Annotated in this window: 56 protein-coding genes (1 of these 56 only partly in view); 34 read left to right on the forward strand and 22 right to left on the reverse strand. The window is 63.7% G+C overall.

What is annotated here, in order from left to right; genetic code table 11:
- Positions 1–66 precede the first annotated feature (66 nt).
- Both ilvD and RBB16_RS09680 read left to right on the forward strand, forming a co-directional pair.
- A complete protein-coding gene (gene ilvD / locus RBB16_RS09675) occupies positions 67–1,899 on the forward strand; it encodes a dihydroxy-acid dehydratase (protein ID WP_306045970.1) in 1,833 nt (610 codons plus the stop codon).
- A 13-nt stretch (positions 1,900–1,912) separates the two neighbouring features.
- Positions 1,913–2,776 carry a D-amino-acid transaminase gene (locus RBB16_RS09680; RefSeq protein WP_306045971.1) on the forward strand — a complete coding sequence of 288 codons (864 nt, stop codon included), beginning with the start codon at positions 1,913–1,915 and terminating at the stop codon, positions 2,774–2,776.
- Positions 2,777–2,828: 52 nt separating this feature from the next.
- Here RBB16_RS09680 and RBB16_RS09685 read toward each other — a convergent pair whose 3' ends face one another.
- Positions 2,829–4,115, reverse strand: coding sequence for a DEAD/DEAH box helicase (locus RBB16_RS09685; RefSeq protein ID WP_306045972.1), 1,287 nt, complete (start codon positions 4,113–4,115; stop codon positions 2,829–2,831).
- 331 nt (positions 4,116–4,446) lie between these two features.
- Between RBB16_RS09685 and RBB16_RS09690 the strand changes: the two genes are divergently transcribed.
- Positions 4,447–5,469, forward strand: coding sequence for an aspartate-semialdehyde dehydrogenase (locus tag RBB16_RS09690; RefSeq protein WP_306045973.1), 1,023 nt, complete (start codon positions 4,447–4,449; stop codon positions 5,467–5,469).
- Between the two features lie 72 nt (positions 5,470–5,541).
- Positions 5,542–7,167, forward strand: coding sequence for a DUF4139 domain-containing protein (locus tag RBB16_RS09695; RefSeq protein ID WP_306045974.1), 1,626 nt, complete (start codon positions 5,542–5,544; stop codon positions 7,165–7,167).
- 16 nt (positions 7,168–7,183) lie between these two features.
- On the opposite strand, the gene RBB16_RS09700 is transcribed toward RBB16_RS09695, so the two are convergent.
- Genes RBB16_RS09700 through RBB16_RS09710 form a run of 3 tightly spaced genes read right to left on the reverse strand, consistent with a single transcriptional unit; the run spans position 7,184 to position 9,192 of the window.
- A complete protein-coding gene (locus tag RBB16_RS09700) occupies positions 7,184–7,495 on the reverse strand; it encodes a P-II family nitrogen regulator (RefSeq protein ID WP_306045975.1) in 312 nt (103 codons plus the stop codon).
- A gap of 3 nt (positions 7,496–7,498) precedes the next feature.
- Positions 7,499–8,485 carry a sodium-dependent bicarbonate transport family permease gene (locus RBB16_RS09705; protein WP_306045976.1) on the reverse strand — a complete coding sequence of 329 codons (987 nt, stop codon included), beginning with the start codon at positions 8,483–8,485 and terminating at the stop codon, positions 7,499–7,501.
- 56 nt (positions 8,486–8,541) lie between these two features.
- On the reverse strand, positions 8,542–9,192 hold the full coding sequence (locus RBB16_RS09710; RefSeq protein WP_071691136.1) for a carbonic anhydrase: 651 nt from the start codon (positions 9,190–9,192) through the stop codon (positions 8,542–8,544).
- Positions 9,193–9,333: 141 nt separating this feature from the next.
- Between RBB16_RS09710 and RBB16_RS09715 the strand changes: the two genes are divergently transcribed.
- The 3 genes from RBB16_RS09715 (at position 9,334) to RBB16_RS09725 (ending at position 11,996) form a co-directional block, all read left to right on the forward strand.
- On the forward strand, positions 9,334–9,711 hold the full coding sequence (locus RBB16_RS09715; RefSeq protein ID WP_306045977.1) for a hypothetical protein: 378 nt from the start codon (positions 9,334–9,336) through the stop codon (positions 9,709–9,711).
- A 64-nt stretch (positions 9,712–9,775) separates the two neighbouring features.
- Positions 9,776–11,164: a leucyl aminopeptidase family protein gene (locus RBB16_RS09720; protein ID WP_306045978.1), complete on the forward strand. Its 1,389-nt coding sequence runs from the start codon at positions 9,776–9,778 to the stop codon at positions 11,162–11,164.
- Complete coding sequence (locus tag RBB16_RS09725; RefSeq protein WP_306045979.1) at positions 11,157–11,996, forward strand: C40 family peptidase; 840 nt, start codon at positions 11,157–11,159, stop codon at positions 11,994–11,996. The genes RBB16_RS09720 and RBB16_RS09725 overlap by 8 nt, the downstream gene beginning before the upstream one ends.
- Positions 11,997–12,000: 4 nt before the next feature.
- Here RBB16_RS09725 and RBB16_RS09730 read toward each other — a convergent pair whose 3' ends face one another.
- A complete protein-coding gene (locus RBB16_RS09730; RefSeq protein WP_071691159.1) occupies positions 12,001–12,339 on the reverse strand; it encodes a DUF2794 domain-containing protein in 339 nt (112 codons plus the stop codon).
- Positions 12,340–13,003: 664 nt separating this feature from the next.
- On the opposite strand from RBB16_RS09730, the gene gpmI reads away from it, so the two are divergent.
- The 6 genes from gpmI (at position 13,004) to RBB16_RS09760 (ending at position 21,123) form a co-directional block, all read left to right on the forward strand.
- On the forward strand, positions 13,004–14,521 hold the full coding sequence (gene gpmI / locus RBB16_RS09735; RefSeq protein ID WP_306045980.1) for a 2,3-bisphosphoglycerate-independent phosphoglycerate mutase: 1,518 nt from the start codon (positions 13,004–13,006) through the stop codon (positions 14,519–14,521).
- Positions 14,518–15,651: a murein hydrolase activator EnvC gene (locus RBB16_RS09740; protein ID WP_306045981.1), complete on the forward strand. Its 1,134-nt coding sequence runs from the start codon at positions 14,518–14,520 to the stop codon at positions 15,649–15,651. The genes gpmI and RBB16_RS09740 overlap by 4 nt, the downstream gene beginning before the upstream one ends.
- A 12-nt stretch (positions 15,652–15,663) precedes the next feature.
- Positions 15,664–16,983, forward strand: coding sequence for a S41 family peptidase (locus RBB16_RS09745; RefSeq protein ID WP_306045982.1), 1,320 nt, complete (start codon positions 15,664–15,666; stop codon positions 16,981–16,983).
- A 15-nt stretch (positions 16,984–16,998) separates the two neighbouring features.
- Positions 16,999–17,478 (forward strand): RNA pyrophosphohydrolase, encoded by a 480-nt coding sequence (locus tag RBB16_RS09750; RefSeq protein ID WP_306045983.1) that lies wholly within the window; start codon positions 16,999–17,001, stop codon positions 17,476–17,478.
- Between the two features lie 48 nt (positions 17,479–17,526).
- Positions 17,527–18,024 carry a hypothetical protein gene (locus RBB16_RS09755; protein WP_306045984.1) on the forward strand — a complete coding sequence of 166 codons (498 nt, stop codon included), beginning with the start codon at positions 17,527–17,529 and terminating at the stop codon, positions 18,022–18,024.
- Positions 18,025–18,153: 129 nt separating this feature from the next.
- A complete protein-coding gene (locus RBB16_RS09760) occupies positions 18,154–21,123 on the forward strand; it encodes an error-prone DNA polymerase (protein WP_306046031.1) in 2,970 nt (989 codons plus the stop codon).
- 287 nt (positions 21,124–21,410) lie between these two features.
- Here RBB16_RS09760 and pip read toward each other — a convergent pair whose 3' ends face one another.
- Positions 21,411–22,400, reverse strand: coding sequence for a prolyl aminopeptidase (gene pip, locus RBB16_RS09765; RefSeq protein ID WP_306045985.1), 990 nt, complete (start codon positions 22,398–22,400; stop codon positions 21,411–21,413).
- 72 nt (positions 22,401–22,472) lie between these two features.
- Here pip and ubiG point away from each other — a divergent pair, with 72 nt between their 5' ends.
- Both ubiG and RBB16_RS09775 read left to right on the forward strand, forming a co-directional pair.
- The gene (ubiG, locus tag RBB16_RS09770; protein ID WP_306046032.1) at positions 22,473–23,216 is read left to right on the forward strand and encodes a bifunctional 2-polyprenyl-6-hydroxyphenol methylase/3-demethylubiquinol 3-O-methyltransferase UbiG; all 744 of its coding nucleotides are present in this window, start codon (positions 22,473–22,475) and stop codon (positions 23,214–23,216) included.
- Between the two features lie 224 nt (positions 23,217–23,440).
- Positions 23,441–24,259: a DUF2189 domain-containing protein gene (locus RBB16_RS09775; RefSeq protein ID WP_306045986.1), complete on the forward strand. Its 819-nt coding sequence runs from the start codon at positions 23,441–23,443 to the stop codon at positions 24,257–24,259.
- Positions 24,260–24,298: 39 nt separating this feature from the next.
- Here RBB16_RS09775 and RBB16_RS09780 read toward each other — a convergent pair whose 3' ends face one another.
- The 4 genes from RBB16_RS09780 to RBB16_RS09795 are packed head-to-tail and all read right to left on the reverse strand — an operon-like array spanning position 24,299 to position 26,597.
- Positions 24,299–24,748 (reverse strand): MarR family winged helix-turn-helix transcriptional regulator, encoded by a 450-nt coding sequence (locus RBB16_RS09780; protein WP_071691122.1) that lies wholly within the window; start codon positions 24,746–24,748, stop codon positions 24,299–24,301.
- On the reverse strand, positions 24,745–25,578 hold the full coding sequence (locus RBB16_RS09785; RefSeq protein ID WP_306045987.1) for a carbon-nitrogen hydrolase family protein: 834 nt from the start codon (positions 25,576–25,578) through the stop codon (positions 24,745–24,747). Before RBB16_RS09785 ends, RBB16_RS09780 begins: the two co-directional genes overlap by 4 nt.
- Positions 25,579–25,836 carry a glutaredoxin 3 gene (gene grxC, locus RBB16_RS09790; protein WP_306045988.1) on the reverse strand — a complete coding sequence of 86 codons (258 nt, stop codon included), beginning with the start codon at positions 25,834–25,836 and terminating at the stop codon, positions 25,579–25,581. It lies immediately after the preceding gene.
- Positions 25,837–25,874: 38 nt separating this feature from the next.
- A complete protein-coding gene (locus tag RBB16_RS09795) occupies positions 25,875–26,597 on the reverse strand; it encodes a ComF family protein (protein WP_306045989.1) in 723 nt (240 codons plus the stop codon).
- 24 nt (positions 26,598–26,621) lie between these two features.
- Between RBB16_RS09795 and RBB16_RS09800 the strand changes: the two genes are divergently transcribed.
- Together RBB16_RS09800 and hemH are read left to right on the forward strand one after the other, a co-directional pair.
- Positions 26,622–27,494, forward strand: a complete 873-nt coding sequence (locus RBB16_RS09800) for a methyltransferase domain-containing protein (protein ID WP_306045990.1) — start codon at positions 26,622–26,624, stop codon at positions 27,492–27,494.
- On the forward strand, positions 27,491–28,531 hold the full coding sequence (gene hemH / locus RBB16_RS09805) for a ferrochelatase (protein ID WP_306045991.1): 1,041 nt from the start codon (positions 27,491–27,493) through the stop codon (positions 28,529–28,531). The genes RBB16_RS09800 and hemH overlap by 4 nt, the downstream gene beginning before the upstream one ends.
- Here hemH and RBB16_RS09810 read toward each other — a convergent pair.
- The 4 genes from RBB16_RS09810 to RBB16_RS09825 form a co-directional block, all read right to left on the reverse strand.
- On the reverse strand, positions 28,528–28,659 hold the full coding sequence (locus RBB16_RS09810) for a hypothetical protein (RefSeq protein ID WP_281249838.1): 132 nt from the start codon (positions 28,657–28,659) through the stop codon (positions 28,528–28,530). The genes hemH and RBB16_RS09810 overlap by 4 nt on opposite strands.
- A 106-nt stretch (positions 28,660–28,765) precedes the next feature.
- A complete protein-coding gene (locus RBB16_RS09815; RefSeq protein ID WP_127561925.1) occupies positions 28,766–29,164 on the reverse strand; it encodes a (deoxy)nucleoside triphosphate pyrophosphohydrolase in 399 nt (132 codons plus the stop codon).
- The gene (gene argJ, locus RBB16_RS09820; RefSeq protein WP_306045992.1) at positions 29,161–30,549 is read right to left on the reverse strand and encodes a bifunctional glutamate N-acetyltransferase/amino-acid acetyltransferase ArgJ; all 1,389 of its coding nucleotides are present in this window, start codon (positions 30,547–30,549) and stop codon (positions 29,161–29,163) included. Before argJ ends, RBB16_RS09815 begins: the two co-directional genes overlap by 4 nt.
- Positions 30,550–30,568: 19 nt before the next feature.
- The gene (locus RBB16_RS09825) at positions 30,569–31,402 is read right to left on the reverse strand and encodes a peptidylprolyl isomerase (RefSeq protein WP_306045993.1); all 834 of its coding nucleotides are present in this window, start codon (positions 31,400–31,402) and stop codon (positions 30,569–30,571) included.
- A 216-nt stretch (positions 31,403–31,618) separates the two neighbouring features.
- On the opposite strand from RBB16_RS09825, the gene secA reads away from it, so the two are divergent.
- From secA to RBB16_RS09845, 4 genes are all read left to right on the forward strand, one after another.
- Positions 31,619–34,336: a preprotein translocase subunit SecA gene (secA, locus tag RBB16_RS09830; RefSeq protein WP_306046033.1), complete on the forward strand. Its 2,718-nt coding sequence runs from the start codon at positions 31,619–31,621 to the stop codon at positions 34,334–34,336.
- Positions 34,337–34,360: 24 nt separating this feature from the next.
- The gene (locus tag RBB16_RS09835; RefSeq protein ID WP_306045994.1) at positions 34,361–35,179 is read left to right on the forward strand and encodes a hypothetical protein; all 819 of its coding nucleotides are present in this window, start codon (positions 34,361–34,363) and stop codon (positions 35,177–35,179) included.
- Between the two features lie 81 nt (positions 35,180–35,260).
- Positions 35,261–36,289, forward strand: a complete 1,029-nt coding sequence (locus tag RBB16_RS09840) for a hypothetical protein (protein WP_306045995.1) — start codon at positions 35,261–35,263, stop codon at positions 36,287–36,289.
- 48 nt (positions 36,290–36,337) lie between these two features.
- Positions 36,338–37,873 (forward strand): phosphate ABC transporter substrate-binding/OmpA family protein, encoded by a 1,536-nt coding sequence (locus RBB16_RS09845; protein WP_306045996.1) that lies wholly within the window; start codon positions 36,338–36,340, stop codon positions 37,871–37,873.
- 3 nt (positions 37,874–37,876) lie between these two features.
- Here the strand turns inward: RBB16_RS09845 and RBB16_RS09850 are convergent, their stop codons facing one another.
- Positions 37,877–38,767 carry an AraC family transcriptional regulator N-terminal domain-containing protein gene (locus tag RBB16_RS09850; protein ID WP_371931233.1) on the reverse strand — a complete coding sequence of 297 codons (891 nt, stop codon included), beginning with the start codon at positions 38,765–38,767 and terminating at the stop codon, positions 37,877–37,879.
- 128 nt (positions 38,768–38,895) lie between these two features.
- Here RBB16_RS09850 and RBB16_RS09855 point away from each other — a divergent pair, with 128 nt between their 5' ends.
- Positions 38,896–39,819 carry an aldo/keto reductase gene (locus tag RBB16_RS09855; protein WP_306045998.1) on the forward strand — a complete coding sequence of 308 codons (924 nt, stop codon included), beginning with the start codon at positions 38,896–38,898 and terminating at the stop codon, positions 39,817–39,819.
- Between the two features lie 60 nt (positions 39,820–39,879).
- On the opposite strand, the gene RBB16_RS09860 is transcribed toward RBB16_RS09855, so the two are convergent.
- Positions 39,880–40,167 carry a YggT family protein gene (locus tag RBB16_RS09860; RefSeq protein ID WP_071691109.1) on the reverse strand — a complete coding sequence of 96 codons (288 nt, stop codon included), beginning with the start codon at positions 40,165–40,167 and terminating at the stop codon, positions 39,880–39,882.
- Positions 40,168–40,309: 142 nt separating this feature from the next.
- Between RBB16_RS09860 and RBB16_RS09865 the strand changes: the two genes are divergently transcribed.
- The 4 genes from RBB16_RS09865 to RBB16_RS09880 all read left to right on the forward strand — a co-directional run bounded on the left by RBB16_RS09865 (position 40,310) and on the right by RBB16_RS09880 (position 44,051).
- Complete coding sequence (locus tag RBB16_RS09865) at positions 40,310–40,840, forward strand: acyl-CoA thioesterase (RefSeq protein ID WP_306045999.1); 531 nt, start codon at positions 40,310–40,312, stop codon at positions 40,838–40,840.
- Between the two features lie 69 nt (positions 40,841–40,909).
- Positions 40,910–42,277, forward strand: coding sequence for an MFS transporter (locus tag RBB16_RS09870; RefSeq protein WP_306046000.1), 1,368 nt, complete (start codon positions 40,910–40,912; stop codon positions 42,275–42,277).
- Entirely contained in the window at positions 42,277–43,200 is a 924-nt protein-coding gene (gene mepA, locus RBB16_RS09875) for a penicillin-insensitive murein endopeptidase (RefSeq protein WP_071691106.1), read from the forward strand. The genes RBB16_RS09870 and mepA overlap by 1 nt, the downstream gene beginning before the upstream one ends.
- Entirely contained in the window at positions 43,170–44,051 is an 882-nt protein-coding gene (locus RBB16_RS09880; protein WP_306046001.1) for an esterase-like activity of phytase family protein, read from the forward strand. The genes mepA and RBB16_RS09880 overlap by 31 nt, the downstream gene beginning before the upstream one ends.
- On the opposite strand, the gene RBB16_RS09885 is transcribed toward RBB16_RS09880, so the two are convergent.
- On the reverse strand, positions 44,038–44,913 hold the full coding sequence (locus RBB16_RS09885) for a LysR family transcriptional regulator (protein ID WP_306046002.1): 876 nt from the start codon (positions 44,911–44,913) through the stop codon (positions 44,038–44,040). The genes RBB16_RS09880 and RBB16_RS09885 overlap by 14 nt on opposite strands.
- Positions 44,914–45,008: 95 nt before the next feature.
- Between RBB16_RS09885 and RBB16_RS09890 the strand changes: the two genes are divergently transcribed.
- Positions 45,009–46,061 carry a sodium-dependent bicarbonate transport family permease gene (locus RBB16_RS09890; protein WP_306046003.1) on the forward strand — a complete coding sequence of 351 codons (1,053 nt, stop codon included), beginning with the start codon at positions 45,009–45,011 and terminating at the stop codon, positions 46,059–46,061.
- Between the two features lie 12 nt (positions 46,062–46,073).
- Here RBB16_RS09890 and RBB16_RS09895 read toward each other — a convergent pair whose 3' ends face one another.
- Positions 46,074–46,919, reverse strand: coding sequence for a TIGR00730 family Rossman fold protein (locus tag RBB16_RS09895; protein ID WP_306046004.1), 846 nt, complete (start codon positions 46,917–46,919; stop codon positions 46,074–46,076).
- A 158-nt stretch (positions 46,920–47,077) separates the two neighbouring features.
- Here RBB16_RS09895 and dapD point away from each other — a divergent pair, with 158 nt between their 5' ends.
- The 3 genes from dapD to RBB16_RS09910 all read left to right on the forward strand — a co-directional run bounded on the left by dapD (position 47,078) and on the right by RBB16_RS09910 (position 49,152).
- Entirely contained in the window at positions 47,078–47,905 is an 828-nt protein-coding gene (dapD, locus tag RBB16_RS09900; RefSeq protein ID WP_306046005.1) for a 2,3,4,5-tetrahydropyridine-2,6-dicarboxylate N-succinyltransferase, read from the forward strand.
- Between the two features lie 150 nt (positions 47,906–48,055).
- Positions 48,056–48,307 (forward strand): GlsB/YeaQ/YmgE family stress response membrane protein, encoded by a 252-nt coding sequence (locus RBB16_RS09905; RefSeq protein WP_306046006.1) that lies wholly within the window; start codon positions 48,056–48,058, stop codon positions 48,305–48,307.
- A gap of 80 nt (positions 48,308–48,387) precedes the next feature.
- Positions 48,388–49,152, forward strand: coding sequence for a YHYH protein (locus tag RBB16_RS09910; protein WP_306046007.1), 765 nt, complete (start codon positions 48,388–48,390; stop codon positions 49,150–49,152).
- A gap of 74 nt (positions 49,153–49,226) precedes the next feature.
- On the opposite strand, the gene RBB16_RS09915 is transcribed toward RBB16_RS09910, so the two are convergent.
- A complete protein-coding gene (locus RBB16_RS09915) occupies positions 49,227–49,427 on the reverse strand; it encodes a DUF2892 domain-containing protein (RefSeq protein WP_306046008.1) in 201 nt (66 codons plus the stop codon).
- Between the two features lie 75 nt (positions 49,428–49,502).
- A complete protein-coding gene (locus RBB16_RS09920) occupies positions 49,503–50,102 on the reverse strand; it encodes a Crp/Fnr family transcriptional regulator (protein ID WP_306046009.1) in 600 nt (199 codons plus the stop codon).
- 86 nt (positions 50,103–50,188) lie between these two features.
- Here RBB16_RS09920 and RBB16_RS09925 point away from each other — a divergent pair, with 86 nt between their 5' ends.
- The 3 genes from RBB16_RS09925 to RBB16_RS09935 are packed head-to-tail and all read left to right on the forward strand — an operon-like array spanning position 50,189 to position 50,922.
- Positions 50,189–50,524 carry a hypothetical protein gene (locus tag RBB16_RS09925; RefSeq protein WP_306046010.1) on the forward strand — a complete coding sequence of 112 codons (336 nt, stop codon included), beginning with the start codon at positions 50,189–50,191 and terminating at the stop codon, positions 50,522–50,524.
- Positions 50,525–50,533: 9 nt separating this feature from the next.
- A complete protein-coding gene (locus RBB16_RS09930; protein WP_306046011.1) occupies positions 50,534–50,809 on the forward strand; it encodes a VOC family protein in 276 nt (91 codons plus the stop codon).
- Positions 50,785–50,922, forward strand: a complete 138-nt coding sequence (locus RBB16_RS09935; RefSeq protein WP_306046012.1) for a VOC family protein — start codon at positions 50,785–50,787, stop codon at positions 50,920–50,922. The genes RBB16_RS09930 and RBB16_RS09935 overlap by 25 nt, the downstream gene beginning before the upstream one ends.
- Positions 50,923–50,929: 7 nt before the next feature.
- Here the strand turns inward: RBB16_RS09935 and RBB16_RS09940 are convergent, their stop codons facing one another.
- Together RBB16_RS09940 and RBB16_RS09945 are read right to left on the reverse strand one after the other, a co-directional pair.
- Positions 50,930–51,949, reverse strand: a complete 1,020-nt coding sequence (locus RBB16_RS09940) for a Hint domain-containing protein (RefSeq protein ID WP_306046013.1) — start codon at positions 51,947–51,949, stop codon at positions 50,930–50,932.
- 88 nt (positions 51,950–52,037) lie between these two features.
- The gene (locus RBB16_RS09945; protein WP_306046014.1) at positions 52,038–53,618 is read right to left on the reverse strand and encodes a choice-of-anchor L domain-containing protein; all 1,581 of its coding nucleotides are present in this window, start codon (positions 53,616–53,618) and stop codon (positions 52,038–52,040) included.
- Positions 53,619–53,838: 220 nt separating this feature from the next.
- On the opposite strand from RBB16_RS09945, the gene dapE reads away from it, so the two are divergent.
- A protein-coding gene (gene dapE, locus RBB16_RS09950; RefSeq protein WP_306046015.1) for a succinyl-diaminopimelate desuccinylase crosses the window boundary here: on the forward strand, positions 53,839–54,771 show its 5' portion. 210 nt of this gene lie beyond the right edge of the window; only the first 933 of its 1,143 coding nucleotides appear in the window; it begins with the start codon at positions 53,839–53,841; its stop codon lies beyond the right edge, outside the window.

Below are 54,771 nucleotides of genomic sequence, written 5' to 3' on the forward strand. Positions count from 1 at the left end.
CCTTTCCCCATATGGCCCTCCCCTCCTCTTTGCGCTAAGCAAACCCCGCTCGACAGGAGGACCGACATGCCCAGATACCGTTCCCGCACGACCACCCATGGCCGCAACATGGCCGGTGCCCGTGGCCTTTGGCGCGCCACCGGGATGACCGATGGCGATTGGGACAAGCCCATCATCGCGATCGTCAACAGCTTTACCCAATTCGTGCCGGGGCATGTGCACCTCAAGGACCTCGGTCAGATGGTCGCGCGAGAGGTCGAGGCGGCGGGCGGGGTTGCCAAGGAGTTTAACACCATCGCGGTCGATGATGGCATCGCCATGGGCCATGACGGGATGCTGTATAGCCTGCCGAGTCGCGAGGTCATCGCCGACAGCGTCGAATACATGGTCAACGCCCATTGCGCCGATGCGATGGTCTGCATCTCGAACTGCGACAAGATCACGCCGGGCATGCTGATGGCCGCCATGCGGCTCAATATCCCCGCGATTTTCGTGTCCGGCGGCCCGATGGAGGCCGGCAAGATCGACATCGAAGATCTGGAGATGAGCAAGATCGACCTTGTGGATGCGATGGTCGCTGCCGCCAATGACAGCTTCACCGACGCCCAAGTGCAGCATATCGAGGAGAACGCCTGCCCGACCTGCGGGTCGTGCTCCGGCATGTTCACCGCGAACTCGATGAACTGTCTGGCTGAGGCCCTGGGTCTGGCGCTGCCGGGAAATGGCTCCACGCTCGCCACGCATTCCGACCGCAAGGGCCTGTTCCTGGAGGCCGGTCGCAAGATCGTCGAGATCGCCAAGCGTCATTACGAGGGCGAGGAAAAGGGCCTGCTGCCGCGCGAGATCGCGACATTCGAGGCGTTCGAGAACGCGATGAGCCTCGATATCGCCATGGGCGGGTCCACCAACACCGTGCTGCACCTGCTGGCCATCGCCCATGAAGGCGAGGTGGATTTCACCATGACCGATATGGACCGGCTCAGCCGCAAGGTGCCCTGCCTGTGCAAGGTCGCGCCCAACACCGCGAACGTCCATATGGAGGACGTGCACCGCGCCGGCGGCATCTTCTCGATCCTGGGGGAACTGAGCCGCGCGGGCCTGCTGCACAACGAATGTCACACGGTGCATTCCAGCACCATGGGCGAGGCGATTGCCAAGTGGGATATCGCGGTGGCGAACAACCCCGAGGCGGAGAGCCTGTTCAAGGCAGCCCCCGGTGGCGTCCGCACGACGCAGGCCTTCAGCCAGTCGAACCGGTACAAGGAACTGGATACCGACCGCACCAACGGCGTGATCCGCGACAAGGACAACGCGTTCAGCCAGGACGGGGGCCTTGCCGTTCTGTTCGGCAATATCGCGCTGGATGGCTGCATCGTGAAAACCGCCGGTGTCGATGCGTCGATCCTGCAATTCACCGGCACCGCCCATGTCTGCGAAAGCCAGGATGAGGCCGTCAGCAACATCCTGACCGGCAAGGTGAAAGAGGGCGACGTGGTGGTCATCCGCTACGAAGGCCCGCGCGGCGGGCCGGGGATGCAGGAGATGCTCTACCCGACCTCTTACCTGAAGTCGAAGGGGCTTGGGAAAGCCTGCGCGCTGCTGACCGATGGCCGCTTTTCTGGCGGGACCTCGGGTCTGTCGATCGGGCACGTGTCGCCCGAGGCCGCCGAGGGCGGCGCGATCGGGCTTGTCCAGAACGGCGACAAGATCGAGATCGACATCCCCAACCGCACCATCAACCTCGCCGTGTCGGACGAAGAAATGGCCGCCCGCCGCGCCGCACAGGAGGCCGCCGGGTGGAAACCCGCCAAGCCGCGCGCCCGCAAGGTTTCGACCGCGCTCAAGGCCTATGCCGCCCTCACCACCAGCGCCGCCAAGGGCGCCGTTCGCCAAGTCTGAGAAGGAACGAAGAATGACCCGCACCGTCTATGTGAACGGCGACTACCTGCCGGAAAATGAAGCGAAGGTCTCGATCTTCGACCGGGGGTTTCTTTTTGCCGATGGCGTCTATGAAGTGACCTCGGTGCTCGGCGGCAAGCTCATCGACTTCGCCGGTCACGCCAAGCGTCTCCAGCGGTCGCTGGACGAGCTGGAGATGAAGAACCCGCTCAGCACCGAGGACCTGCTGGAAGTTCACCGTCAGTTGGTTGAACGGAACGGCATCACCGATGGCCTGATCTACCTGCAGATCACCCGCGGCGCGCCCGATGATCGCGATTTCGCCTTCCCGCCCGCAGAGACCGCGCCGACCATCGTCCTGTTCACCCAGAACAAGCCCGGTCTGGCGGATGCCCCGCAGGCCAAGACCGGTATGAAGGTGATTTCGGTCGAAGACCTCCGGTGGGGTCGCCGTGATATCAAGACGGTGCAGTTGCTCTACCCTTCGCTTGGCAAGATGGCCGCGAAGAAGGCGGGCTGTGATGACGCCTGGCTGGTCGAGGATGGGTTCGTGACCGAAGGCACCTCGAACAACGCCTATATCGTGACCAAGGATGGCACCATCGTCACGCGGCAGCTGTCCAACGACATCCTGCACGGCATCACCCGCGCCGCTGTGCTGCGCTTCGCGCGAGAGGCACAGATGAAGGTGGAGGAGCGCCCCTTCACCATCGCCGAAGCGCAGGACGCGGCTGAGGCCTTCGTGACCTCCGCCTCCGCCTTCGTGATGCCGGTGGTGGAGATCGACGGTCAGCCCGTGGGCACCGGCATGGTCGGTGAGATCGCCCCGCGCATCCGCGAGATTTACCTTGAGGAAATGCGCAAGGCGGCGATCTGAGCTGATGCTATTGCAGATGTGAGAAAGGGCCGCACAATGCGGCCCTTTCTCGTCATGCGGCCGGCTTGCGGCGTTGTTTGTTGCGACGTGCCTGACGTGGTTTGGCCGGGGCCTGACTCTGGCTTTGGCCCTTGCTGGCCCCTCCACCACCGGACCGGCGGCGACGTTGCCCCCCACCTCCGCGCTTGGGCTTGTCTTCCTTCACCGGTTCCGGGCGGCGACCGCTGGCAACGGGGATCGAGATCTTCATGACCTTCTCGATATCCTTCAGCTGATCGACCTCTTCGGCACAGCAGAAGGCAATTGCCTCGCCATCCTTGCCGGCACGTGCAGTGCGCCCGATGCGGTGAACGTAGTTGTCGGGCACGTCGGGCAGGTCGTAGTTGTAGACGGTACGCACATCGGGAATGTCGATGCCACGCGCGGCCACGTCGGTCGCCACGAGGATCTTCACCTGCCCGTCCTTGAACGCCTTGATGGCGCGGTCGCGCTGACCCTGGCTCTTGTTGCCATGGATCGAGGCGGCGTCGAACCCGTCGGCAACCAGCCCTTTCATCAGCTTCTCAGCCCCATGCTTGGTGCGGGAAAACACCAGGCTCAGCGTATCGGGGTGGCGGCGCAGAAGCTCGCGCAGCAGGGCGGGTTTTTCGCTTTTGGCGATGAAATGGATGCACTGCGTCACCTTGTCGGCGGCTTTACCCGGCGGCGAGACCTGCACTTTGCGCGGGTTCGTCAGGTAGGTGCGCGACAGCTCCTCCATCTGCTTGGGCATGGTGGCCGAAAACAGCATGGTCTGGCGCGGGGTGCCCAAAGCGGGCGCAATCCGGCGCAGCGCGTGGATGAAACCGAGGTCCAGCATCTGGTCGGCCTCGTCCAGCACAAGGAACTGGGCCAGGTCCAGCCGCACCGCGCGGCGGTCCATCAGGTCGATCAGGCGACCGGGGGTGGCCACCAGAATATCGGTGCCGCGTTCGAGGAAGCGCATCTGCACATTGATCGACTGCCCGCCGACAACGGTGCCAACGCGCAGGTGAGAGCCCTTCACATAAGTCCGCAGGTTCTCGGCAATCTGGTTGGTCAGTTCGCGCGTCGGCGCAAGGACCAGCGCCTTGACGGATTTGGGTTCGCGCTTGCCCTGATGGGCCAGCAGGTGTTCCACCAGCGGCAGGCCAAAGGCCGCGGTCTTGCCGGTGCCGGTCTGGGCAAGGCCCATGATGTCGTGACCGGCCAGCGCCAGCGGGATCGCCTGGTTCTGGATGGGCGTTGGGGTGTCGTAGCCGGCGGATTTGACGGCGGCCAGCAGGGTCGGCGAGAGGCCGAGCATATCGAAATCGAACAAGGTCTTCCTTTCCGGCGCGATGGCGCGCTCGGGTGTAAACGGATCATCGTTCCCGGAATCGGGAACAGCGAGGGTGCGGTCAGGCGCTCTGCGAAACGGGCGGATCCCATTGAACCGGCCGGACCGTCAGACCCTGCGTGATGGGGACTGGGAATTCTGTTGTGCCGTGAACGCGGGGGCGACGGGGTCGCAAGGGGCGTTCGGCTCACGCGGCCAATGGGCACGGGTGTCACATGTTCGCAATTGCAGCATAAGTCAAGCCTGTTGCCCCTTTTGATTCCCTCGGGCTTGCGGTATGTGGCGCGCTGTTCCCAACCAAGAGGACAAAATCATGGGCTACAAAGTTGCCGTTGTCGGCGCCACGGGTAACGTGGGCCGCGAAATGCTGAACATCCTGGCCGAGCGCCAGTTCCCGGTGGATGAGATCGCCGCACTGGCATCGCGCCGTTCGCTTGGGACCGAGTGCAGCTTCGGTGACACCACACTGAAAACCCAGGATCTGGATACATTCGATTTCACCGGGTGGGACATTGCGCTCTTCGCCATTGGCTCGGACGCGACCAAGCAATACGCCCCCAAGGCCGCCAAGGCGGGTTGCATCGTCATCGATAACAGCTCGCTCTACCGCTACGACCCGGATATTCCGCTGGTCGTGCCCGAGGTGAACCCCGAGGCCGTCGATGGCTATGCAAAGAAGAACATCATCGCGAATCCCAACTGCTCGACCGCGCAGATGGTGGTGGCACTGAAGCCGCTGCATGACCGTGCGCGGATCAAGCGGGTGGTGGTCTCGACCTATCAATCCGTGTCCGGCACTGGCAAGGACGCGATCGACGAGCTGTGGGACCAGACCAAGGGCATGTATGTTCCGGGTCAGGAAGTGGCCCCCAAGGTCTACCCCAAGCAGATCGCCTTCAACGTGATTCCCCATATCGACGTTTTCATGGAAGACGGTTCGACCAAGGAAGAATGGAAGATGGTGGCCGAAACCAAGAAGATCGTGGACCCCGCGATCAAGGTCACGGCAACCTGCGTGCGGGTGCCGGTCTTCGTGGGCCATTCGGAAGCGATCAACATCGAGTTCGAAGAGTTCATCGACGAGGACGAGGTCCGCGATATCCTGCGCGAGGCGCCGGGCATTCTGGTGGTCGACAAGCGCGAGGCCGGTGGCTACGTGACGCCGGTGGAATGCGTGGGCGACTATGCGACTTTCATCAGCCGCATCCGTCAGGACAGCACCATCGAGAACGGCATCAACCTGTGGTGCGTGTCCGACAACCTGCGCAAGGGCGCGGCGCTAAATGCGGTGCAGATCGCCGAAACGCTCGGCAATCGGGTGCTGAAAAAGGGCTGAGCCGAAAGGCCGCTTGACGACTCGACAAAGAAGATAAACCCTCCTTGCACAACCTGCTTGGAGGGTTTTTCAATGAAATTTCATGTATTTGCGATTAGCGTTCTGACGGCGGGCATGGCCCATGCCGACGACATTCCCCTGCGCGCCGACGTGACCCACGCCACGATCTATGGCGGCGCGGCCGAGGTGACGCGGCACGCGACGGTGACCGTCCCCGCAGGCGCGCATCGGCTGCTGGTGCCGGTCCCGTCCTATATGCAGGATGCCGGTGTCGTCAGCGCCGCGCTGTCGGACGGCACCCCGCTTGGCCCGGTGCGTCTGGAATTGGCCCCCGGTTTCGAGGACGGCCAGTTCGACACGCCTGCACAGGCCGCCCTGCGCGCCCGGATCGAGGCGCTGGAGGCCGAGATCGAAGAGGCAGAGGATCAGCTTGCCCATATCGAAGCGGGTCTTGGCACGATTGCCCTGCAACGTCGCTATCTGGAAAGCTACGCCTCCAGCGCCTCGGGCGAGGTGACGGCCCCGGATGAGATCGGCGAGGTGATGAGCGAGCTTGGCCAGCAGATGGAGGGACTGGTCACGGAGCTGTTTGAAGGCGAACGCCAGCAGGATGAACAGCTTATGGTGATTGCCGATCTTCAGTTTGAGTTGAGTGAAGCAGAGGCAGAGCTGCGCGCGCTTTACCCGCTTGGTGCAGACAGCATTGCGCTTGCCATTCCGGTTGCGGTTTCGGCCGATGCAGAACTGCCTGTTGTCCTCACCCATACGTTAAGCGGCTTCGGCTGGAACATGAGCTACACCGCACGCCTGTCGACGGTCGAAGGCAGCTTGTCGCTAGACCGTACCGCGCGGTTGGAAAGCTACGTGCCCGACAGATGGGAAGATGTTGCCCTGACCCTGTCAGGCGAAGAATGGGGGCAGGAGCTGGATATGACCGGTGTCTGGCCCTCGCCCGCCCGGATCGAAGAGGAACGACCGCCAGAAGTGTTTGACGGACGGCTGGCCGGGGCGGCGTATGTGGAACCGGTGTTGGAACCCGTGGTCATCATGGAAGACACGGCCTCGTTCGAAAGCTTCGGCCTGTCTTTCTCCGCCGCGGTCGCCGATCCGCAAACGATCAGCCAAGGCGCGGAAACGCTGGTGCCGTTTGATGCGCTGACCCTTGATCCCGAGATCACCATCGAGGCTAACCCACGCCACGACGACACCGCTTTCCTGATCGCGCGGGCCGAGAACACAACCGGCCAGCCGCTGATCCCCGGTGACATGGCCGTTTACCGCGATGCGGCGTTTCTGTCGGACCTGTATCTGGACACCGTCCCGCCCGGCGGCGAGGTGGAACTGCCCTTCGGGTCGGTCGATCACCTGCAACTGTTCTGGCGGGATCTGTCGCGGAATGAGGGCGACGAGGGGTTCTTCAACCGGTCCAACGTGCAGCGGCAGGTGGTGGAATTTGGCATCACCAATGTCTCGGACCAGCCCGAAGACGTGCGCATCCTCTACGCCGTGCCATACACGGAACAGGAGGATCTGGAACTGGACCTGACCCTGTCGATTGCGCCAAGCGTCGAAAACCTCGACGGTCGGCGCGGTATCCATGCCTGGGATCTGACCGTCGGTGCGGGCGAAACCCGCACCATCCGGATGGAGGCTGATATGTCCTGGCCCGAGGGCTACGACCTTTACTGGCGTCCGTAAGGGAAGGGGCCGGGCGTCAGAACCGCTCGGCCCGCAGCACCTCGCAATCGGTGACGCTGACCACGCCGATATGACGCTCCACCACGGCAAAGGCCGCTTCCAGCAGGGCATCCAGCCTTTCGGGTTTGATGATACAGACAACGGCCAGCATCCCGCCCGCCCGGCTGACTTGGCCCGCGCGGCTCCACTCCCCCGACCGGCCCGACCCACCCTTGACGGGCAGGATGGTGTACCCGGTCACATCGGCCTTTCGCAGCGCCTCGGTCAGGCGGCGTTCCATCATCGATTCGATGATGATTTCGACACGTTTTGCCTTGTGGGTCTGCATCGGTCAGCCTCCGGTCACGGTGCGGGCAATGGCCAGATAGATCGGGATGCCCAGGGTCAGGTTAAAGGGGAAGGTGACGCCGAGCGACAGCGTCAGGTAGATGGACGGGTTCGCCTCTGGCAGGGCCACGCGCATGGCTGCAGGGACCGCGATGTAAGAGGCCGAGGCCGACAGCACCATGAACAGCGCCACGCCCCCCGCCGACAGGCCGATCAGAATCCCGGCGGCAAGGCCAAACAGACTGCCAACCAGCGGCATGACGATCCCGAAGGCCAGCAGGCCGGGCCGCAGAACCCCCGCCGCGCTGCGCAGACCGCGCCCCGCAACCAGCCCCATATCCAGCAGGAAGAGGCAGAGCACACCCTGGAAGGGCGCCACGATGAAGCTTTCGATCCGGGCCAGCCCGTCCGCCCCTGTGATCGCGCCGATCAGGAACGACCCGATCAGCAGCACGATGGAGCCATTGAGCAGGATTTCCCGCAGCAGTTCCCCATCCATCTCTTCGCTGTTCGTTTTGTCCCCGTAGCGCGCGATCAGCCACAGGGCGGCAAGGATCGCCGGGGCCTCCATCGCGGCGGCGACGGCGACCATGAAGCCTTCGCCCGCCAGCCCCGCAGAATCGAGCACCGACGTGCCCGCCACGAAGGTCACGATAGAGATCGACCCGTAATGCGCGGCGACGGCGGCGGCGTTGGTGACATCCAGCCCCGACATGACGCGCAGCAAGGCGAAGGCGACCAACGGCAGAACGAAGGACAACACCACGCCCGCCACCAAAGACAGGATCAGCGCCGTGTCCACCCCGTGCGACGCCACGCTGGCCCCGCCCTTGAAGCCGATGGCAAACAGCAGATAGAGCGACATGGCCTTGGCCACGGCCTCTGGCACCGTCAGGTCGGATTTCGCATAGGCGGCAGCGAATCCAAGCACGAAAAAGAGGATGATGGGCGACAGCAGGTTTTCTGCCGCCAGCGAAAGTATCTGGTCCATGTCGTCCCCACATTCCGACGGGCTGTTCAGAGGCCGCAGAACGGTTCCGAAATTCCCTACACTTTTACGAAGGAATTAGTGCCGGGATCGTACATTTCCAAGGCCCCGGACGCGATTTCATTCCACAAACCATGCAGGCTGAGCCGCCCGTCCTCGACGGCCTCCGACACGAAGGGGAAGGTCATCAGGTTGGCAAGGGACACCAGCACCGAGCGCTGTTCCAGCACCTTCTGCCGTTCCTGTTCATCGGTGATGTCAGCGGTCTCTTCACACGCCGGACGCAGGATATCCATCCAGCGGCCCACGAAACTGGTGGGCTGCTCAAGCTCGGGCGCGTTGCCCGACACCATCTGGATGCAGCCATTCACGCCACCGCAATTGGAATGGCCCAGAACCATGATGTTGGCGACCTTCAGCGCCGTAACCGCATATTCCACCGCTGCCGATGTGCCGTGGTGATCGCCGTCGGGCGCATAGGGCGGCACCAGATTGGCGATGTTGCGGTGAATGAAGAACTCGCCCGATTCAGCCCCGAAGATCGAGGTGACATGCACCCGGCTGTCGCAGCAGGAAATCACCATGGCGCGGGGGCGCTGGCCTTCCTCCGCAAGGCGGCGAAACCAGGCCTGGTTTTCTGAAAATTCGGTTGCTTTCCAGCTGTGGTATCGCCGTGTCAGGTATGTCGGCAGGGGGGAAACGTATTTCATATAGCGTCCTCTGTCGTCGCGTCGACCCTGATAGGCTGCATTCCCCGAAAGTTCGAGGTTTTTTTGGTCGCGGGCCTAACGGTTTCTTCAGCAAGCCGGGGCACAGTCCCCCTATCCGTGGGGGCGGAAGTGGAGTGAGTGATGGAGCAGGATGTAAGCAGGCTGCGGCCGGAAGAACCCGCGCGGTTCAATCCCGAACGGCTGGAACTCCTTTGTGACGAAATCGGGGAAATCCGCGCAGAGCATGAAGTTGCCAGCGCGTTGCAGGCGATCAATCTGCATCTTCGGAATATCCGGTGCCTGAATCCGGTCGGGGCCGAATTGCTGCGCCCGGTCCGCAATCTGGCCGCAGCCTCTGACCGGATCGGCATGGCAACACTGGCACGGGTGGCCCGCGATGTGCTGGCCTGTATCGGCAGCGGCGATCAGGTGGCCCTGGCCGCCACCCATGCCCGTTTGCTGCGGGTCGGCGAACGATCCATCCATGCAATCTGGGATCTGGAGGATGTATCCGGCTGATCCACCTTGCAGACACAGCCCGTCACGTTAGGTTATCGACAGCCTTTTTCTGTGACGGATGACCATGGACAGACGTTTTTCCCCCGCCGATCCCGGCGCGATCCCGGTGACCTGTATCGACCCCGATGCGCTGGATGCCTCGCTTGCGGGACTGCCCGCCGCACACTCCGCCTGGGCGCGGTCGACCGGCTTTACCGCAGGTCTTGGGGAAACCTGTCTGCTGCCTGATGCGGATGGCGGCATCGCCCGGGTGCTGCTTGGACGCGGCACCGCCGACGCACGGGCCCGCAAGCGCTTTGCACTCGGGGCGGCGCTGGCAGGATTGCCGGAGGCAACCTACCAGATGCCGGATGGGTTGCCCGGGGCCGAACAGGAAGAGGCTGCGCTTGGCTGGCTGCTGTCTGGCTACCGCTTTGGCCGTTACAAGGACGCCCCTGTGCCAAAGGCCGCCCTTGTTGCGCCACAAGGGCTGGACGCCCCTGCACTGGAAAATATCGCAGCGGGTGAGGCGCTGACCCGCGACCTGATCAACACCCCGGCCAGCGACATGGGCCCGGATCAGCTGGAAGATGCGGTGCGGGCGCTGGCAGACGGATTCGGCGCGTCGATCTCTGTCACCAAGGGCGAAGACCTGTTGACCGCCAATTTCCCGATGATCCACGCCGTCGGCCGCGCCGCTGCACAGGCCCCGCGCCTGATCGAGATGACCTGGGGCAGCACCGGCCCGCTTGTCACGCTGGTCGGCAAGGGTGTCTGTTTCGACACCGGTGGCCTGAACCTCAAACCCGGCGCCTCCATGGGCCTGATGAAGAAGGACATGGGCGGATCGGCCACGGTTCTTGGCCTCGCGCGGATGATCATGGGGGCGGGCATGGAACTGCGCCTGCGCGTCCTGATCCCGGCGGTGGAAAACGCGGTGGCGGGCAATGCCTTCCGCCCCGGTGACATCCTGACCGCGCGCAACGGCCTGACGGTCGAGATCAACAACACCGATGCCGAGGGGCGGCTTGTGCTGGCCGATGCGCTGGCGCTGGCCAGCGAAACGCCGCCCGATCTGCTGATCTGCATGGCCACCCTGACCGGGGCGGCGCGAGTCGCGGTTGGGCCGGATATCGCGCCGTTCTACACCGACGATGACGCGTTTGCCGGGGCGCTGGCCAACTCTGCAGCTCGCATCGCGGACCCGGTCTGGCGGATGCCCCTCCACATGCCTTACGAGGCGATGATCGAACCCGGTATCGCCGATCTGGACAACGCCCCGAAGGGTGGTTTTGCAGGGTCCATCACCGCCGCGCTCTTCCTGCGCCGCTTTGCCAAGGATGCCCCGCGTTTCGCCCATTTCGACATCTACGGCTGGCAGCCCGCCGACGCCCCCGCCCGGCCCAAGGGTGGCGTCGGGCAGGCCGCACGCGCGATCTTCGCCGCTTTGCCCGAGGTTCTCAGCAATGACTGATCCGCGCATCACCCCCACCAATGGCCGCGTGGCCCATGTCAGCCTTGAAGGGCAGGTCGAGGCCGAGAAATTCGTGCAGGGCCGCCGAATGATGGTGATGCAGCCCATGGCCAACATCACCGACGAACCGCGCGGCAAGCGGGTCAGCCAGTTGCTGTTCGGCGAGGTCTTTCACGTGCTGGAAACCGATGACGGCTTCGCCTTCGGGCAGGCCGAACGGGACGGGCAGGTGGGCTACATGCTGTCCGGCGCGCTGGCCTCGCCCGAGCAGCCGACCCACTGGATCACGGCCCCCGCCACGCATCTCTACCCCAAGCCCGATCTCAAGGCCCCGCCCGAGGTCGCCATTTTCTTCGGCTCTCAGGTCAAGGTGGTGGGGGAACGCGACGACTATGTCCGCATCCACACCGGCCATTTCATCCCGCGCCCGCATCTGCAACCGATCCGCGCCCGTTTTGGCGATCCGGTCGGGGTGGCGGACCTGTTCCTTGGGTCGCCTTACCTGTGGGGCGGGTCCAGCCGGTGGGGCATCGACTGTTCCGGCCTTGTGCAGATGGCCCTGCTGGCCTGCGGCGTCGATTGCCCGCGCGACAGCGATCAGCAGATGGTGTTGGGGCGCGAATTGCATCATGGCGAGCCCTTCCTGCGCGGCGATCTGGTGTTCTGGAAAGGGCATGTGGGCTTCATGGCGAATGAACGGATGCTGCTGCACGCCAATGCCACCCACATGGCCGTGGCCTATGAGCCGCTGAAAGATGCGGCCGCAAGAATCGAAGACAAGGGCGAAGGCCCGATCACGGCGCGGCGCAGGTTTCTGAAACCCGGCGGCTGAGGCGCTATTCGACCACCCGGATCAGCTTGCGTTCCAGCACCCGCAGCACGGTTTTCAGGTCGTGCCCGCGTTTCAGGATGCGACCGTCCATGCCGATGACGGAATACTGCCCCTGCCGGTCGCGCAGCTTCGGGCGTTTCTCGATCCGGTAGATGGGATGTTCCGCTGTGCGCCGGAAGACGGAAAAGACCGCCACCTCCCTCAGGCACGATATCCCGTAATCGCGCCATTCACCGGCAGCCACCATGCGCCCGTAAAGGCCCAGGATAACGCCAAGCTCCGTCCGGTGAAACGCCACCTGTTCCGGCTGCGGGGGGACCGGACCCCTGGGCTGAATTTGCATGTCCATGATGCAAGCTTGGCCCTCATGTCGCGACTTATCAAGACCTGCCCTGCAATTGCCACGAAAGAGCCGCTGGATTTTCCCGCGTCCTCCCTCAATTCGCCCTGCCACGACGCCAAACATAACCTTGTAGTGACGAGCATTGTCTCGCCCCCGGCGGATCGGTTTTCTTGCCCCCACCCAGTCCGGTCCGCCGGGGGACTACACCAAACAGAAAAGGCCCCGCGCGAGAATGCCGGGGCCTTTTTGCTTGATGAGGGACTCCAGCGGTCACCGACGGGAATCCCGTCAGATGATCCCTTGGTGCGGGGCGTTCCAGCTCTTCGATCAACGTTCCCCGGTCAAGGCGCGGTGGAACGGCGCGGGTGATCACACCCTCTCAATCAGGGCACCTGCAAAGGTGTTTCGGGTCGGAACAGACGGTTTCTGCCGAAGGGTGGAGAGAGCTCGGGGCACAGGCCAGCCGTTCACACGGATTTCAGGTTCGTATCGGCGTCTCAACCGCCCCTTTGCGTCTGCACGCCCGGTGTACAGGGGGTGTACGGGGGGTGTACGGGGGGCACCCCCCCTCTTTCGGGGCGTATCCGAACCCGCCCTGTAGGGATTGCGTGTGCCTCCCGGCGGGCCTAGAACGCGAGGGATCGTTGTGAAAAAGGGGTCTCTTATGGCCATTCCCAAACCTGTCGTCCTGTGCATTCTCGATGGTTGGGGTCTGGCGCCAGATGGGCCGGGAAACGCCCCGTCTCTCGCCGCAACCCCTTGTTTTGACAGGCTTATGGCGACCTGTCCGAATGCCACGCTGATCACCTACGGGCCTGATGTGGGCCTGCCCACGGGGCAGATGGGCAACTCCGAAGTGGGTCACACCAATATCGGCGCGGGGCGTGTCGTGGCGATGGATCTGGGGCAGATTGATCTTGCGATCGAGGATAGCAGCTATCGAGAGCGCCCCGCTTTGCTGCAATTCATTGAAAAGATGAAGAAAACCGGTGGTGTTGCGCATGTCTCCGGCCTTACCAGCCCCGGCGGTGTGCATAGCCACGAGAGCCACATCCTGGAAACCGCCCGCACCCTGACGGATGCCGGAATTCCCGTTCAAATTCATGCGATTACCGATGGGCGCGACGTCGCCCCGCGCTCCGCAATCGAGACGGTCACGGCCTTCGACAATGCCCTACCCAAAGGCGCCCATATCGGCAGTCTGATCGGTCGCTACTACGCCATGGACCGCGATAACCGGTGGGAACGCGTGCAGCAGGGCTATGACCTTGTTATTGAAGGGAAAGGTCACGAAGCGGCCAGCGCCGAGGCCGCCATTCAGGCCGCTTATGAACGGGGTGAAAACGACGAATTCATCACCGCAACCCGGATCGTCGGCTATCGGAAACCGCAAGATGGCGACGGCCTTCTGTTCCTCAACTTCCGCGCCGACCGCGCGCGGGAAATCCTTGCCGCGCTGGCCGATCCGACATTCGCTGAGTTCGACATTTCCGCCCGCCCCAACTGGGCTGCAACCTGCGGGATGGTGGAATATTCCGACCGCCACAACGCCTATCTCGACGTGATTTTCCCCAAGCAGGATATCGTCAACACCCTGGCCGAATGGGTCGCCAGCCATGGCCGCACGCAGTTCCATATCGCGGAAACCGAGAAATATCCGCATGTCACCTTCTTCCTCAACGGCGGCAAGGAAGACCCGGTCGAAGGCGAGGACCGCTACATGCCGAAATCGCCCAAGGTGGCGACCTATGACCTGCAACCGGAGATGTCGGCGGGCGAGGTGACGGAACATCTCGTGGACGCGATCGAGAAACAATACGACCTGATCGTCGTGAACTACGCCAATCCCGACATGGTGGGGCACACGGGCATCATCCCCGCTGCCGTAAAGGCCTGCGAGGCGGTGGATGCGGGGCTTGGCGCGGCGGTGGCGGCGCTGGAAAAGGTGGGCGGCGCAATGATTGTGACGGCGGATCATGGCAATTGCGACATGATGATCGACCCGGACACCGGCGGGCCGCACACGGCGCATACGCTGAACCCGGTGCCGGTGATCCTGTTCGGCGGGCCGGAGGGCGTCACCATGCAGGACGGGCGGCTGGCGGATCTGGCACCCACTGTGTTGAAGCTGATGGGGTTGGAGCCACCGGCGGAAATGACCGGAAAGTGCCTGTTTGCATGAGGCTTTTGGCGCTGATCACGGTGCTTTGCGCAACTGGCTTTGCCGCGAGCGGGCAGACCACTGACCCTGCACTGACCGCGCAGCGTGCCGCCCAGATGCTGGAACGCGCCGCGCTGACGATGGCCGAGGCTGACGATGCCCGCGACCGGGTTGATGCGCTGACGGAAACCATCCGCGCCTATGAGGAAGGGTTGTCGGCCTTGCGCGAAGGCATGCGGAGGGCGGCGATCCGGGAACAGTCGATCACGGTCGTCTTCGAGGCGGAACAGGAGCGGTTGGGCCGTCTTCTGGGGGTTCTGCAATCCATGCAGGCCGCGCCCGCGCCGCTGCTGCTGATCCACCCAAATGGCCCCGTGGGCACCGCGCGATCCGGCATGATCGTGTCCGAAGTGACCCCCGCCGTGGCGGCGGAGGCCATGGAGTTGCGCCGCCAGCTGGAGGAACTGGCCCTTCTGCGCGCCGTTCAGGAAACCGCGGAGGACCAGTTGTCGGACGGTCTGACCGGCGTGCAGGAGGCCCGCGTTGCGCTCAGCCAGGCGATGGCGGAACGGCGCACGCTGCCGCCGCGCTTTGCCTCGGACACCGAGGCGCTGCTCGAGCTGACCCAAAGCGCCGAAACGCTGGACAGCTTTGCCACCGCGATCCGGGCGCTGGACGTAATGGCCGCTGACACAAGGCTGCCCTCGTTCTCCGATCAGCGGGGTCAGCTTCCCTTACCTTTGCAGGGGCGCATTCTGCGCGGCTTCAACCAGGCCGATGCAGCGGGCGTCACCCGGCCCGGCTTGATCCTGGCGGCAGAGGCGCGCGCGCTGGTGTCTGCCCCATGGCATGCCACCGTGCGCTATGCGGGACCGCTTCTGGACTATGGCAATGTCATCATCCTTGAACCGCAGGGCGATCATCTGCTGATTCTCGCGGGTCTGGGAGAGCTGTTCGTAAGGGCCGGAGACCTGCTGGCAGCGGGCGATCCCGTCGGTTTGATGGGCGGCGAAGCGCCAAACCGCGAAGAATTGATCGTTTCTGACCCACTCGCGTCTGGTGGAGAGCTGTCGGAAACGCTTTATATGGAACTGAGAGAGGCCGGAGAGCCCGTGGACCCGACCGCGTGGTTTGCGACACAAGACCAGTGAGGATTTGAGAGAATGAAGAAGTTCATGATGGCGGCCCTTGGCGGCACCGCGGCGGGTATTCTGCTGACCACCCAAGTCGCCGGTCCCCTGATCGCCCAGGAGAACATTCGCAACTCGACCGTTTACGAACAGCTCGACCTGTTCGGCGATGTCTTCGAACGGATCCGCACCTATTATGTCGAGGACGTGGATGAGGCAGAGCTGATCGAGGCCGCGATCAACGGCATGCTGATGTCGCTTGACCCGCACAGCTCTTACCTGCCGCCGAGCGACTATGAAACCATGCAGACCCACACACGGGGCGAATTCGGCGGCCTTGGCATCGAGGTGACGCAGGAAGAGGGCTTTGTCAGGGTCATCACCCCGATGGACGATACCCCCGCCATGGAAGCGGGCGTCGAGGCCGGTGATTTCATCACCCATGTGGATGGGGTCACGCTGCTTGGCCTGACTCTGGAAGACGCCGTCGACATGATGCGCGGTGAAATCGGGTCTGAAATCGTGCTGACCATCGTGCGTGAAGGCGAGGATGAACCCTTCGACATCACCATCGTGCGCGATCGCATCCGCCTGACCGCCGTGCGTCACCGCCTGGAAGGCAACACCGCCGTTCTGAGGATCGCCAGCTTCACCGAACAGACCTATCCGAACCTGCGCGACGGGCTGGAAGAGATGATCGAGGAAGTCGGCGGGATCGAGAACCTGGAAGGCGTGGTTCTGGACTTGCGCAACAACCCCGGCGGGTTGCTGACCCAGGCCATTCGCGTCTCGGACGCGTTCCTGGAACAGGGAGAGATCGTGTCGACCCGCGGCCGCAACCCCGAGGATGGCGAACGCTATAACGCCACGCCGGGCGACCTGATCGACGGCCTGCCGATGGTGGTGCTGATCAATGGCGGTTCTGCCTCGGCCTCCGAGATCGTGGCCGGTGCGCTTCAGGATCACCGCCGGGCGGTTGTCGTGGGCACCAACAGCTTTGGCAAGGGGTCCGTCCAGTCGGTGATGCCGGTGCAGGGCGATGGCGCGATGCGTCTGACCACGTCGCTCTATTTCACCCCGTCCGGTCGCTCGATCCAGGCGCTTGGCGTGGCCCCCGATATCCTTGTGGAACAGCGCGAAGTGGGCGAGGTCGAGGACAATGGCCGTCCGCAGCGCACCGAGGCCGGTCTGCGCGGGGCCTTGTCCAACGCGACCCTGACCGAGGATGAAATCCGCCAGCTGGAGGAAGAACAGGAACAGGCCCGCGCCACCGCCGAACTGCGCGCGCAGGACTATCAGCTGGCCTATGCCATCGACATCCTGCACGGCCTGAACGCCCTGCGTCCCCGCTAAGGGGGCGTTGGCCTGATGACGCCCGAGGATCTGGCCAAGCTGCCCTACCGGCCCTGCGTCGGTGTGGTTCTGATCAACCGCGCCGGGCAGGTCTTTGCCGGGCAACGCGCCGATATGGACGTGCCCGCCTGGCAGATGCCTCAAGGGGGCGTCGACAAGGGTGAGGAGCCCGAGGCCGCCGCCCGGCGCGAGCTGCTGGAAGAAACCGGCGTTTCGCCTGATCATGTGACGCTGGTCGCGCAGACCGCCGACTGGTTGCCCTATGATTTCCCCTCCGAGATCGCCGGGAAGAGATGGGGCGGCAAGTTTCGCGGGCAGAAACAGATGTGGTTCCTGATGCGGCTGGAGGCGCCCGATGCGGTGATCAACCTCACCTATAAGGATGTCGAGTTTTCCGAGTGGCGCTGGATGGACCCGGCGGCGCTGCTGGAGACCATCGTGGAATTCAAGCGCCCGATCTATCAGGCAGTCCTGTCGGAGTTCGGGCTGGTGTGAACACTGCGACACCTGTGCTATCCTGGCCACCCGTTGCCGGAGGCTTTCATGTTCCACCGCCTGTTTCTGCCCCTTGCCATCCTCGCCGCAACAACCGGCCCCGCGCTGCCCCTGTCCTGCGCCTATCTCGACGCCGCCGCGATGTACCAACAGGCCGCCGAGGCCAGCGCGCGCTATGTAATCGTGCGCGGCGCTTTCCTGCGCAACGGGCCGGATGTGCCCTTGCCGCCCGATACCGACGACCCGGACACACCGCCGCCCTACACCGTCGAAATGCTGTTTTATGGCGATCTTGGCAGCCGCGTCGGCTTTCGCACACCGGTAGAGCTGGAGGTGACGGTACGGGTGAATTGCGTGCTCAGCTGGTGTGGTGCTCCGCCCGAAGAAGGGCGCGAGATGCTGGCCTTCCTGCGCGTGGACGAGGACCGTCAATATCACCTCGGCATCGGCCCCTGTCCGGGTTGGGTGATCTATGACCCGTCGCAGCAAGACCTCGACCAGATCACCACCTGCATGCGGGGCGAGACCTGTGAGGCCGGGCGGTAGGAAGGCCTTTCGAAAGGCCTTTGCCGCGGGCCGGTGACGTTGCCCTGAACCTCGCATGGGCCGACAAAGGGAAGGGCTGTCAGTCGGGACTCCAAAAGAGAACAAAAGGTGAATATACTGTGCCGCGCCATGGGATTCGCGGAACTCTCCATCACCTCCAACTTCACCTTCCTGACCGGCGGCTCGCACCCGGAGGATTACGCGCGCCGCGCGGCGTTGCTGGGGCTGGAAGCCATTGCGATTGCCGATGAGAACTCGGTTGCCGGGATCGTTCGTGCATGGTCAGAACTGAAAGAGATCAAGCGCCAGATCGTCGAACGGCAAGCGGCGGACAAAGACCCGATCGGCCCGCCGAAACCTGCGCATCTGCCCGATCCGCCCCGCGCGCCGATCTTCCATCCGCCGCGCCTGCTGCCCGCCACACGGCTGGTCCTGCGAGAGGGGCTGACGCTCACCGCCCTGCCCCGCGACCGGCGTGGGTGGGCGAACCTGTGCCGGATGCTCTCGGCGGGCCGGTTGCGGACCCAGAAAGGCTCCTGCGATCTGGGCCTTCCCGACCTTTGGCAATTCGCCGACGGGTTGGAGCTGCTCCTCCACGGCCCGCCAGATGTCCTGACCCATCCGCGCGGCGCGGGCGACTGGTATGCTCAGGCGAAACAGATCACGCGCCGCCTTGGCCCCGCCTGTCACCTGCTGATGGCCCCTGCCTATGACGGGCATGACCGGCTGCGCTTCCAAAGGCTCACCCGGCTGGCGGGGCAACTGGGTATCCCCACCATGGCCTCCGCCGTGCCGATCATGCATCACGGGGCCCGGCGCAGGCTGACCGACGTTCTGACTTGTATTCGCCTCGGCATCCGGGTGGAGGATCTGGGCACGAAAGCGCAGGCCAATGCCGAGCAGCGCTTGCGGGGCGAGTCTGAGATCCGCCGCATCTTTGCAGGCTTCGAGGATGCCGTGGACCGGACCCTCGGTATCGCCGCGCGCTGTACCTTCGATATCGGCTCGCTGCGCTATGAATACCCCTCCGAGATCAGCGGCGGCGAAACCGCGTCGCAAAGGCTGGAACGGCTGGCGCGCGCGGGGCTGCAATGGCGCTACCCGTCCGGCGCGCCGGACCGGGCCGTGAAGATGCTGGAGCATGAGCTGCGGCTGATCGCCAAGCTTGGCTATGAACCCTATTTCCTCACTGTCCACGACATCGTCGCCTTCGCCCGGTCGCGCGGCATCCTCTGCCAGGGGCGCGGGTCGGCGGCCAATTCCATCACCTGTTATTGCCTCGGCGTGACCTCGGTCAGCCCGGAGGTCGGCACCATGGTGTTCGAACGCTTCGTCAGCGAGGCGCGCGACGAGCCCCCCGATATCGACGTGGATTTCGAACATGAACGGCGCGAGGAGGTGATCCAGCATATCTACGAACGCTACGGCCGCCACCGCGCTGGGCTCTGCGCGACGGTGATCCACTACCGGGGCAAGCGCGCGGTGCGCGAGGTGGGCCGCGCCATGGGGCTTAGCGAAGACATCCTCGGGGCGCTTTCCTCGCAAATCTGGGGCTGGGGCAGCAGCCGCGACATGGCCGATACCCGGATCCGCGAACTGGGGCTCGACCCGACCGAACCGCGCCTGCGCCAGACCATGGCCTTGGTCCGCGAAATTCAGGGCTTTCCCCGGCACCTCAGCCAGCATGTTGGCGGCTTCGTCGTGACCGAGGGGCGGCTGGATGAACTGGTGCCCATTGAGAACGCCACGATGGAGGATCGCACCGTCATCTGCTGGGACAAGGACGATATCGACGCTTTGGGTATCCTCAAGGTCGATGTGCTGGCGCTTGGCATGCTGACCTGCATCCGCAAGGCCTTTGACCTGATCGAGCGTCACCATCAAACCGACTATACCCTCGCCACCCTGCCGCCCGAGGATCCGGCGGTTTATGACATGCTGTGCAAGGCGGACAGCCTCGGCGTCTTCCAGGTGGAAAGCCGCGCGCAGATGAATTTCCTGCCCCGGATGCGGCCGCGCTGTTTCTATGACCTCGTCATTCAGGTCGCCATCATCCGCCCCGGCCCCATTCAGGGTGACATGGTGCACCCGTTCATCCGCCGCCGGAACGGCGAGGAAAAGGTCAGCTTCCCCTCGGACGAGTTGGGCGCGGTTCTGGGCAAGACGCTTGGCGTGCCCTTGTTCCAGGAACAGGCGATGCAGATCGCCATCATCGGCGCGGGCTTCACCCCCGATCAGGCGGACCGGCTGCGGCGGTCGCTGGCCACGTTCAAGAAACATGGCAATGTCAGCGATTTCCGCACGCTTTTCATGAAGGGCATGCGCGAGCGCGGCTATGACGAGGATTTCGCCGCGCGCTGCTTTTCCCAGATCGAGGGCTTCGGCAGTTACGGCTTTCCCGAAAGCCATGCCGCCAGTTTTGCGCTGCTGGTCTATGCCTCCAGCTGGATCAAGCACCATCACCCCGGCATCTTCGCCTGTGCGCTGCTGAACTCGCAGCCCATGGGGTTCTATGCCCCCGCCCAGATCGTCCGGGATGCCCGCGAACACGGGGTCGAGGTGCGGCCCGTCGATATCAACGAAAGCTATTGGGACAACGTGATGGAACCTGACGGGCGGGGCGGTCTGGCGCTCAGGCTCGGGTTCCGGCAGATCCGGTCGATGCGGGAAGAAGACGCGCGCTGGCTGGCCGCCGCGCGGGGCAATGGCTACCGCGCGGTCGAGGATGTGTGGCGCCGCGCCGGTCTGCCCGCCCGCGCGCTGGCGGTGCTGGCCGAGGCCGACGCCTTCGCCGGGATCGGGCTTTCGCGGCGAGAGGCGCTGTGGGCTGCCAAGGCGCTGCTGCCCGCAGAACCCCTGCCGCTTTTCACCGGCGACATGGACGGCGAGGCCATCGAGGAACCGGAGGTGCACCTGCCCGAGATGACGGAAGGCGAACAGGTGGTGGAGGATTACGTGTCCATGCGCCTGACCCTGCGGTCGCACCCCGTGGCGCTGATCCGGCATTTGATCAGCCCGGGGCTAGGCCCGCTGCGCGATCCGGCGGCGCATGGCACTCAAAGGTTTGGCAGCGCTTCGCAGGCGGCCCATGCCGAGTGACGGGAACGGGGGCCAACGGGGGATGACCACGCAGTACCACTATCCCTAGGCCGAGCCACTGGCGCACCGTAGACGTGCCGCTGAAGGGGCGGACATTCACCCCGCCCCAAGCGCCAGACGCTGTTCTGTCTTGGCGGCGCGGGTCACGGCCAGCGACGGCGAAGCACGGGAAATCTGCAAGGGCGATGTCTGGCGGATGGAGGATACCCACGGCAAGGGGCACCACACCGTCGTGATTAGCGAGGACGCGTTCGAGGCAGCCCTGGTGCAGTTCGACTGATCAGACCCTACAGCCCGTATTTCCCACGGTTCTGCCCGACCTGTTTCATCACCCGCACCAACTCAAAACTGATGCCGGGTTCCGAAAGCGCATGCCCCGCCGCGCGGACCATGTGCAGCCGGCCTGACCGCCAGCCCTGGGCCAAGTCATGCGCCGACCGGGGCGGGCAGATCATGTCATAGCGGCCCTGCACGATGACGCCGGGGATATGGGCAATCTTCGGCAGGTCGCGCAGGATCTGGCCGTCTTCCTGAAGGAAGCCCTTGTTGACGAAATAGTGGTTTTCCAAACGGGCAAAGGCGCGGGCGTAATCCGCCGGGGCCTCGCCGGGGTTGCCGTCACTTTCAACCGAGGCCAGCGCATTTTCCCAGGCCGACCAGGCACGGGCATGGCGGGTTTCGACCATCAGGTCGCCGGAAAAGAGCCGCCGGTTATAGGCCGCGATCATGTCGCCGCGCTCGTCTTCCGGGATCAGCGACGAAAACCGCGCCCATTGTTCCGGCCAGAACTGCCCCGCACCGCCGCCATAGAACCAGTCCAGCTCTCGCTGCGTCGACAGGAAGACACCGCGCAGGGCGAGGAACGCCGCCCGGTCGGGGTGCGTTTCCGCATAGACCAGAGCCAAGGTCGCGCCCCAACTGCCGCCGAAGACGGCCCATCTGTCGATGCCGAGTGTTGCCCGGATCCGCTCGATATCCGCCACCAGATGCCAGGTCGTATTGTCCTTGGTGGACGCATGAGGCCGCGACCGGCCGCACCCGCGCTGATCGAACAGGATGACCCGGAACGCCTCCGGGTCGAAATAGCGCCGCATCGCCGGGCTGCACCCGCCCCCCGGCCCGCCATGCAGCACCACGACCGGCGCGCCATCGGGATTGCCGCATTGTTCCACATAGATCTGATGCCCGTCGCCCACATCCAGCATCCGCTGATCGAACGGGTCAATCGGCGGGTAGAGATAGGCGCCTGCGCGCTTTTGGCCGGAGAATTTGTCCATGTTTCCCCTATATAGACCGATGGGGTGGGTCTGCTATGCCTGCCACGATGCCAAGATCGGAAAGGGATGTCCATGAACAGCGCGGCCAATACCGTCGATGACGCCGAAATCGCCAAGTTCGAGGCCATGGCTGCGGAATGGTGGGACCCTAAGGGTAAGTTCGCGCCGCTGCATATGATGAACCCGATCCGGCTGGACTATATCACCGCGCAGATTGCCGCCGAGTTTGGCCGTGACCTGCGCGATGAAAAGCCGTTCTACGGGCTGCGCCTGCTGGATATCGGCTGCGGCGGCGGGCTGTTGTCGGAACCCATGGCGCGGCTTGGGGCGACCGTGGTGGGGGCGGATGCGGCGGAGCGGAATATCCCTGTCGCGCGCGTTCATGCCGAACAATCGGGGCTGGAGATCGACTATCGCCACACGACCGCCGAGGCGCTGGCAGAGGCGGATGAACAGTTCGACGTGGTCCTGAATATGGAAGTGGTCGAACATGTCGCCGACCCGCAGGCCTACCTGACCGCCTGCCGGCAGCTGCTGAAACCGGGCGGGCTGATGATCTGTTCGACGATCAACCGGAACCCGAAAAGCTTTGCCCTCGCCATTGTCGGAGCGGAATACGTGATGCGCTGGCTGCCCAAGGGCACGCATGAATGGCACAAGTTCATCACGCCGGAGGAGCTGTTTGCCCTGATCGAAACGGCGGGCCTCGACCCGGTGGACCGCAAGGGCTTCGTCTTCAATCCCATCAGCTGGCGCTGGTCGATCTCGGACCGCGATCTGAGCGTGAACTACGTGACGGCGAGCGTAAAGCGGTAGGCCCAAGATAGCTGACAGGCTGTTCCCATTCAGTGCCTGAGGACGTATCCGGAGGGACGCCATCGATGAAGCAGTCTAAGCAGCGGCGAAGCAAACAGCGGGCATGCTTCTTGCCCCATTGCCTAACCTGATGCAGACTTTCTACCAAAGGAGGGATGTCTCCACCATCACTGGATCCGTTGGCATGAGCTCATCCCGGCCCCTTGCTTTGGGAGGAGTGTGCTATGACATCCGAGACCACAGAGGCCCCGTCGAAGAACGATCAGACACCACACCAGCGGGCAACCCTCACCATCAATAGGGTGACGGCAGAGGACATCCGGGCATCGCTCAAGGCTGGCTTTGCCGACTTTCTGGCGCGCCCGGTCATGAGCGGCTTTTTCGGCCTGTTCTACGCCCTGTTCGGTATTCTCTTCATCTGGGCGCTCGTCTGGCTCGGCAAGATCTGGATGGTCATTCCCGCCGCTGTCGGCTTTCCACTGGTCGCCCCTTTCGCCGCCGCTGGGCTTTATGAAATGTCCCGCCGGATACAGATGGGGGAAAGCTTCGGCTGGTCCGACATCCTGACTGTCATGGCCAATCAGCGGAAACGAGAACTGGGCTGGATGGCCTTTACCACCCTGTTCATCTTCTGGGTGTGGGTCTACCAGATCCGGCTGTGGCTCGCGATCATCCTGCAGGATGCGTCCTTCTCGGATGTCGACGGGTTTCTGAGCATCGTGTTCTTCACGCCAGAGGGCTGGACCTTCCTTGCCATCGGCACTGTCGTCGGTGCGGGTCTGTCGGCGGTCCTGTTTTCCGTGACCGTCATTGCCATGCCCATGCTGCTGGACCGTGAGTTGGATTTCGTAACCGCCATGCTCACCTCCATCCGCGTAGTGGTTGAGAACAAGGGCGTCATGCTCAGCTGGGCCGCGATCATCGCGGTCACCATAGTGCTGTCGCTGGTTCCCGCGTTCCTGGGCCTGATCTTTACCCTGCCGATCCTTGGCCACACCACATGGCATCTCTATCGGCGGGCAGTTTCACCGACAAAGGGGTGATCATTGATCAGCATCGACCTCACCCCGGTAACCCGCGGATCAATCCTTCTGCGCCACTTCCAGTTCGATCCGCATCTCTCGGATCACCGGCAGGGCGGCCCGCACGCGGTCGGCGCCGACTTCCTGCACGGTGCGGCTGAGGATGGGGGCGATGGTTTGCAGGGCGGCGTCACGGGCGGCGCGGCCTGAGGGGCTGATCGCCACGAATTTGCGGCGGGCGTCGTCCCAGTCGGGGCGGATATGCACGTGGCCCGCGATCTCCAGCCGGTTGAGCGTGTTGGTCATCGCCCCCCGCGTGACGTGGAAGAGCCGCGCCAGTTGCGCCGGGCTGCGTTCCTCGTTCGACCGCGCCAGGTGGTTCAGAACGGAAAAATGGCTCAGCTCCATCCCCTTGGGCAGCGCCTTGCTCAGCAGGGACCGCGCCAGTTGGTCGGCCATGAACAGCTCGGAAAAGAGCGCAATGGCAAGGGGATCGTCGTTAGAGCTCATGTCACCAAGGTATAGGGCCGGTCATGTCGGATCGAGGGCACGCGCCCCCGTGCCTTGTCCACCTCTTTGACGTCCACGTCAATGATGTGCAGCCCCGGTTCGGTGCCCGCGTCCAGCAGAACCTCACCCCATGGGGCCACCACAAGGCTGTGGCCATGGGTTTGGCGGGGCTTGCCGGTGCTCACCTTGTGATCACCCGTCTGCGCGGGCGCGATGACGAAACAACCCGTCTCGATGGCCCGCGCGCGCAGCAGCGTTTCCCAATGCGCCTTGCCGGTGACGGGGGAAAACGCGGCAGGCACCGTCAGCACCTGCGCGCCTGCCTTGGCGAGATCGCGAAAGAGATAGGCGAAGCGCATGTCGTAGCAGATCGACAGGCCAAACCGCGCCCAAGGGGTGTCTGCCACAACAGCGCGGTTGCCGGGGCGGTAGCCATCGGATTCGCGGAAGGTCTCCGTCTCTGTCACGTTCACGTCGAACATGTGGATCTTGTCGTACCACGCGGCGATATCACCCTGGTCGGAAATCAGGAAGGACCGGTTTGCAAAGCGCCCGTCGGGATCGCCCGATTGCAGCCCGAGCGAGCCGAGCAGCACCCAGAGGCCTGCCTCTTGAGCCGCTTGACGAACGGCGGCAAGCGTCGGGTCCGTGTCCTGCGGATGCAGCACCGCGGCCTGGTGGGCGCGGCTCTGGGACACGCAATTGGTGACTTCCGGCGTCAGCAGGATGTCGGCCCCGGCGGCCTTGGCCTCTGCCAGCGCCGCCAGAACCGTTTCGGCATTCTCCCCCGGATTGTCCGAGGAACACATCTGCAAAATCGCGGCGCGCATTCAGCCCTGCAGCAGTTTGTCCAGCTTTCCCGCACGGTCCAGCGCGGCCATGTCATCGTAGCCGCCCACATGGGTCTGGCCCACAAAAATCTGCGGTACGGTGTGGCGGCCATTGGCGCGGGCCAGCATTTCCTGCCGCTTCTCCGGCGCGCGGGCCACGTCATATTCGGCAAACTCGATGCCCTTGTCCGACAGCAAGCGCTTGGCCGCATGACAGAAGCCACAAAACGGCGAGGTGTAGATTTCAACAGTCTGCATAGGTCTGGTCCCGAAAATCGTCCTGTTCGGTCCCCTAGTTAGGCATCCTTGGCCACGCGCGCCAGTGCCATCACGCGAACGTTCTCTGCGCCTGCGTCATGGCAGGCTTGCGCGGCGGCGGCGAAGGTGGCGCCAGAGGTCATCACGTCGTCGACCAGCAGGATATCGCGGCCCACCAGAATATGGCCCCTCTTGGGGTGCGGATGGATGGAATCGCGCAGGTTCTCGAAACGCTCCTCCCGGCCCTTGCCGTCCTGGCTGGCGGTCTTGCGGATGCGTTTCAACGCGTCGGGGGCGAAGAACGCCTGAGTCTCATTGGCCAGCGCCTGCGCCAGCAATGCCGACTGGTTCACCTTTCGACGGAAGAGCCGCCACCAGTGCAGGGGGATGGGCACGATCACGGTATTGTCGGTCATCAGCGGCCCCGCCTTGGCCGCCATCCATTTGCCTGCGGCCCGGGCAATCGCGGGCTGGTCGCCGTGTTTCAGGCGCAGAACCATCTTTCGCCCGTTGCCGGAATATGTGAAGACAGCGCGCCCCTTGTCCCAGGGTCGTGCGATGGTCAGGCAATCGTCGCAGCGCAGGCCCGGTTCGGGGTCCGATCCGGGCAGGGGTGTGCCGCACTGGTCGCAGGAAGGACCGTTGATGAAGGGCGTATCGCTCCAACAGTTTGCGCAAAGACCGAACTCGGTCTCGACCGGCGCACCGCAACAAACGCAATCGGGCGGAAACACCGCATTCACAGCCGTTTGCAATTTCATCCCGGCCCCCTAGGTTGCTGCGACATGACCGCCAAGACTGACATGACCCGGCCCAAGCTGATTGATCAAGAGGCCTTGTCCCGCCACCGCGCCCGCGCGCGGCTGGATCGGGCGGGTTTTCTGCATGACGAGGCGCGGTTCGAGCTTCAGGAAAGACTGCTCGACGTTAACAGGACGTTTACGGCGCCTGCAATTGTGACCCCTTTTCCGGACCTGTGGGCCGATTTCCTGCCCGGCGCGGTGGTCGTGCCTGATTCCGATGTGTTGGCGCTGGACCCCGGCGCGCATGATCTCGTGCTTCACGTAATGGGCCTGCATTGGGCCGAAGATCCTGTCGGGCAGCTTGTGCAGTGCCGCCGCGCGCTGCGGCCCGACGGGCTACTGATGGTTGCGATGCTGGGGGGCGAGACCCTGAACGAGCTGCGCGCCGCGCTGGCGCAGGCCGAAAGCGAGGTCATGGGTGGCCTCAGCCCCCGCGTGGCCCCGATGGGCGAGATTCGCGATCTTGGCGGGCTGCTTGGCCGCGCGGGCCTGTCGCTGCCCGTCGCCGACCGCCTGCCGCAGCGGGTCACCTATCAGACGCTGTTCCACCTGATGCGCGATCTGCGCGATATGGGCGAGACGAATGCTCTGGCCGCGCGCCACAAGGCCACCCCGCCCCGCGCGCTCTTCGCCCGCGCCGCGCAAATCTACGCGGAGAGCTTCCCCGCCGAGGATGGCCGCATCGCCGCGACATTTGAACTGGTGTTCCTGACGGGCTGGCGCCCGCACGAGAGCCAGCAGAAACCGCTTCGCCCCGGATCGGCCGCCGCGCGGCTGGCCGAGGCTCTGGACACAACCGAATTCGATGAAACCGCCCGGCCCGTGCCGGTTCTGAACACAAGAGGCCAGGAATGACCCAAGCTCTGCCGCACGCCCCCGCCGACCATCCCCCGGTGAAATTCGGGAAGATCGGTGTCCTGCTCGCCAATCTGGGCACGCCCGACGACTACAGCTACTGGCCCATGCGCCGCTATCTGAACGAGTTCCTGTCGGACAAGCGCGTCATCGACTACCCCGCCTGGAAATGGCAGCCGATCCTTCAGGCGATCATCCTGACCAAGCGGCCCTTCAGTTCCGGCGCGGCCTATAAGTCGATCTGGAACCACGACAAGGGCGAAAGCCCCTTGATGACCATCACCAAGGATCAGACCGCCAAGATGGTCGCCGAGATGCAGGCGCGGCACGGCGACAGGGTGATGGTCGATTTCTGTATGCGCTACGGCAATCCATCGACCAAGTCCAAGGTCCGCGCGATGGTCGAGGCGGGCTGCGACAAGATCCTCTTCGTGCCGCTTTACCCGCAATATGCCGGCGCGACCTCTGCCACTGCGAATGACCAGTTCTTCCGTGCATTGATGGAGGAAGCCTGGCAGCCATCGGTCCGGACCCTGCCAGCCTATTTTGACCACCCGTCTTACGTGGAGGCGCTGGCCGGCTCGGTGGAGAAGGCCTATGCGGCGATGGAAGAGAAACCGGACATCCTGGTCGCCTCCTATCACGGGATGCCCGAACGCTATCTCATGCAGGGCGACCCCTATCATTGCCAGTGCCAGAAGACGACGCGCCTGCTGCGCGAACGGCTTGGTTGGGACAAAAGCCAGATCGTTACCACCTTCCAGTCGAAATTCGGGCCGGAGGAATGGCTGAAGCCTTACACGGTGGAAGAAGTCGCGCGGCTGGCAGAGGCTGGTAAGAAGCGGATCGCTGTCATTGCGCCTGCCTTCTCAGCCGATTGCATCGAGACGCTGGAAGAGATCAACGAAGAGATCAAGGAAAGCTTTGAAGAGGCGGGCGGGGAAGAGTTTACCTATATCCCGTGCCTCAACGACGAGGCGGCTCACATCTCTGCCCTCGCGGACGTGATCGACGTCAACCTGTCTGGTTGGATCTAGGCGGCAACAACCGGGCGGCCAGCGAATTCGGTCTGACCGACCCGCACCACAACATGCCCGTTGGCAAGCGCCTTCACGAATGTGCCCTGCACGGAAACGCAGGACCCGATGACGATGGTCTTGATCATGGCTTCTCCCCAGAGCCGAGTGAAGGGATCACGTTAAGTGATTCTGGTAGAAAGTCACTAGGTTTGCGGCCATCCCAATGGATAGGTTTGTGGGGGAAATGGCTACTTACAGCCAATCGCGCAGGATCGGGATCAGGGGAATGTCTGCTGGAGGCATCGGGTAGTCGCGCAGTTGGTTCGCTCGAACCCAAGCCAATTGCTGGCCTTCCTGCGCCGTCACGATGCCCTGCCATTTGCGGCAGGCAAAGAGCGGCATCAGCAGGTGGAAGTCGTCATATGTGTGACTGGCGAATGTCAGCGGGGCGAGGCAGCTTTCCCAGGTATCGATGCCCAGTTCCTCGTGCAGTTCACGGATCAGCGCCGCCTCTGGTGTTTCACCCGGTTCGACCTTGCCGCCCGGAAACTCCCACAAACCCGCCATCGACTTGCCCTCGGGGCGCTGTGCCAACAGCACGCGCCCGTCAGGGTCGATCAGCGCAACGGCGGAGACCAGAACGGTTTTCACGATCGGTAATCCGCGTTGATGGTGATGTATTGATGGGTCAGGTCGCAGGTCCAGACCGTCGCCTCGCCGGTCCCGAGCCCCATATCCACGGCAACGACCAGTTCTTCCTGCTTCATGTAGGCCGCGCCCGCCTCTTCCGTATAGCTTTCCGCGACCCAGCCTTTCTCGGCCACGAGGATATCGCCAAAACGGATGTTCAGTAGATCCCGATCCGCAGCCGCGCCCGATTTGCCCACGGCCATGACGATGCGTCCCCAGTTGGGGTCTTCGCCAGCGATGGCGGTCTTGACCAGTGGCGAATTGGCAATCGCGCGGGCCACCTTGTCGGCATCGCGGGCAGATTTCGCCCCGGTTACGCGCACTTCGACCAGTTTCGTCGCGCCTTCACCATCGCGCACGATCTGCAAGGCAAGGTCCTGTAGAACCTCGGTCAGCCCCGCGGCAAAGGCCCGCCCCGCCTCGGTCCGGGCGGAGGTGATCGGGCTATTGCCAGCCATGCCGGTGGCAGCCACCAGAACAGTGTCCGAGGTCGAGGTGTCGCTGTCAACCGTCACCGCGTTGAAGCTGACATTCGTGCCGGATTTCAGCATCGCCTGAAGCGCAGGTTGCGTCACTGCGGCATCGGTAAAGACATAACCCAGCATCGTCGCCATATCCGGCGCGATCATGCCCGATCCCTTGGCAAAGCCCGCGATCGTCACGGTCTGGCCGTCCAGTTCCACCTGACGCACTGCGCCCTTGGGGAAAGTGTCGGTCGTCATGATGGCGCGGGCGGCGTCTTCCCAGTTGCCCTCGGCCAGCCCGTCGCGCAGGTCGGTCAGGGCATGGGTGATCTTTTCGGGTGGCAACGGTTGGCCGATCACGCCGGTGGAGGATGAAAACACATGCCCCTTGGGCAGGTTCATCAGCTGTGCCAGCGATCCGGTCACCTCGTCCACGGTCTGCTGCCCGGCATGGCCGGTGAAGGCGTTGGAATTGCCCGCGTTGACGATGAAGGCAAAGCCCTTGGCCGCGCCGGGTTTCAGCGCCGCAAGCTTGGCCTCGCAATCCAGCACCGGCGCGGACCGGGTGGACGACTTGGTAAATACGCCCGCAATCGTACTGCCCGGCGCAAGTTCCGCCAGCATCACATCCTTGCGGCCCTTGTATTTCACGCCAGCGGCAACAGCCGACAGGCGCAGGCCCTCGATGGGCGGGATGGACGGAAACCCGTCCTTCGGCGCCAGCGGGGAAACCGCGGGCACCGGTGTTGTCGCGGGTGGGCTGGCCTCTGCGCCGTCACGCTCTTGCTTGAGCTTCTTGCGCAGTTTGTTCAGCTTGCGTTTCAGCTCGGCCACCTCTCCGGTTGCCTTGCCGTGTTTCGCCTTCTTGTCTTTCTTGGCCATGCCCGCCCCTTGTGGCAAATCAGTTGTCCAGCAGATCGAGATTGCGGATCAGAGCCGGGTCAATGTCAAGCTCCGGACGGTCGATTTCGGCCGCTGCGGTCAGGGATTCGATATGCGCATCGACGCGGGCCTGGCGCAGACCTTCTTCCAGCTGTTCCCGCACTTCTTCCAGCGCCGGGGCGGCCTGGTCGCGGCTGTCATTCAGGATGACGACGTGCCAGCCGAAGCGGGTTTCAACGGGGGGCGAAACCTCACCCACTTCCAGCGCGAAAACGGCCTCTTCGAAGGACGGCACCATCATGCCTGCGGTGAACCAGCCAAGCTGACCGCCATTGGGGCCGGAGGGACCGGTGGAATGTTCGCGCGCCAGTTCCGCGAAATCTGCGCCGCCTTCCAGTTCCTCGACCAGCGCCTGTGCCTCTTCCTGGGTTTCCACTAGGATGTGCGAGGCGTTATATTCGGTGACGGCCTCCATTTCGCCGAACTCGGCGTCGTAGGCGGCCTGCAATTCTTCTGCCGGAATCTCGGCCAGGGCGATCTCGTCCAGCGTCAGGGCTGCGACATAGGCGCGTTCTTCGTTCTCCAGCCCAAGGCGCATAGCGGCGGACAGGTCGTCCCGCGCGGCGGTGGCCACGATTTCCTGCTGCACCAGCTGTTCCAGAATGCCGGTCAGCAATACGTCATCGGGCAGCGCCTGATACTGCTCGGGCAGTTGCGAATGCGCCACGATGATATGGCCAAGCGTGATGTCCTGTCCGTTGATCGTTGCAAGCACCGTGTCTGCATCCTGCGCCATGGCGGGTGTGATCATAAGCGCGGACAGGGCCGCACCGGCAAGAATTCGTTTCGTCATTGAAGATATTCCCATGTTGGATGGCCGCGAAGGACTCCCGGCCGCGTTGACACATTTCCGACAGCCCCTTATGTCCAACTCTGGTTTGGCATTGGGGCCCGGCCTGACTTGGGGGTCGTTTTAGACGCCCGCAAGGTGCCGGACAACCCGATGCCCAAAGGTTTGGCAGATTGCAGCCGCAACACGCGGCGTGACGGCGCGGAAGGCGATAAACATATGCTCGGTCTCGGAACACTCGCGAAGAAGGTCTTCGGCACGCCCAATGATCGCAAGGTCAAAACCACGCGACCCACTGTCGAAAAGATCAACGCGCTGGAGCCCGAGTTCGAGAAGCTCACCGATACGCAGATCGTTGAAAAGACCGCCGAACTGCGGAACCGGGCCCAGAATGGCGAAAGCCTGGACGACCTGCTGCCCGAAGCCTTCGCAAACTGCCGCGAAGCCGCCCGCCGCGCCCTTGGCCTGCGGGCTTTCGACGTGCAGCTTATGGGCGGAATCTTCCTGCATCAGGGCAACATTTCCGAGATGAAAACGGGTGAGGGCAAGACGCTCGTCGCCACCTTCCCCGCCTATCTGAACGCGCTGACCGGCAAGGGCGTGCACATCGTTACCGTCAACGACTACCTCGCCAAGCGGGACGCCGAGTGGATGAGCAAGGTCTACACCGCGCTTGGCATGACCACCGGCGTTGTCTACCCGCGCCAGCCCGATGCCGAGAAGCGCGAGGCCTACAAGGCCGATATCACCTACGCGACCAATAATGAGCTTGGGTTTGACTACCTGCGCGACAACATGCGCGCCAACCTGTCGGACATGGCGCAGCGCGGTCACAACTTCGCGATCGTGGACGAGGTGGACTCGATCCTGATCGACGAGGCGCGGACCCCGCTGATCATCTCGGGCCCGTCCGATGACCGCTCTGACCTCTACACCAAGATGAACGAGGTGATGCCGTTCATTCAGGACGAGCATTACACGCACGACGAAAAGACCCGTCAGGTGACCTATACCGACGAAGGCAACGATTTTCTGGAAGAAAAACTTCTGGAGGTCGGCATCCTGCCCGAGGGGCAGAGCCTTTATGACCCGGAATCCACGACCATCGTGCACCACGCCACCAACGCGCTGCGCGCCCACAAGACCTTTACCAAGGACAAGGAATATATCGTCCGTGGCGGTGAGGTCGTGCTGATTGACGAATTTACCGGCCGGATGATGGCCGGCCGCCGCCTGTCCGATGGTCTGCATCAGGCAATCGAGGCCAAGGAAGGCGTCAGCATCCAGCCCGAAAACGTGACGCTGGCCAGCGTGACCTTCCAGAACTACTTCCGCCTTTATGACAAGCTTGGCGGCATGACCGGCACCGCCGCGACCGAGGCCGAGGAATTCATGTCGATCTACGGGCTTGGCGTGGTCGAGGTGCCCACCAACCGTCCGATCGCCCGGATCGACGAGGATGACAAGGTCTACCGCACGGGCCGCGAGAAATACGAGGCCATCGTCGAGGAAATCCGCGCCGCCCATGAAAAGGGCCAGCCGGTTCTGGTCGGCACCACGTCCATCGAGAAATCGGAAATGCTGGGCCAGATGCTGACCCAGGCCAAGCTGCCCCACAACATCCTGAACGCACGCCAGCACGAACAGGAGGCTCAGATCGTTGCCGATGCGGGTAAACTGGGGGCAGTGACCATCGCCACCAACATGGCCGGTCGCGGCACCGACATCAAACTGGGCGGCAATGTCGAGTTCAAGATCATGGAGGCCATCGCCGCTGATCCCGAAGGCCACCCGGATGAAATCCGCGCGCGCATCGAAGAGGCTCATGAAGCCGATGAACAGGCCGTGAAGGACGCGGGCGGGCTGTTTGTTCTGGCCACCGAGCGCCACGAAAGCCGCCGCATCGACAACCAGCTGCGCGGCCGGTCCGGCCGTCAGGGCGACCCGGGTCGGTCCAGCTTTTTCCTGTCGCTGGAAGACGACCTGATGCGTATTTTCGGGTCCGAACGGCTGGACAAGATGCTGTCCACGCTTGGTCTGCAAGAGGGCGAAGCAATCGTTCACCCCTGGGTCAACAAGTCTCTGGAACGCGCGCAGGCCAAGGTTGAAGGCCGCAACTTCGACATCCGCAAGCAGCTGCTCAAGTTCGACGACGTGATGAACGACCAGCGAAAGGCCATTTTCGGCCAGCGGCTGGAGATCATGGCCGCCGAGGATATCAACGAAATCACCCGCGACATGCGCCATCAGGTGATTGACGATATCATCGAAACCTACATGCCGCCGCGGTCCTATGCCGATCAGTGGGACACGGACGGGCTGCACGAGGCCATCAAGAAGGCCATGGCGCTGGATTTGCCGGTACAGGCATGGGGCGATGAAGAAGGCGTTGATGATGACGTGATGCGCGAACGCATTGCGCAGGCCTCGGACGAGCAAATGGCGAAGAAGGCCGTGGATTTCGGCCCGGAAAACATGCGTCAGATCGAGAAGCAGCTTCTGTTGCAGACCATCGACACCAAATGGCGCGAGCATCTGCTGACGTTGGAACATCTGCGCTCGGTCGTCGGTTTCCGGGGCTACGCGCAGCGCGATCCGCTGAACGAATACAAGACCGAGGGCTTCCAGCTGTTCGAGATGATGCTGGACGGCCTGCGCGCCGACGTGACCGAGAAGCTGAGCCGAATTCAGCCGCTGACCCCGGAACAGCAGCAGGAAATCATGCGCCAGATGCAGGAACGTCAGGCCGCGAGCCAGGCTGCCGCTCTGGACGCTGCCGACGCTGCCTCTGCCGCCGCAGCCGGGCCGGACCCGGATTCCAACGCCGCGCCCGGTTTCGACGAAAACAATCCCGATACGTGGGGCAATCCCGGCCGCAACGATGCCTGCCCTTGTGGGTCTGGCAAGAAGTTCAAGCACTGCCACGGTCGTCTGTGACCGGGACAAGACAGGCAGGCTGACATGGCGGAGCTGTTCGAGCGGACCCGTGGCAGCCTGACATTTCTGTCGGTCCATCCGGTTCTGGACCAGATGGCGCGCGATATCCTGAACGGGCTGCCTCAGGCGGCCTGCGACGGGCCGCCCACCACCGTCTATTGCGGCGTGCATCAGGAGTTCGGCGATGCATGGTCCCGCCCCGGGTTCCGAATCGCGATTCAGACCGAGCAGCTTTTCGAGGCCGGCGGGGCCGCACTCTGGCCATCCCGCAAACGGTCCAACCTGCAACGCATCCTCAAGGCCGTGCGGCAGTCGCATCGGGTTTTGGACCTGTCGGCCTATAATACCGCCTTCTATGACGCGGAACTTGGGCTGCCGAAGAACCGCCGCAAGCTGAGCTTTGGCCCTCATATCTTTCCCGCCACCCCTCACCCCTACACGCCGCCCACGCGAGACGAGATCCTGTTCTTCGGCTGGACCGGTGGCAAACGGCGCAAGGGCGTGTTGCAAGGCATCGACCGGTTCAAGGTGACGCTCGTCGAGGATGGCACCTTCTTCGACGATCTGGATCAGATGATCCGTGCCCATAGCGCCGTTCTCAATATCCATTTCGAGGACGGCATCTATACCGAAGCGCCCCGCCTTCTCAGCGCCTATGTCTGTGGGACGCCGGTAATCTCGGAACCGCTCGATCCGGGGTTCGAGGCCGGGCTGCATTACCATCTGCTCGGCTCTGACGCGCCTTTCGATCCGCAGGCGGTGTTTGACGCGTTCTCTGCGCTCGTCACAAGCCGGTTCAGCTTTGCCGCCTATCTGGACAGCCTGGGCGACCGCAGCGCCTGATTCCCCCGCATTTCCCCCGCATCTCCGCAATATCGCCCCAATTGAGCGGGATTGTTTCCGGGTAGTGAGCCGGAGACCGTCATGAATATCTCGCCCCGTATTATTGCCATTGCGACCATCGGATTGGGTGCGCTGACCTTTGGCGCGCTGATGACCGAGGCGCGTTCCTCCAACATCCGCCCGCTGAACGTGGAAACCATGCGAGAGCTGATCCAGGGCCAGGCAAGCGCAGAGCCCGAGGTAACGGTTCTGACATCCGCCAGCACCGGATCAAACGGGGCCAATACCCCGATTGAGACCCCGGCCCCGGCCCTTGCCCTGCCGGTGGAGGCACCGGAAGCGCCTGTCTTGCCACAGCCCCAACGGCTCGCTCAGGCATCGGAAGCCACCACCACCATGACCGATCAGGCGCTCAGCCCCTTCGGCCTTCCCTGCGGCCTGACCGTCAGCACCTCGGCCAGCGAAGGCGCCGTCGTGGCTCTCGATATCATGGACCCCTGCCAGCCCCATTCGCGGGTGATTATCGAGCATTCCGGTCTGAACCTGACGGGCCGGACCGATGTGATGGGCCTGTTGACCATGGATGTGCCGGTCTTTGAAAACCCGGCCTTCTTCACCGTCCGCATGCCCGATGGTGCCAGCGACTCCTCGCTCGCCATCGTGCCGGATCTCGACAGCTACTACCGTGTCGGCCTGCAGTGGAACGAAGATCGCGCGCTGGAACTGCACGCGATGGAATTCGGCGCAACCTATGGCGATCCCGGTCATATCTGGCTGGATCACGCCGGCAGCGTCGACCGCGCCGTAGCCGGTGAAGGCGGGTTCGTCATGCAGGTGGGAAGCGCCGATGTCGAAAACCCGATGCTGGCGCAGATCTATTCCTTCCCGCGCGACACGCTGGATGGAAACGGCAATGTCCGCCTGTCCATCGAGGCCCCGGTGACCGAGGCAAATTGCGGGCAGGATACGCTGGCCCGCACTCTGGAACTGGAAGAAGACGGGCGCGTTGCCGTCATCGAGCTGACCTTCACCCTGCCCGACTGTGACGCTGTGGGTGACTATCTGGTGTTGCAAAATCTGCTGCATGACCTGAGAGTCGCATCAAACTGATCTTCACCGGCACCACGCTTCATGATTGTTCAAGTCAGGGCGGCCGTTTTGGCCGCTCTTACCGTTTTGATGACGACCTGCTTCGCCTCCGCCCAGGATGTGGAGCTTCGCTCGCTCGACGGATCGGTGGAATTGTCCGGCACGATCATAGGGTTCGACGGCGAATACTACCGGATCGACTCGATCTTCGGGCCGTTAACCGTCAATGCACAGGGCGTCACCTGTCGCGGCCCCGGCTGCCCGGATTTGCAGAACTACGTGGCCGAGGTGCGGTTCATGGGGGCACCGGTGATTGCCGAACAGCTGTTCCCGGCGCTGATCGAACGCTTCGCCGCTGCCCGTGACATGACCGTCCGGCGGCAGATCCTTGCGGAAAACCGCTCGCTCTTCGCCCTGATGCGCGGGGAGGATGAGGTGCTCGCCGCCCGGTTCTACGTGACCTCGACCACCACCGATGCGGGACTTCAGGCGCTGCTGGACCGCGACACCGATGTCGCCTTGGCGCTGCGGGAACCCGATGAGGCCGAGGAAGACGCCGCAGAAGCCGCCGATCAGGGCGATCTGTCCATGGTCGCCCGCAGCCGCGTTTTGGCACTGGATGCATTGGTGCCGCTGGTCGCGGCCAGCAACCCCGTCGATGCCCTGTCGCTGGAGGATCTGGCCCGCATCTTCGCAGGCGAAATCGGCAATTGGCAGCAGATCGGCGGCCCGGACGCCCCGATTGCGCTGCACCTGATGGATCCCGAAAGCGGCCATGCGCAGGACGTCGCGGCGCGGGTCATGTCGCCTTTCGGGCTGAACGCCAGTGACCGCGCTGAACGGCATAGCGACGCCACCGACCTTGCCGACGCCGTGGCCCGCGACCCCTATGCCATCGGCATCGGGCGCTTTTCCCGCACCGGCAATGCCCGTATGCTGCCCCTGCGCGGCGCCTGTGGCTTCGTTCAGCACGCCACGGCAAGCAGCCTGAAATCCGAAGACTATCCGCTGACCGCGCCTTTGCTGATGTACCTTCCGGTTCGGCGCATGCCGCAACTGGTGCGCGATTTCATGCGGTTCTTCGAAAGTGCCGAGGCCGACCGGGTGATCCGCCGCCTTGGCTTCGTCAATCAGGGGATCACCCTGCAACCGCTGGCCACACAGGGGGAACGGCTGGCCAATGCCGTGATCGCAGCCGGGGAAGAGATTGCGCTGGAGGATCTGCAAGAGCTTGTCACCGCCATGTCCGGGGCGGAACGGCTGTCAACAACGCTGCGGTTCGAGGAAGGCACGACCGAGCTTGACCCACAGTCCCTGTCAGCAGTGTCGCGGCTGGCGCGGGCGATTGAAGGGGGGGCCTTTGATGGGCGCGAACTGGTGTTCGTAGGTTTCTCCGACGGGCAGGGCAGTGCCGGGGCCAATCTGCGCCTGTCACGCGGGCGGGCCGAAGCGGTGCGCCTGGCCGTCATCGCCGCTGCGGAAGAGGGCGACCTGAACCGCGTCACCTTGCGAGTCGCGGGGTTCGGCGAAGCGCTGCCCATGGCCTGCGACGACAGCGAGGGAGGGCGCGCGGTGAACCGGCGTGTCGAGGTCTGGCTGCGCTGATCGCTATTCCGCGGCGGATAGCGGTTGTTTCAGCACCTGCTGCGGGGGCCGTCCAAACCGGCGCGAAAATTCACGGCTGAACTGCGCAGGGCTTTCATAGCCCACGGCATAGCCGATCTGCGTGACCGATTGCGTGCCCTCTTCCAACAGGCGGAGCGCCTCTGACAGGCGCACATCCTTCTGGAACTGCAACGGTGTGGTTCCCGTCAGCGCCTTGAAATGCTGATGGAAGGCCGATTGTCCCATCCCGGCCTCTCGTGCCAGGTCGGGCAGGCGCTGGGGTTGCGCATAATTGCGCCGGATCAGGGACGCGACGCGCGCGATCCGGCTTTCCTGACTGGTGGGCGACAGCAGCCGACGCAGCATCCCCCCGGCGGGCGACATGAGCAGACGGTAGTGCAGTTCGGTCAACAGCAAGGGGGTCAGGACCGTGTCATCGGCAGACCCCGGTTCCAGTGCAAGCAGCCGTTCAAGCGTATGCAACAGGGCCTTGTCGGCAACGGCAGAGCGCATGACCCCGGTTCCGGCGGAATCCGGCGATGGACGATCCGGCAGGCTGTCCGCAAGCGACCGGATCCGCGCCAGGTCAATGGGCATGATCAGTGCCAGATACGGCGCTCGTATGATCCGGGCCGTTACCGGCGTATCATGGGATACGACCAGCATGTCCCCTTCCGCAAGATGTACGGTGCCCTTGTGGCTTGTCGTTTCTTTCGATCCTTGAAGGATCAGGCAAATGACGGGGTTGTAGACACTGGCCTCAATGAGCCGTGGTTGCGACTCTTTCACGGGGAAAACGCCCTCCGGAAGCGCCCGTTGATCGGTACTTTTCAGTTTCTGAATAAGGGAATCAAGCCCTGTCTCTCGCATTGTTCGGCCTCCTCGCCCCATCATGGCAGACTATGCAGGGCCTTGGTACAAATTCTGCAACATTCGCAGGATTTGACAAATTGTTCGGATTATCAGGCAAGCTCGGTTTTCAACGCGCCCATATGGTCACCTCAACAAAGAGGAGACCTGATATGACACCCCTCCCGTCACGCTTTGCACTTGGTGACATCCACATACCCGCCGTCGGCTTTGGCACATACCTGATTGCCGACGATGACGCGGCGGGCGTGGTGCCCGATGCGATTTCTGTCGGCTACCGCCATATCGACACGGCAGCCGGCTATCACAACGAGACCGGAGTCGGGGCCGGAATTGCCGACGGGATCGCCCGCGCAGGTCTGTCCCGCGACGACCTGTTCGTGACAACCAAACTCTGGCCCGGGAATGCCGCGTGGGGAGATCCGCCGAAGGGGTATGACGAAACGCGCGCGGCCTTCGAGGCCAGCCGAACGGCGCTCGGTCTGGATGTGATCGACCTCTACCTGATCCATGCGCCCTCTGGTGCGGACAAGCGGGTGGAACAATGGCAGGCGCTGTGCGACCTGAAGGCCGAGGGGGTGGTGCGGGCCATCGGTGTCAGCAACTATACCGAGGCACATATCGAAGAAATCCGCGCCGCTGGTCTGCCACTGCCAGAGGCGAACCAGATCGAACTGCACCCATGGTCGCAGAAGCCCGATCTTGTAGCCTTCCTGAGGGCCGAGAACATCCTACCGATCGCCTATAGCTCTCTGGTTCCGCTGTCGACCTGGCGGGCAGAGCCGGGGCAGAACTCTGCCAAGACGGAAGAGATGAAGGCCGACAGCCAAAGCGCAGAGTCGCCCTTCAAGACGATGGCTGCCCGCTACGGCGTCTCCGAAGCGCAACTGCTGCTGCGATGGGGCGTGCAAAGCGGGTATCCCGTTCTGCCAAAAAGCACGAATGTGGATCGCATGAGGCAGAACCTCGATCTGTTCAGCTTCGAGATTTCGCGGCAGGACATGGACCTGATGGCCGCGATGGACCGGGGCGACGGGGTGGCCTGGGCAACGGGCGATCCGCGCGAGATGGGGTAGGCGCGGGGCGTTTGCCCCCGCTGTTCTTCAGCCGGGCCATTCAGGTCCGGCAGAAAGACCTCAGATGAAATAGACCGCGTTGTTGCGGATCAGGATTTCTGCGGCGAAGAGGCCAAGGATCACGATCAGCGGCGCAAGGTCCAGCCCGCCCATGTCGGGCAGGCGGCGGCGGATCGGGCCGTAGATTGGCTCCAACAACTGGTTCAAGCCGCGCCAGATCTGCGCCACCAGCGGCTGGTGCATGTTCAGGACACCGAAATTGATCAGCCAGCTCATGATTATATGGGCGATGATGATGAACTTGGCGACGCTGATCAGCATCAAGAGGATCTGAATGATCGACAGCATGGCGGGCGCTTTCCTTTGCTCGAAACCAGCCCACAGGTAAGGGGGAGGGTCCGCATTGGCAAGGGCGTGACGCAACGGAGCCTGTTGACCCCGGGGCCGGGCGGGTTTCTGTGGCGCTGTCTGCCGATTCAGGGTTTGTCCGATGTATCCCTTTGCCCGCATGGTCTATCAGCTGGCGGTGACCCGCAACGCTCCGCCCCTGCCGGTGACCGGAACCCATGTCAGCCATCATCGATGTTGGCCCTGGGATATCGACCTGTGGATGGAGCTGAACAACGGGCGCACCCTGACAATCTATGATCTTGGCCGCATCCCGCTGGCGCGGCGGACCGGGCTGGTTGAGCTGCTGCGCAAACAGCGCTGGGGGCTGACCATGGCGGGGGCCTCGGTGCGCTACCGGGCGCGGATCCGGGCCTTTGAACGGGTCGAGATGCTGAGCCGGGTGGTCGGCTGGGATGACCGGTTCATCTATCTGGAACAGAGCATGTGGAAGGGGCAGACCTGCTGCAACCAGATCGTCTATCGCTCTGCCGTGACGGATCGCAACGGGATCGTCCCAATGGACCGGGTGGCAGAGGCGTTGGGGATCGACCAGCAATCACCGCCCCTGCCCGACTGGGTGCAGGCCTGGATTGACGCGGACGCCGTCAGACCCTGGCCGCCTGCAAGGTAATCTGCCTTTTTCATTGCCAAACGGGGGGAATGGCTGAATTCTGCCCGCAAGGGGACATGAGGGCAGCACATGGCAGAGATCTCAACACGCAAGCGTATCTGGGGCTGGTATTTCTTCGACTGGGCCAGCCAACCCTATAACACGCTGATGCTGACCTTCATCTTTGGTCCCTATTTCGGGCAGACCGCCGCCGAGGCGCTGATGGCAGGCGGCATGACCGAGCAGGCCGCCGAGGCCGAAGCGCAGGCGCTGTGGGGCTACGGGCTGACCATTGCCGGGGTGATGATTGCCGTACTGGCGCCGATCCTTGGCAGCGTGGCGGATACATCGGGCCGGCGGATGCCGTGGATCTGGCTGTTCTCCGTGCTCTATGTCGTGGGGGCCTGGGGTTGCTGGTACACGGCCCCACAGGATTTCTCGACCACCTGGGCGCTGGTGTTTTTCGGCATGGGTCTGATCGGGATGGAGTTCGCCACGATCTTCACCAATGCCTATCTGCCGACCATGGGCCCGAAAGAGGAACTGGGCCGGATTTCCGGGTCCGGCTGGGGTTTTGGCTATATCGGCGGGGTGGTCGCGCTGGCGATCATGCTGGTGGTGTTCCAGGCAGGCGATAACGGGCTGACCATGGCCGGGATCGAACCGCTTCTGGGCCTCGACCCCGCAACCGGGGCCGATACCCGCGTGGTCGGGCCGCTGACGGCGCTCTGGTATGCGGTGTTCATGATCCCGTTCTTCCTGTGGGTAAAGGAAGCCCCCCCGCATGAGGGCGCCCATTACCGGATCGGCGAGGGGTTGAGGGAGCTGTGGCACACCATCAAGGGACTGCCGCGCCATCCCAGCTTGCTGGCCTATCTGGGCAGTTCGATGTTCTACCGCGACGCGCTCAACGGAATGTATACGTTCGGCGGGATCTACGCGCTTGGCGTGCTGGACTGGTCGATCATGGAGGTGGGGATCTTCGGCATTCTCGCCGCCATCTCGGGCGCGGTCTTTGCATGGATCGGTGGGCTGGCCGACCGCAGGTTCGGGCCGATGCCGGTGATCGTGGTGTGCTGCGTGGTGCTGATTTTCACCGCCTGCCTGATCGTCGGCCTGTCGCCCGAGGCCGTGTTCGGGATGCCGGTGGCCGAGGGGTCGTCGCTGCCCGATCAACTGTTCTATGTCGCCGGTCTGCTGATCGGTGCGGCGGGTGGGGCCATTCAGTCGGCCAGCCGCAACATGCTGACCAAGCAGGCCAATCAGGAACGCATGACCGAGGCGTTCGGCCTTTACGCCCTGTCGGGCAAGGCCACGACCTTCCTCGCGCCGTGGCTGATTGCCATCACGACCGACATCACCAACAACCAAAGGCTTGGGGTCACGCCCCTGATTGCGCTATTCTGCCTGGGATTGGTTATGTTGATTTGGGTAAAGCCCAACGGAGAAAGCGCCTGATGCTACGACGCGCCCTGTTTGCCGGATTTTGTGCGATTGCCTTGTCCTCCTGTGCGGGGGACAGCCCGGACCCGCCCTTGAACCAGGAACAGCGCGTGACGCTTTCCACCATGAGCGCGACCCCGGCGCGGCGGCTGTTCGGCCACTTGCTGGATTCATCCGACGGGCAGGCGCGGGTCTATGGCGGCTATGCGCGGGGCTGTATCCAGGGGGCGGAGGAGCTGCCCGAAACAGGCCCGACCTGGCAGGCCATGCGGCTCAGCCGTAACCGCAACTGGGCGCATCCCGAGATGCTCGATTTCGTGCAGGACCTGTCCCGCTTTGCAGCGACCCTGCCGGGGTGGGAGGGGCTCTATGTTGGTGACATGGCGCAGCCGCGTGGCGGGCCGATGCTGACCGGGCACGCCAGCCACCAGTCGGGGCTGGACGCCGATATCTGGATGCTGCCGCCCGACCGGCTGGACCTGACCGAAGCAGAGCGCGAGAGCCTGTCGTCGATCTCGACCCGCCGGGCGCGAGGGGCCTATGTGGGCGAGAACTGGACCGAACAGCACTGGCACCTGCTGCGAGAGGCAGCGAGCGATCCGCGCGTGGCGCGTATTTTCGTCTTTCCCGGCGCCAAGGTCTGGATGTGTGACAATGAAACCGGCGACCGGTCCTACCTGCGCCAGATCCGACCCCTGCATGGGCATCACTATCATTTCCACGTGCGCCTGCACTGCCCGGACGGGTCGCCCGATTGCGTCGAACAGGTCGCGCCGCCGCCCGGCGATGGCTGCGACGAGGCGCGGGCCTGGCAGCGCAATATCCTCAATCCGCCGCCCCCGCAGCCCGATCCGAACCGTCCGCCCCCCGTGCGCGGGGAAATCATGCTGAGCGATTTGCCGAACCAATGCAGCCGCGTTCTGGTCAGCTCGCCCTGACGGCGGCGCTGGCCGCGGGGATTACCCTCACCGCTTTTGCGCAGGAACCGGGCGTGCTCGGGGCCTTTGCGATCCGGTCCGATCATGAACTGGTCGGTGGGCTGTCGGCGGTGGAAATCACCGATGGTGGTGCCGGACTGGTGGCGCTGTCGGATCGCGGGGCGCTGATCCGGGGGCAGATCACCCGCGACGGGGCCGGACGCGTGGTGGCGCTGGCCCTGGCCGAGCCGGAGCTGCTGAATGCAAGGGACGGCTATCGCGGGGGCCGGGCGGCGCGGGACAGCGAGGGGCTGGCGATTGCGGAAGATGGCCGGATGTTCCTGTCGTTTGAGGGTGATCACCGCGTCGTGCTGCATCACGCCCATGGCGACACGATCCTGCCGGCAGCAGAGGGGTTCGCCGTGTTGCAGCCCAATGCCTCGCTGGAGGCGCTGGCGGTGGATGCGGACGGGACGCTCTACACTCTGCCGGAACGGTCGGGCGATCTGGATCGGGATTTCCCGTTGTTTCGCTATGCCAACGGGGCGTGGGACGAGAGCTGGACCATCCCGCGCGAGGGGCGGTTTCTGCCGGTTGGGGCGGATTTCGATGACCGGGGCCGGTTTTTTCTGCTGGAGCGGGATTTCAGCTTGCTCTTTGGATTTGCCAATCGCATCCGCCGCTTCGAGGTGACGGCGGAGGGCATGATCGGGGGCGATGTGGTCTGGCAATCGCCCCATGGCGGGTTTTCGAACCTCGAAGGGCTGAGCGTCTGGCGTGACGGGCAGGGCAGGCTGGTGGCCAGCATGGTATCGGACGACAATTTCAGCCCGATCCTGCCGACGGAGCTTGTGGAAATCATCCTGGAGTGACGCCCTTGGCCAAAAGCTTCGCCAGCGCCGGGTGTGGGAACTGGCGCGGGACGGTGACGGCGTAGAAGGGCTCGGATATGCCGAGGTCGAAGGGGGCGGTGGCGATGCGGCCAGAGGCGATTTCATCGGCCAGCACCACGGCGGGCGCGACAGCCAGCCCCACGCCCTCGCGCGCCAGCAGGCGGACCATGGCCATGTCATCCACCGTGGCGGCGATGCGTGGGCTGACCTGAAGCCGGGCCAGAAGGTTATCCATTCCGGCGCGGATGGTGTTTTCCGTGGGCAGGATCAGCGGTTCGTTTTCCAGCATGGCGCGCAGGCTTGGGTGGCGCAGCCGCTCGGGCGACCCGTGCAGCTGCACGGGCTGCTCCGCAAGGCGCTGCGCGGCGAAATCAACGCCCTGGTCGCTGGCCGGAACCTCGGTCGTCAGCACCACGTCGAGCGCCAGCGCCGCGAGATCAGCCAGCAGCGTGCGCGTGTTGCCGGACCTGAGCGCCACGTCGCAATTCTCGGCCAGCGCAGGGCGCAGGAACTGAAGCTGAAAGTTGCGCGACAGGGTGGACAGCGCCCCGACCCGCAGGGGCGGGTTGCTGTCGCTGCTGCGGTTCAATGTGGCGACAAGGTCTTCGCCCGCGGTGAAGATCCTTTCGGCGTGGTCCAGCGCGATACGCCCCGCCTCTGTCAGCACGAGCCGCCGTCCGACCCGGTCAAACAGCTTGTGGCCAAGCCGGTCCTCCAGCTGGCGGATCTGGATCGACATGGCGGACTGCGACAGGTTCAGCACCTCGGCGGCGCGGCCAAGATGGCCCTGCCGGGCGACTTCGCGGAAGTAGCGGAGGTGGTGATAGTTGAGCGGACCCATGTTTTAGAAAATAGAACAATAACTGAGAAAAGATATATTTTTTATCCAACCCTGGCGGCGGTAGCCAAGCGCAGATCCAAACGGAGGGATATGCCATGGACCTGATCGCAACCATCGCCGCAACGATCCTGGATCAGTTGCGCAACCCCACGCTCGCCTTCCTGCTGGGTGGGCTTCTGATCGCCGCGCTTGGCAGCCGCCTGACGGTGCCCGACGCGGTCTACAAGTTCATTGTTCTGGTGCTGCTGTTGAAGGTCGGTCTCAGCGCCGGGATTTCGGTGCGCGAGGCGGATTTCTGGGCGCTGATCGTGCCCGGCGTGCTGGCCATGCTGATCGGCATCGCCATCGTGCTGATCGGCAGCCGGACGCTGGCCCGCCTGAACGGCGTGTCTAAGGTGGACGGGCTGGCGACGGCGGGGCTCTTTGGGGCGGTCTCTGCCTCCACCCTCGCCGCCGGGATGGTGATGCTGGATGAGCGGCAGATCCCCTATGAGGGCTTCATCGGCGCGCTTTACCCCTTCATGGACATCGCCGCGCTGGTCACGGCCATCGTGCTGGCGCGGGTCAGCGTGGCGCGCAAGGCGGTGGCCACCGGCGGCGGGACTGTCGCGCTTGGCGGGGGCGGCGCGCAGATCGACGGGCTGGAAGGCGGCATGTTGCGGGACATCCTGACCGATACATTCCGCAGCCCCGCGATTTCCGCGCTGTTGCTGGGGCTGATGATCGGGCTGCTGGCCAATGCCGACTCGGTCTTCCATGGCTTCTACGAGCCGCTCTTCCGGGGCTTTCTTTCGATCCTGATGCTGGTCATGGGGATGGAGGCCTGGGCCCGGCTGGCGGAGCTGAAGCGGGTGGCGCATGCCTATATCCTCTACGGGATCGCGGGGCCGCTGCTGCACGGGGCTATCGGGTTCGGCGCAGGGATGATCGCGCATGAACTGACGGGCTTCTCTGCCGGGGGCGTGGTGCTGCTGGCGGTCATGGCCTCGTCAAGCTCCGACATTTCCGGCCCGCCGACCCTGCGCGGTGCGCTGCCAGAGGCGAACCCCTCGGCCTATGTGGGCACGTCGACGGGGCTCGGCACGCCGGTCGCCATTCTCAGCATCCCGGCATGGATCGCGCTGGCCGAACTTGTGATAAGCTGGTGATGCCGGGGCGGCCTAGCGCCCCGGAATATCACCCCGGCGCGCGGTGTCGCCCCAGCTATCTATGATCTCCACGGCCTCTTCCGCCGTTTCGACAAAGCGGAAGAGGTCAAGGTCTTCGGGGCTGATCGTGCCCGCGTCGGCCAGAGCCTCCCAGTTGATGATCTTTTCCCAGAAGGCACGGCCGAACAGCAGGAACGGCACCCGCTCCATCCGGCCGGTCTGGATCAGGGTCAGGCTCTCGAACATCTCATCGAGCGTGCCGAACCCGCCGGGGAAGATGGTGATCGCCTTGGCGCGCATCAGGAAATGCATCTTGCGGATGGCGAAGTAGTGGAAGTTGAAGCAGAGGTCGGGCGTCACATATTCATTGGGCGCCTGCTCATGCGGCAGGACGATATTGAGCCCGATGGACACACCGCCCGCATCCGCCGCGCCCCGGCTGCCGGCCTCCATCACGCCGGGACCACCGCCGGTGACGATGATGTTGTCATGCTGGCCGTTGTTAAGGCTGCGTTCGGTGACGATCCGGGCGAATTTGCGCGCCTCGTCATAATAGTGCGACAGGTCCCTCAGGGTCCGGGTGCGCGCGCTGTCGGCCTTGGACGGCTCGGGGATGCGGGCGCCACCGAACATCACGATGGTCGATTTCACCCCGTATTCATCCATGATCATCTGCGGCTTCAGCAGTTCCAGCTGCAACCGCACGGGCCGCAATTCGTCCCGGCACATGAAATCGTCATCGGTAAAGGCCAGCTGGTAGGCGGGCGCACGGGTCTGCGGCGTGTCCGGCACATGACGGGCGGTTTCGATATCGGTATGGGCGTCGCGGAACAGCCCGTCGCGGGCGTCGTCATGCATCACTCGTTTCCTTTCGGTCCTCGGCAAGAGTTAACGCTACCCCGCGGCGGTGCCGGATGAAACCCGTCTTCGCGTGGTCGTGAAGCGTCGTATTTGCCGATTGAGCCGCGCGGTCCGGTCGGATATAGCGCCCGGGACCAAGGAAACCGGAGGCCCCCATGTCGAACGCTCAGCTCGAATCCGCCATCGAAGCCGCGTGGGACGCGCGCGACCAGATCACCCCCGCCACCACTGGCGAAACCCGCGAGGCCATCGAGGATACGCTGAATGCGCTCGACAGTGGCAGCCTGCGCGTTGCTGAACGGCAGGACAGCGGCGACTGGCATGTGAATCAATGGGCCAAGAAAGCGGTTCTTCTGGGCTTTCGCCTGAAGGATATGGAAATGCAGTCCGGCAGCGCCCAGGGCGGCAGCTGGTGGGACAAGGTCGACAGCAAATGGGCGACCTGGGGTGAAAACGAATGGGGCGCGGCGGGTTTCCGCGCGGTGCCCAACTGCGTGGTGCGCAAATCGGCCTATATCGCGCCCGGCGTGGTGCTGATGCCCTCCTTCGTGAACCTGGGCGCCTATGTGGACAGCGGCACCATGGTCGATACCTGGGCCACGGTGGGCAGTTGCGCGCAGATCGGCAAGAACGTGCACCTGTCGGGCGGCGTCGGGATCGGCGGCGTGCTGGAGCCGATGCAGGCGGGCCCCACGATCATCGAGGACAATTGCTTTATCGGGGCGCGCTCCGAGGTCGTGGAAGGCTGCATCGTGCGCGAGGGCTCGGTCCTCGGTATGGGAGTCTTCATCGGCAAGTCCACCAAGATCGTGGATCGGGAGACCGGCGAGGTCATGTATGGCGAGGTGCCGCCCTATTCGGTGGTCGTGGCTGGCTCCATGCCGTCGAAGAACGGTGTGAACCTTTATTGTGCCGTGATCGTGAAGCGGGTGGACGAGCAGACCCGCTCCAAGACCGGCATCAACGAGTTGCTTCGGGACTGATCCGACGATTTGGCCGGGCGGTGGAAGGCGCTTCGAAGCGCCTTTCAAACGCGTTTTCGAAAACGCGTCCCCCGCCCTGTGATTTTCGGTGCAACCCCTCGATGACCTTGTGCTAATGTTCCCGCATCGAAACGATTTGGAGCATCTGGAATGCAAGGTTTGGGATGGATCGCGGCGATTATCGTCGGCGGGTTGGCAGGCTGGGTTGCCAGCACCTTCATGCGGGCCGATACCGGGCTGGTTGCCAATGTGATCCTTGGGATCGTCGGGGCCATCGTTGCAAACTTCCTGCTGCGGCTGGTGGGGATCAGCGCTTCGCCCACCTGGATTTCACAAGGCCTTGTCGGTTTTGCCGGAGCCTGCCTGATCATCTGGGGCGCTCGGCAGTTGCGCGGCCGTTAAACGCCACACTGAAAAAGATTTCGACGGAAAGACGCAACCCCCGCGTGTAACCCGGCATGAACAGCCGAGGAGGACGCGCGATGAGGAAAGCCCTGATACTGACCCTGGCCCTCGGGCTTGGCCTGTGGGTGCAGGCCGGTGAGGCCCATGAAAACGAGGTGGATATCAGGCTGGAGGGTGACCGGCTGTGTGTCACCTCCAACTCCAGCCCGAACCACGATATCGGGCGCTTCCCGAACCGCGGCAACCCGCACAGCTTTGCCGAGCAGACCACACGGGTTTGCGTGGATGCGGAACCGGAGGAGACGGGCCGCATCACCCGGCGCGTCCAAAGCTCCGGCATCTCGATCACCGGTATCCTGTTCCGCCCCGGCACGGCCGATTTCTACGACGCCAGCAGCCCGCGCGGCTTTTCGCGTGATCCGTCATCGGGATGGCGGCTGGAGGGGATGGGCGCGGCGGACATGCTGGGGATGGATGCCGAGAACGCCCATGTGGATCATCGGGGGCTCTACCACTATCACGGCGTATCCGAGAGCCTTGTGGGGTCGCAGTCTGGTAGTCTGATCGGCTGGGCCGCCGATGGGTTCGAGATCCACTATGTCGGGGAGGGTGCCCAATCCGGCTGGCAGTTGCGGTCCGGCACGCGGGGAAGCGCGCCTTATGGGGCCTATGATGGCACCTACGAGGAAGACTGGGTCTATGCGGCGGGCAGCGGCAATCTGGATGAATGCAACGCCGCCGTGGTCAATGGCACGCTGACCTATTTCGCCACCGATACTTATCCGTTTTTCCCCCGCTGCTTTCATGGCTCCGTCAGCAGCGATTTCATGGGCCGGCGCTGACCCCCACTGTCCCTGAACAGTGCCGCCCGTGACGATCCCCCGCCTTCCTTGCTCCGAAGGCGGGGGATATCTGGTCAGCCCTGACGCTGATGCAGCGGGCAGGTGTTCAGGCCGAGGATGCGGTAGAGTGGGCAGAAGCCCGCAAGGCCGGTTACCAGCGGCACGATGCCGATCCAGCCCCAGTTGGTCTGCGGGCCGACGAAGACAAGGGCGATAAGGACGATACCCGCGATGATGCGCAGGGCGCGGTCGATGTTACCTTCGTTGCGAGGCATGGCGCGTCTCCTTTCAAGAGGCTTGCGATATGGTGGGATTATAGCGCCGGTGCCCGCCCGGCGGCGGTGACAGAGTCACCGTTCCTCTGCGGCAATCCGTTCCAAACCGGCCCGGTCCAGCACCCTGACCCCGCCGCGCTGCTGTTCCACCAGCCCCGCCCGCGCCAGTTCCGCCATACGTCGGCTGACGAAGGCCCGGCCAGAGGCGGTTTCGATGGCAAGCGCGTTGTGCGACGCATGGACCTCGCCCGCCGCATCGGCCAACCGCAGCAGCACCCGCGCCAGCCGCGCGTCGAACCCGGTCAAGGCCACGTCCTCGATCAGCCGTTCATATTCGCCGAAGCGGTTGGCGACGGCGGAGAACACAAGATCGCGAAAGGCAGGGTCGGTTTCCAGCCGGGTGCGGAACCGATCGGGTGGCACCAGCTCACCCTCCAGATCGTTTTCGGCCACGCCCTCGGCGGAATAGCTACGTCCCTCGACCAGACAGGCGAAGGTTTGCAGGCACATATCGCCGGGGCTGACGCGGTAGAGAACCACCTCTCGCCCATTGGCGGCGGTCAGCGTGACCTTGATGGTCCCCTTGTCGAGCAGCACGAGACCGGGGCAGGCCTGTCCCGGCTGGAACAGAACGGTGCCCTTGGGAAAGGCGATGCGGCGGCGCAGGTCAGTCATGCTTTCAGGGATGAAACGAAGTGTGGCGCAGGTCAACGGCCAAGGCTGCGCTTGACCGAAACGACGCAGGGGGCTAGGGCGCTGGCATGGCAAAGGAAAAGAAACAGCAGCAGGTCTATACGCTTGTGGTCGAGGTTGGCCGCAAGACCGGAGACGGCTTGCCCAAGGGCGCGACCGGTGCGGGGCTGATGATCTATGCCTCTGGCGTGGACGAAGCCGAGGCGGTGCGCGAAACCGTGGCGATCCTGAAACAGGCGGATCTGGCACCGCTGGATGTGCAGGGCTATGGCACGCTGGAGGAACGGCGCGAGCTGGGTCATGAGATCCCCGAGGAAGAGGTCGCCCTGATGCAGCGCGCGGCGGACGAAAACTCCGTCATCGTGGCGCAGATGACGCCCTATTTCGGTGACGGGGACGACTAGGGCCCGCCGATGTTTCTGGGCCTCCACCATGCCGCGATCATCTGTTCGGATTACGCGCGGTCCCGGGCATTTTACGTGGATATCCTGGGGCTGCGGGTTGTGGCCGAGACGTTTCGGGCCGAGCGGCAGTCGTGGAAGCTGGACCTTGCCTTGCCCGATGGGTCGCAAATCGAGCTGTTCGGCTTTCCCGATGCCCCCGCCCGGCCCTCCTACCCCGAGGCGCAGGGGCTGCGGCATCTCTGGCGTTTCGGGTTGCGGATGTGGCGGCTGCAAGAGACTGGCTAAAGGCGCAGGGGATCCCGGTCGAGCCGATCCGTGTGGACGATCTGACGGGCCGCACGTTTGCCTTCTTCAGCGACCCGGACGGGCTGCCTCTGGAGCTGTATGAAGACGGATAAACCTGCGTCAGGCCGCGAAGGACCGGTTCTGGGCCAGCATCCCCAGATAGGCCTGTGCCCCGGCGCGGTCGATCACGGTCCAGGCCGGGATGCGATCGGGTTCCGCCAGACGGGCGGAGGATTTTCCGGTTGCTTCCAGGACGTCGGCCAACAAAGCCGTATCCAGCGCACAGCGCCCTGCCAGCAGGCAATCGTGATCGTCCAGAAGCACGTGATAGGTGGTGACCATGGGCCGTTCGAGGCAGATCTGCGCGGCGCTGGCGCGGCGGATATCCTCGACCCGGGCCAGCACCTGCTCCTCTCCGAACAGATATTCGACCTCGCTTCCGCTGAGCAGCAGTTTCTGGTTGCGGGAGACGACGATATCTTCGGTCAGGCCGAAATAGGGCGCACGCAGGCGGATAGGGGCGGATGGGCCACGGGCCAGCAGATCGGTCTGGCCGATCCAGCGAACGGTCTGTTCCTCGCCTTTTTGCGACAGGATGCTCATGCCCGGTTGCAGGTCGGCCACCCGGACCGGGCCTTTCGGGGTCTGAATGCGTGTGTCGCCCGCGATGCCGGGCAATGATGTGTCAGGCAATGGATGGTTGGCAACACCCGCATAGGCGACGGACACCATGGGGCCGGGAGTTTCGGGAATGATCTCGGCCAGGCTGTTGGGCGCGATGCTGCCGGTATGGGTGACGATGCGGTTGCCGGTCTGGCCATTGGTCAGGACAAGCTGGCCGGTTTTTCCCAACCTGTCCCAGGTGAAGTGCAACAGCAGCGGCTCGCGGGAAAACAGGAAACCCGCATCGGTTTCAAACAGGAACGCGCCTTGTTCGACGCAAACCGTGCCGTTCGGGCGGCAGGTAATGCGCAGGTCGCGGGCGGTGCCGGTGCGGCCCTGCCACAGGATTGCGGGCACCTGCAGTTCACCCCTGAGCGTCATCTCGAAGCGAATAGTGCCATGGGACAGCTCCGCCATGCGTGCCCGCGCATCGAAATGCGTCAGTTTCCGTCCATCCCAGATCGCCAGCCAGCTCATGCCGAAACAATGCCCCTCATTCCACTGGATTGGATCATATCCGTGGAGTTGGGGCCGAAGTCGTTCGGAAATGTGGAAAGAATGTGACTCAGCCGAAAAGCGCCGCGGCCTCAAAGCTGCGCAGGCTGGGTCTTGCCGATGCGCTGTATCCGTGGCCGGTTGTCAGGTCCAGATCCGGGAAAAGTGAGATGATCTCCTCCCGCACCGCATCGTCAAAGCCCGACATGGTCACAGGCCCTGGATGGAAGCTTTCGGTCTGCAACCCCTCGGACCAGATGATCTGGTGTTCGTCAAAGAGCAGGTGGAAATACTCGACCGTGCCGCCTTCGCGCACCCGGATCGAGCAGTCATTGACCAGATCCTTTGCGGCAACCAGAACCTCATCCTCGCCAAACAGAAGTTCGGCCATGTGGTGACTGACCAAAACCCGGTGCTGGGGCGACAGGACCAGCGTGTCGTGGAACCCCATGGTGCCGCGTTCGATGACGATGGGGGCGAAATTGCCGATGGCCTCGACCGTGCGGTTGCCGATCCAGCGAATGGGCTGCAACCCGTTGTCGCGGGTGTCCACCAGATCGCCGACGCGCAGCGCCTCGACCGGGATATCGCCCCGATCCGTGCGGATCCGGGTGCCCGCCACGAAACAGGGGATCGTGGTAATGGTGACGAAGGCAGTGTCGGAGATGCCGTTCCCGCCGCCTGCCGCCGCCGTGTAGGAAAAGGTGAAATCCTCTGGCGTCGTCGGGAGAGTATAGCCGGTGGGGGCCTCGACCAGCAGGGTGCCGTCGGCCTGAAGCGTAACGTCAAACCCGTTGCTAAGCGTCACCGTGTCACCGACGCTGACGGCCTGCCCGTTGATATGGGTCACCACCATCGTATTCGCCGCCTGATCATTGGCGATCACATCGACAGAGATGTCCCCGTAGCCCGAGAATGTGGCCGTGTCGTCATTGGCGAAGACACGCCCCTGCACCGAGTCCGCCGCAATCAGAATGGCGGAATCGTAGCTGCTGTCCCCGACATCGGCGATGCCAAGCCGGATGGTGTTCACCTGATTTGGATTGACCGTCATCATCACCGACAGGGTCACGGTATAGCCGTCCATCTCGGTATTGGCGCTGTCATCGGTGTTGCTGACATAGAGCGTTTCGTTGGACGTGTTGTTGACGTTGTTGATCTGGGCGATCTGGAAGACGGGCGAGGCGACCTCGACCCCGTTGATCCAGATGCCGACCGCATCGTTGAAGATCGACCCGACATATTCGGGGTATTCCTCGGACGCGAAGGTGAACTGCATCGTCAGCGTATCACCCTCGGGGATGAAATCCGCCTCCAGAATGGCGGCGTCATAGGTGCTACGCCCGGCCAGTGCGTTGAAACCGGAATCGTTGTTGACGCCACGCGTGTTGGTCGAGGTGCTGGTGCTGACGTTCGGATCGCCCGAGGAGTTGGTGAAGTCACGCACCTGCCCGGTGGACAGGATTACACCGGAATCGGACGGCGTGGCATTTGGCGAGGTCGTATCGCCATCGGACCAGATGCCCGATGAATTGCGGTCGCCTGAATAGGACGCGCTGACAACGGTGACACCGTCGCCAAAGATGGTCTCGGCCATTTCATTGGCCGTCGCCCGATGGTCGATCGTAAGTTCACTTGCCGTGACTGGCATGTGCTCTGCCCCATTCATCGGCATGATCGTCGCGGATTACGTGGGAATGCACCTGCCTGCTGGTGCGTTCTCTGCGCCGATAATGCCCGTCATTCTTTGTTTTGCCGCAGAATAGCCCTGTTCTTGTCACAAGTTAAGCCCTTGCGCGTCCCGGCGTGTACTTGAGTCCCGCGGGCCACAGGTCTATCGCTGTGACACCCGGAATGAGGAGAGCCAGGCCATGACCGACCCGCAGAAACTGACCGCCGATCTGGTGCGCTGCGCCTCGGTCACGCCGGAAGAAGGCGGCGCACTGGTGCTGCTGGATCGGGTGCTGTCCGAGGCGGGGTTTACCTGCACGCGTGTGGATCGGGGCGAGGTGTCGAACCTGTATGCCCGGTGGGGGGATAAGGGTCATGCCCGGACCTTCGGGTTCAATGGCCACACGGATGTGGTGCCGGTCGGCGACGCAGCCGCCTGGACCCACCCGCCATTCGGGGCTGAAGAGGAGGATGGCTGGCTCTACGGGCGCGGGGCGACAGACATGAAATCGGGCGTTGCAGCCTTTGCGGCGGCGGCGATCGACTTCGTCCGCGACACGCCGCCTGACGGGGCTATCGTGCTGACCATCACCGGCGATGAGGAAGGCCCCTCGACCGATGGCACCATTGCCCTGCTCGACTGGATGGAGGCCGAGGGCGAGAAGATGAGCGCCTGCATCGTCGGCGAACCGACCTGTCCGGAAACCATCGGCGACATGATCAAGATCGGGCGCAGGGGCTCCATGTCCGCGTGGTTTACCGTGAAGGGCAAGCAAGGGCATTCCGCCTATCTGCACAAGGTGCTGAACCCGATGCCCGCCGTGGCGTTGCTGGCGCACCGGCTTTCGGCGCATGTGCTGGATGAGGGGACCGACCATTTCGACCCGTCCACCTGTTCCGTGACAACCATCGACACCGGCAATGCCGCGACAAACGTGATCCCGGCAGAAACCCGGATGGCGGTTAACCTACGCTTCAACGATCTGCACACGGGCGCGAGCCTGACGGAGTGGCTGCAAGCCGAGGCCGACAAGGTGGCCGAAGAAACCGGAGTGAAGATCGGGATGGAGGTGAAGATCTCGGGCGAGGCGTTTCTGACCCCGCCGGGGGAGCTGTCCGAGTTGGTCAGCAAG

The sequence above is a fragment of the Nioella sp. MMSF_3534 genome (assembly GCF_030732985.1).
In the GTDB taxonomy this organism is placed as follows: domain Bacteria; phylum Pseudomonadota; class Alphaproteobacteria; order Rhodobacterales; family Rhodobacteraceae; genus Nioella.

Excerpts from the sequence above, each read along its gene's own strand:
- ilvD (WP_306045970.1), top strand. The coding sequence starts at position 67 with ATGCCCAGATACCGTTCCCGCACGACCACCCATGGCCGCAACATGGCC.
- RBB16_RS09680 (WP_306045971.1), top strand. The coding sequence starts at position 1,913 with ATGACCCGCACCGTCTATGTGAACGGCGACTACCTGCCGGAAAATGAA.
- RBB16_RS09690 (WP_306045973.1), top strand. The coding sequence starts at position 4,447 with ATGGGCTACAAAGTTGCCGTTGTCGGCGCCACGGGTAACGTGGGCCGC.
- RBB16_RS09695 (WP_306045974.1), top strand. The coding sequence starts at position 5,542 with ATGAAATTTCATGTATTTGCGATTAGCGTTCTGACGGCGGGCATGGCC.
- RBB16_RS09700 (WP_306045975.1), bottom strand. The coding sequence starts at position 7,495 with ATGCAGACCCACAAGGCAAAACGTGTCGAAATCATCATCGAATCGATG.
- RBB16_RS09705 (WP_306045976.1), bottom strand. The coding sequence starts at position 8,485 with ATGGACCAGATACTTTCGCTGGCGGCAGAAAACCTGCTGTCGCCCATC.
- RBB16_RS09710 (WP_071691136.1), bottom strand. The coding sequence starts at position 9,192 with ATGAAATACGTTTCCCCCCTGCCGACATACCTGACACGGCGATACCAC.
- RBB16_RS09715 (WP_306045977.1), top strand. The coding sequence starts at position 9,334 with ATGGAGCAGGATGTAAGCAGGCTGCGGCCGGAAGAACCCGCGCGGTTC.
- RBB16_RS09720 (WP_306045978.1), top strand. The coding sequence starts at position 9,776 with ATGGACAGACGTTTTTCCCCCGCCGATCCCGGCGCGATCCCGGTGACC.
- RBB16_RS09725 (WP_306045979.1), top strand. The coding sequence starts at position 11,157 with ATGACTGATCCGCGCATCACCCCCACCAATGGCCGCGTGGCCCATGTC.
- RBB16_RS09730 (WP_071691159.1), bottom strand. The coding sequence starts at position 12,339 with ATGCAAATTCAGCCCAGGGGTCCGGTCCCCCCGCAGCCGGAACAGGTG.
- gpmI (WP_306045980.1), top strand. The coding sequence starts at position 13,004 with ATGGCCATTCCCAAACCTGTCGTCCTGTGCATTCTCGATGGTTGGGGT.
- RBB16_RS09740 (WP_306045981.1), top strand. The coding sequence starts at position 14,518 with ATGAGGCTTTTGGCGCTGATCACGGTGCTTTGCGCAACTGGCTTTGCC.
- RBB16_RS09745 (WP_306045982.1), top strand. The coding sequence starts at position 15,664 with ATGAAGAAGTTCATGATGGCGGCCCTTGGCGGCACCGCGGCGGGTATT.
- RBB16_RS09750 (WP_306045983.1), top strand. The coding sequence starts at position 16,999 with ATGACGCCCGAGGATCTGGCCAAGCTGCCCTACCGGCCCTGCGTCGGT.
- RBB16_RS09755 (WP_306045984.1), top strand. The coding sequence starts at position 17,527 with ATGTTCCACCGCCTGTTTCTGCCCCTTGCCATCCTCGCCGCAACAACC.
- RBB16_RS09760 (WP_306046031.1), top strand. The coding sequence starts at position 18,154 with ATGGGATTCGCGGAACTCTCCATCACCTCCAACTTCACCTTCCTGACC.
- pip (WP_306045985.1), bottom strand. The coding sequence starts at position 22,400 with ATGGACAAATTCTCCGGCCAAAAGCGCGCAGGCGCCTATCTCTACCCG.
- ubiG (WP_306046032.1), top strand. The coding sequence starts at position 22,473 with ATGAACAGCGCGGCCAATACCGTCGATGACGCCGAAATCGCCAAGTTC.
- RBB16_RS09775 (WP_306045986.1), top strand. The coding sequence starts at position 23,441 with ATGACATCCGAGACCACAGAGGCCCCGTCGAAGAACGATCAGACACCA.
- RBB16_RS09780 (WP_071691122.1), bottom strand. The coding sequence starts at position 24,748 with ATGAGCTCTAACGACGATCCCCTTGCCATTGCGCTCTTTTCCGAGCTG.
- RBB16_RS09785 (WP_306045987.1), bottom strand. The coding sequence starts at position 25,578 with ATGCGCGCCGCGATTTTGCAGATGTGTTCCTCGGACAATCCGGGGGAG.
- grxC (WP_306045988.1), bottom strand. The coding sequence starts at position 25,836 with ATGCAGACTGTTGAAATCTACACCTCGCCGTTTTGTGGCTTCTGTCAT.
- RBB16_RS09795 (WP_306045989.1), bottom strand. The coding sequence starts at position 26,597 with ATGAAATTGCAAACGGCTGTGAATGCGGTGTTTCCGCCCGATTGCGTT.
- RBB16_RS09800 (WP_306045990.1), top strand. The coding sequence starts at position 26,622 with ATGACCGCCAAGACTGACATGACCCGGCCCAAGCTGATTGATCAAGAG.
- hemH (WP_306045991.1), top strand. The coding sequence starts at position 27,491 with ATGACCCAAGCTCTGCCGCACGCCCCCGCCGACCATCCCCCGGTGAAA.
- RBB16_RS09810 (WP_281249838.1), bottom strand. The coding sequence starts at position 28,659 with ATGATCAAGACCATCGTCATCGGGTCCTGCGTTTCCGTGCAGGGCACA.
- argJ (WP_306045992.1), bottom strand. The coding sequence starts at position 30,549 with ATGGCCAAGAAAGACAAGAAGGCGAAACACGGCAAGGCAACCGGAGAG.
- RBB16_RS09825 (WP_306045993.1), bottom strand. The coding sequence starts at position 31,402 with ATGACGAAACGAATTCTTGCCGGTGCGGCCCTGTCCGCGCTTATGATC.
- secA (WP_306046033.1), top strand. The coding sequence starts at position 31,619 with ATGCTCGGTCTCGGAACACTCGCGAAGAAGGTCTTCGGCACGCCCAAT.
- RBB16_RS09835 (WP_306045994.1), top strand. The coding sequence starts at position 34,361 with ATGGCGGAGCTGTTCGAGCGGACCCGTGGCAGCCTGACATTTCTGTCG.
- RBB16_RS09840 (WP_306045995.1), top strand. The coding sequence starts at position 35,261 with ATGAATATCTCGCCCCGTATTATTGCCATTGCGACCATCGGATTGGGT.
- RBB16_RS09850 (WP_371931233.1), bottom strand. The coding sequence starts at position 38,767 with ATGATGGGGCGAGGAGGCCGAACAATGCGAGAGACAGGGCTTGATTCC.
- RBB16_RS09855 (WP_306045998.1), top strand. The coding sequence starts at position 38,896 with ATGACACCCCTCCCGTCACGCTTTGCACTTGGTGACATCCACATACCC.
- RBB16_RS09860 (WP_071691109.1), bottom strand. The coding sequence starts at position 40,167 with ATGCTGTCGATCATTCAGATCCTCTTGATGCTGATCAGCGTCGCCAAG.
- RBB16_RS09865 (WP_306045999.1), top strand. The coding sequence starts at position 40,310 with ATGTATCCCTTTGCCCGCATGGTCTATCAGCTGGCGGTGACCCGCAAC.
- RBB16_RS09870 (WP_306046000.1), top strand. The coding sequence starts at position 40,910 with ATGGCAGAGATCTCAACACGCAAGCGTATCTGGGGCTGGTATTTCTTC.
- mepA (WP_071691106.1), top strand. The coding sequence starts at position 42,277 with ATGCTACGACGCGCCCTGTTTGCCGGATTTTGTGCGATTGCCTTGTCC.
- RBB16_RS09880 (WP_306046001.1), top strand. The coding sequence starts at position 43,170 with ATGCAGCCGCGTTCTGGTCAGCTCGCCCTGACGGCGGCGCTGGCCGCG.
- RBB16_RS09885 (WP_306046002.1), bottom strand. The coding sequence starts at position 44,913 with ATGGGTCCGCTCAACTATCACCACCTCCGCTACTTCCGCGAAGTCGCC.
- RBB16_RS09890 (WP_306046003.1), top strand. The coding sequence starts at position 45,009 with ATGGACCTGATCGCAACCATCGCCGCAACGATCCTGGATCAGTTGCGC.
- RBB16_RS09895 (WP_306046004.1), bottom strand. The coding sequence starts at position 46,919 with ATGCATGACGACGCCCGCGACGGGCTGTTCCGCGACGCCCATACCGAT.
- dapD (WP_306046005.1), top strand. The coding sequence starts at position 47,078 with ATGTCGAACGCTCAGCTCGAATCCGCCATCGAAGCCGCGTGGGACGCG.
- RBB16_RS09905 (WP_306046006.1), top strand. The coding sequence starts at position 48,056 with ATGCAAGGTTTGGGATGGATCGCGGCGATTATCGTCGGCGGGTTGGCA.
- RBB16_RS09910 (WP_306046007.1), top strand. The coding sequence starts at position 48,388 with ATGAGGAAAGCCCTGATACTGACCCTGGCCCTCGGGCTTGGCCTGTGG.
- RBB16_RS09915 (WP_306046008.1), bottom strand. The coding sequence starts at position 49,427 with ATGCCTCGCAACGAAGGTAACATCGACCGCGCCCTGCGCATCATCGCG.
- RBB16_RS09920 (WP_306046009.1), bottom strand. The coding sequence starts at position 50,102 with ATGACTGACCTGCGCCGCCGCATCGCCTTTCCCAAGGGCACCGTTCTG.
- RBB16_RS09925 (WP_306046010.1), top strand. The coding sequence starts at position 50,189 with ATGGCAAAGGAAAAGAAACAGCAGCAGGTCTATACGCTTGTGGTCGAG.
- RBB16_RS09930 (WP_306046011.1), top strand. The coding sequence starts at position 50,534 with ATGTTTCTGGGCCTCCACCATGCCGCGATCATCTGTTCGGATTACGCG.
- RBB16_RS09940 (WP_306046013.1), bottom strand. The coding sequence starts at position 51,949 with ATGAGCTGGCTGGCGATCTGGGATGGACGGAAACTGACGCATTTCGAT.
- RBB16_RS09945 (WP_306046014.1), bottom strand. The coding sequence starts at position 53,618 with ATGCCAGTCACGGCAAGTGAACTTACGATCGACCATCGGGCGACGGCC.